Annotated in this window: 37 protein-coding genes, 3 tRNA genes and 1 rRNA gene; 24 read left to right on the top strand and 17 right to left on the bottom strand. The window is 50.9% G+C overall.

Annotation, left to right across the window (positions count from 1 at the left end):
* On the bottom strand, positions 1–9,145 hold a 9,145-nt coding region (locus Q0Y65_RS13525), incomplete at its 3' end, for a SpaA isopeptide-forming pilin-related protein (RefSeq protein WP_297960865.1).
* Positions 9,146–9,644: 499 nt separating this feature from the next.
* Between Q0Y65_RS13525 and Q0Y65_RS13520 the strand changes: the two genes are divergently transcribed.
* From Q0Y65_RS13520 to Q0Y65_RS13455, 14 genes are all read left to right on the top strand, one after another.
* Entirely contained in the window at positions 9,645–10,835 is a 1,191-nt protein-coding gene (locus Q0Y65_RS13520) for an ECF transporter S component (protein ID WP_297960862.1), read from the top strand.
* A gap of 463 nt (positions 10,836–11,298) precedes the next feature.
* Positions 11,299–12,189: an ACP S-malonyltransferase gene (locus Q0Y65_RS13515; RefSeq protein ID WP_297960858.1), complete on the top strand. Its 891-nt coding sequence runs from the start codon at positions 11,299–11,301 to the stop codon at positions 12,187–12,189.
* A 64-nt stretch (positions 12,190–12,253) separates the two neighbouring features.
* Entirely contained in the window at positions 12,254–12,556 is a 303-nt protein-coding gene (locus tag Q0Y65_RS13510; protein WP_297960855.1) for an acyl carrier protein, read from the top strand.
* A gap of 10 nt (positions 12,557–12,566) precedes the next feature.
* Positions 12,567–13,286, top strand: coding sequence for an enoyl-CoA hydratase/isomerase family protein (locus Q0Y65_RS13505; RefSeq protein ID WP_297960852.1), 720 nt, complete (start codon positions 12,567–12,569; stop codon positions 13,284–13,286).
* Complete coding sequence (locus Q0Y65_RS13500; RefSeq protein ID WP_297960849.1) at positions 13,283–13,705, top strand: thioesterase family protein; 423 nt, start codon at positions 13,283–13,285, stop codon at positions 13,703–13,705. Before Q0Y65_RS13505 ends, Q0Y65_RS13500 begins: the two co-directional genes overlap by 4 nt.
* On the top strand, positions 13,677–14,126 hold the full coding sequence (locus Q0Y65_RS13495) for a hypothetical protein (protein WP_297960844.1): 450 nt from the start codon (positions 13,677–13,679) through the stop codon (positions 14,124–14,126). Before Q0Y65_RS13500 ends, Q0Y65_RS13495 begins: the two co-directional genes overlap by 29 nt.
* Positions 14,119–14,823 (top strand): enoyl-CoA hydratase/isomerase family protein, encoded by a 705-nt coding sequence (locus Q0Y65_RS13490; RefSeq protein ID WP_297960841.1) that lies wholly within the window; start codon positions 14,119–14,121, stop codon positions 14,821–14,823. Before Q0Y65_RS13495 ends, Q0Y65_RS13490 begins: the two co-directional genes overlap by 8 nt.
* A gap of 2 nt (positions 14,824–14,825) precedes the next feature.
* Complete coding sequence (locus Q0Y65_RS13485; protein ID WP_297960838.1) at positions 14,826–15,947, top strand: 3-hydroxyacyl-CoA dehydrogenase family protein; 1,122 nt, start codon at positions 14,826–14,828, stop codon at positions 15,945–15,947.
* A 27-nt stretch (positions 15,948–15,974) separates the two neighbouring features.
* Positions 15,975–17,186 (top strand): beta-ketoacyl synthase, encoded by a 1,212-nt coding sequence (locus tag Q0Y65_RS13480; protein ID WP_297960835.1) that lies wholly within the window; start codon positions 15,975–15,977, stop codon positions 17,184–17,186.
* 33 nt (positions 17,187–17,219) lie between these two features.
* The gene (locus tag Q0Y65_RS13475; RefSeq protein WP_297960832.1) at positions 17,220–17,576 is read left to right on the top strand and encodes a phenylpyruvate tautomerase MIF-related protein; all 357 of its coding nucleotides are present in this window, start codon (positions 17,220–17,222) and stop codon (positions 17,574–17,576) included.
* A 24-nt stretch (positions 17,577–17,600) separates the two neighbouring features.
* The gene (locus tag Q0Y65_RS13470; protein ID WP_297960829.1) at positions 17,601–18,722 is read left to right on the top strand and encodes an alpha/beta hydrolase; all 1,122 of its coding nucleotides are present in this window, start codon (positions 17,601–17,603) and stop codon (positions 18,720–18,722) included.
* Positions 18,723–18,724: 2 nt separating this feature from the next.
* Complete coding sequence (locus tag Q0Y65_RS13465) at positions 18,725–20,284, top strand: class I adenylate-forming enzyme family protein (protein ID WP_297960826.1); 1,560 nt, start codon at positions 18,725–18,727, stop codon at positions 20,282–20,284.
* A complete protein-coding gene (locus Q0Y65_RS13460) occupies positions 20,284–20,535 on the top strand; it encodes an acyl carrier protein (protein ID WP_297960823.1) in 252 nt (83 codons plus the stop codon). Before Q0Y65_RS13465 ends, Q0Y65_RS13460 begins: the two co-directional genes overlap by 1 nt.
* Position 20,536: 1 nt before the next feature.
* Positions 20,537–21,232, top strand: coding sequence for a thioesterase II family protein (locus tag Q0Y65_RS13455; protein ID WP_297960820.1), 696 nt, complete (start codon positions 20,537–20,539; stop codon positions 21,230–21,232).
* Positions 21,233–21,286: 54 nt separating this feature from the next.
* Here Q0Y65_RS13455 and Q0Y65_RS13450 read toward each other — a convergent pair whose 3' ends face one another.
* From Q0Y65_RS13450 to Q0Y65_RS13440, 3 genes are read right to left on the bottom strand one after another with little or no spacing between them, the layout of a single operon-like run.
* Positions 21,287–22,474, bottom strand: coding sequence for an ABC transporter permease (locus tag Q0Y65_RS13450; RefSeq protein WP_297960817.1), 1,188 nt, complete (start codon positions 22,472–22,474; stop codon positions 21,287–21,289).
* Positions 22,461–23,594, bottom strand: a complete 1,134-nt coding sequence (locus tag Q0Y65_RS13445) for an ABC transporter permease (RefSeq protein WP_297960814.1) — start codon at positions 23,592–23,594, stop codon at positions 22,461–22,463. The genes Q0Y65_RS13450 and Q0Y65_RS13445 overlap by 14 nt, the downstream gene beginning before the upstream one ends.
* A 2-nt stretch (positions 23,595–23,596) precedes the next feature.
* Positions 23,597–24,547 carry an ABC transporter ATP-binding protein gene (locus tag Q0Y65_RS13440; protein ID WP_297960811.1) on the bottom strand — a complete coding sequence of 317 codons (951 nt, stop codon included), beginning with the start codon at positions 24,545–24,547 and terminating at the stop codon, positions 23,597–23,599.
* A gap of 234 nt (positions 24,548–24,781) precedes the next feature.
* Between Q0Y65_RS13440 and Q0Y65_RS13435 the strand changes: the two genes are divergently transcribed.
* Together Q0Y65_RS13435 and Q0Y65_RS13430 are read left to right on the top strand one after the other, a co-directional pair.
* Positions 24,782–25,846 (top strand): sensor histidine kinase, encoded by a 1,065-nt coding sequence (locus Q0Y65_RS13435; RefSeq protein WP_297960808.1) that lies wholly within the window; start codon positions 24,782–24,784, stop codon positions 25,844–25,846.
* 10 nt (positions 25,847–25,856) lie between these two features.
* Positions 25,857–26,483: a response regulator transcription factor gene (locus tag Q0Y65_RS13430; RefSeq protein ID WP_297960803.1), complete on the top strand. Its 627-nt coding sequence runs from the start codon at positions 25,857–25,859 to the stop codon at positions 26,481–26,483.
* A gap of 48 nt (positions 26,484–26,531) precedes the next feature.
* Here the strand turns inward: Q0Y65_RS13430 and Q0Y65_RS13425 are convergent, their stop codons facing one another.
* Positions 26,532–29,594, bottom strand: a complete 3,063-nt coding sequence (locus Q0Y65_RS13425) for a CotH kinase family protein (RefSeq protein ID WP_297960800.1) — start codon at positions 29,592–29,594, stop codon at positions 26,532–26,534.
* Between the two features lie 508 nt (positions 29,595–30,102).
* On the opposite strand from Q0Y65_RS13425, the gene Q0Y65_RS13420 reads away from it, so the two are divergent.
* From Q0Y65_RS13420 to Q0Y65_RS13395, 6 genes are all read left to right on the top strand, one after another.
* A complete protein-coding gene (locus tag Q0Y65_RS13420; protein ID WP_297960797.1) occupies positions 30,103–30,717 on the top strand; it encodes a signal peptidase I in 615 nt (204 codons plus the stop codon).
* Between the two features lie 33 nt (positions 30,718–30,750).
* Positions 30,751–31,884 (top strand): BsaA family SipW-dependent biofilm matrix protein, encoded by a 1,134-nt coding sequence (locus Q0Y65_RS13415; RefSeq protein ID WP_297960793.1) that lies wholly within the window; start codon positions 30,751–30,753, stop codon positions 31,882–31,884.
* Positions 31,885–31,930: 46 nt separating this feature from the next.
* Positions 31,931–32,689 carry a hypothetical protein gene (locus tag Q0Y65_RS13410; protein WP_297960789.1) on the top strand — a complete coding sequence of 253 codons (759 nt, stop codon included), beginning with the start codon at positions 31,931–31,933 and terminating at the stop codon, positions 32,687–32,689.
* A complete protein-coding gene (locus Q0Y65_RS13405) occupies positions 32,686–33,462 on the top strand; it encodes a class B sortase (protein WP_297960786.1) in 777 nt (258 codons plus the stop codon). The genes Q0Y65_RS13410 and Q0Y65_RS13405 overlap by 4 nt, the downstream gene beginning before the upstream one ends.
* A 65-nt stretch (positions 33,463–33,527) precedes the next feature.
* The gene (locus tag Q0Y65_RS13400) at positions 33,528–34,082 is read left to right on the top strand and encodes an RNA polymerase sigma factor (protein ID WP_297960783.1); all 555 of its coding nucleotides are present in this window, start codon (positions 33,528–33,530) and stop codon (positions 34,080–34,082) included.
* The gene (locus Q0Y65_RS13395; protein ID WP_297960781.1) at positions 34,069–35,541 is read left to right on the top strand and encodes a hypothetical protein; all 1,473 of its coding nucleotides are present in this window, start codon (positions 34,069–34,071) and stop codon (positions 35,539–35,541) included. Before Q0Y65_RS13400 ends, Q0Y65_RS13395 begins: the two co-directional genes overlap by 14 nt.
* Before the next feature lie 806 nt (positions 35,542–36,347).
* On the opposite strand, the gene Q0Y65_RS13390 is transcribed toward Q0Y65_RS13395, so the two are convergent.
* Both Q0Y65_RS13390 and Q0Y65_RS13385 read right to left on the bottom strand, forming a co-directional pair.
* Positions 36,348–36,749, bottom strand: a complete 402-nt coding sequence (locus Q0Y65_RS13390) for a hypothetical protein (RefSeq protein WP_297960779.1) — start codon at positions 36,747–36,749, stop codon at positions 36,348–36,350.
* 18 nt (positions 36,750–36,767) lie between these two features.
* Entirely contained in the window at positions 36,768–38,270 is a 1,503-nt protein-coding gene (locus Q0Y65_RS13385) for a DNA methylase (protein ID WP_297960776.1), read from the bottom strand.
* Positions 38,271–38,654: 384 nt separating this feature from the next.
* Between Q0Y65_RS13385 and Q0Y65_RS13380 the strand changes: the two genes are divergently transcribed.
* Entirely contained in the window at positions 38,655–40,421 is a 1,767-nt protein-coding gene (locus tag Q0Y65_RS13380) for a hypothetical protein (RefSeq protein WP_297960773.1), read from the top strand.
* Positions 40,422–40,524: 103 nt separating this feature from the next.
* Here the strand turns inward: Q0Y65_RS13380 and Q0Y65_RS13375 are convergent, their stop codons facing one another.
* From Q0Y65_RS13375 to Q0Y65_RS13350, 6 genes are all read right to left on the bottom strand, one after another.
* Complete coding sequence (locus Q0Y65_RS13375) at positions 40,525–48,309, bottom strand: SpaA isopeptide-forming pilin-related protein (RefSeq protein ID WP_297960771.1); 7,785 nt, start codon at positions 48,307–48,309, stop codon at positions 40,525–40,527.
* 33 nt (positions 48,310–48,342) lie between these two features.
* Positions 48,343–49,011, bottom strand: coding sequence for a hypothetical protein (locus tag Q0Y65_RS13370; protein ID WP_297960768.1), 669 nt, complete (start codon positions 49,009–49,011; stop codon positions 48,343–48,345).
* Positions 49,012–49,024: 13 nt separating this feature from the next.
* Positions 49,025–49,717 (bottom strand): SipW-dependent-type signal peptide-containing protein, encoded by a 693-nt coding sequence (locus tag Q0Y65_RS13365; RefSeq protein ID WP_297960766.1) that lies wholly within the window; start codon positions 49,715–49,717, stop codon positions 49,025–49,027.
* Positions 49,718–49,737: 20 nt separating this feature from the next.
* Positions 49,738–50,244, bottom strand: a complete 507-nt coding sequence (locus tag Q0Y65_RS13360) for a signal peptidase I (protein ID WP_297960763.1) — start codon at positions 50,242–50,244, stop codon at positions 49,738–49,740.
* Positions 50,244–50,963, bottom strand: a complete 720-nt coding sequence (locus Q0Y65_RS13355) for a hypothetical protein (RefSeq protein WP_297960760.1) — start codon at positions 50,961–50,963, stop codon at positions 50,244–50,246. The genes Q0Y65_RS13360 and Q0Y65_RS13355 overlap by 1 nt, the downstream gene beginning before the upstream one ends.
* Before the next feature lie 551 nt (positions 50,964–51,514).
* A complete protein-coding gene (locus tag Q0Y65_RS13350; protein WP_297960757.1) occupies positions 51,515–52,012 on the bottom strand; it encodes a GNAT family N-acetyltransferase in 498 nt (165 codons plus the stop codon).
* A 179-nt stretch (positions 52,013–52,191) separates the two neighbouring features.
* Between Q0Y65_RS13350 and Q0Y65_RS13345 the strand changes: the two genes are divergently transcribed.
* Positions 52,192–52,617, top strand: a complete 426-nt coding sequence (locus Q0Y65_RS13345; protein WP_297960754.1) for a hypothetical protein — start codon at positions 52,192–52,194, stop codon at positions 52,615–52,617.
* A gap of 66 nt (positions 52,618–52,683) precedes the next feature.
* Here the strand turns inward: Q0Y65_RS13345 and Q0Y65_RS13340 are convergent.
* From Q0Y65_RS13340 to Q0Y65_RS13325, 4 genes are all read right to left on the bottom strand, one after another.
* A tRNA-Asn gene (locus Q0Y65_RS13340) sits at positions 52,684–52,759 on the bottom strand.
* A 7-nt stretch (positions 52,760–52,766) separates the two neighbouring features.
* Positions 52,767–52,883: ribosomal RNA gene (gene rrf / locus Q0Y65_RS13335) — 5S ribosomal RNA — on the bottom strand.
* 8 nt (positions 52,884–52,891) lie between these two features.
* Positions 52,892–52,963: transfer RNA gene (locus tag Q0Y65_RS13330), tRNA-Glu, on the bottom strand.
* Positions 52,964–52,971: 8 nt separating this feature from the next.
* Positions 52,972–53,047, bottom strand: a tRNA-Lys gene (locus tag Q0Y65_RS13325).
* Between the last annotated feature and the right edge of the window lie 179 nt (positions 53,048–53,226).

Raw genomic sequence — 53,226 nt, 5'->3', positions numbered from 1 at the left:
TAGGTGCAGCCAGCTCTTCAAGAGTGTATGTACCGTCTTCAACAGTTACGATAGTGGAAGTCTTGCCTGACATCCATACCAGTGATGAACCGACGCCGTTGATGATAGTTCCCTCGTCGCCGATCTTGATCTGACCGTCCTTGAATACGATCGGATTGCCTTCGCTGTCCTTACCTGTGAGGGTAAGCTTAGCGTCCTTGATCTCCTTGCTGTTCATTCCGTCTATCTTGCTGATATTAACGGTAACAAGTGTGGTCGTGGTAGTAGGCGTTGTGGTCGTTGTAGATGTCGTGCTTGTTGTCGTCGACGTTGTTGTCGTCGTCGTAGACGTTGTAGTTGTCGTCGTGGACGTTGTTGTTGTCGTTGTAGTCGACGTTGTGGTTGTAGTAGTAGTTGTTGTTGTTGTAGTTGTTGTGGTGGTAGTTGTTGTAGTTGTAGTTGTAGTTGTGGTTGTGGTTGTAGTAGTTGTTGTGGTAGTTGTGGTAGTAGTGGTTGTAGTTGTTGTGGTGGTTGTCGACGTTGTTGTCGTTGTGGATGTTGTTGTAGTAGTTGATGTGGTAGTGGTGGTTGTTGTTGTCGTAGATGTAGTGGTCGTTGTGGACGTTGTTGTCGTCGTTGTTGCCTCTGCATCGTTGACCTTGATAGCACCGTTAGCCTTATCAACTACATAGTAGCCTGACTCAGCAGTCTCATCGTCTGCGTCCTTCAGGTCTGCGCCGCTGGCAGCTATGATCTCGTTCTCGCTTATAGTGAAGCTGAGCTCTGAAGCGATGATGGTGTATGTTTTGTCACCGTCGGTGAATGTCTCGTCATCACCTGTCTCCTTCAGTGTGTAGGTACCGTCCTTGAGTGCCTTGACGATCTTTGCAGTATCGCCTGAGATCCACTGGATACCGATAACCTTGCCTTCGCTGTTAACTACGGGAGTGAAGTCCTTGTCTGCCTTGTTTGCGTCTGTGATAGATGTCCAGTCAATGTCGGAGTTAGTGATCTCGATATGAGCATTCTTAACTTCCTTCTGACCTGTGATATCGTACTTGCCTATTGTGAACTGGTTGGGAGCGTCCTCGATAACGAGGTGTCCTGTTGCTTCGTCCACATAAGCGTTGCCTGTGGTTGTTGCGCTTACATCCTTTACCTGACCTTCGTCAAGATAGAATGTGAATGTGGAAACTACTGTGTATCCGTCGGGAGCGGCGTTCTCTATGAGAGTATACTTACCGTTCTTCAGACCTGTGAACTTAGCAGAGTTTCCGGGGAATTCTACTTCTGTAACATCGCCGAGTGCCTTGCCGCCGTTGACGCTGACGCCCTTGAGAGTAACGCCCTTGTCCTCGGCCTTGAGAAGGAATGTAGCCTGGCCTGCGTCTGCGGAAATCTCCTCGCCGCCCAGAGCCTTCTTGTCGATTGTTATTGTAGAAGCCAGCTCGTCCTGTACCTCAAGAGTCTTGCCGTCGTCCTTCTTGACTACATTTCCGCTTGTTACTGTGTCAACGTCTGTAACAACACCGTTGTCAATTGTGAAGTTGAACTTTGTAACTACTTCATAGCCGGTAGGAGCAGCTGTCTCTTCGAGGCTGTACTTGCCGTCCTTGAGACCTGTAAAGTCGATATTGTTGCCTGTGAATTCGTAAGATGTATCATCGGCTGTGAGAGTCTGTGACTTAGCCTCTCCGTCCTCTGTCCAGCTTACTGTTACACCTTCAAGTGTCTTGCCCTCGTCCTCAGCTGTGAGCACGAATGTAGCCTGACCTGCCTCTGCGGGGATCTCCTCGCCGCCGAGAGCCTTCTTGTTGATGTTGAGAGTTGACTTGGCGTCCTCAACTACGAGGTGACCGTTTTCGTCAACGTATGCGTCTCCGTCTGTTACTGTGCTTACATTTGAAACGTTTCCTTCCTTGTCAACGTCGAATGTGAACTCTGTAACTGTTGTGAAGCCGTCGGGTGCAGTTGTCTCCTTGAGAGTGTATGTACCCTCCTTGAGACCTCTGAGAACTGCTGTGTTGCCGTCAAAGTCGATGGACTTATCGCCCTCTGATGCCTTGACTGCGCTCTCGCCCTCGCCGACTTCTACACCTGTGAGGTCGAGGCCTTCGCTCTTGGCTGTAAGTGTGAACTCAGCCTTGCCCGATTCCTCGGGGATAGGTGTTCCGCCAAGTGCCTTCTTGTCGATTACTACTGTTGTCTTGTCGTCCTCGACTACGAGGTGGCCTGTCTTTTCGTCAACGTAAGCCTTGCCGTCTGTAACGGTGCTTATGTTGGAGATATTGCCGTCCTCGTCCACGTCGAAGGTGAACTTTGTAACTGTGATGAAGCCGCTGGGAGCAGCTGTCTCTTCAAGTGAGTATGTGCCCTTGCCCAGGCCTGTGAAGCTTACGCCGCTGCCTGAGAAGCAGAAGTGATTGTCTCCTGCTATGATAGTCTCGGAGGTTGCACCCTCACCTGTACCCTGAGTTACTGTTACGCCCTTGAGATTCATGCCCTCATCCTCAGCTGTGAGAATGAATGAAGCCTCGCCTGCGCTTGCGGGGATCTCCTCGCCGCCCAGAGCCTTCTTGTCAATGGTGATCGTGTGCTGTCCGTCCTCAACTACGAGGTGACCTGTTTTTTCGTCGATATAAGCCTGGCCGTTTGTGTTTGTGCTTACGTTAGCGACCTTGCCGTCAACGATATCGAATGTGAACTTTGTAACTGTTGTGAAGCCGTTGGGTGCAGCTGTCTCTTCGAGACTGTATGTGCCGTTCCTGAGGCCCTCAAATGTTACGTTGTTGCCTGTGAATTCGTAAGATGTAACGCCTTCGCCGAGAGTCTCGGATGTAGCTCCTTCGCCCTCGCCCATGCCGACTGTTACGCCTTCGAGTGTCTTGCCTGCGTCCTCAGCTGTGAGTACGAATGTAGCTGAACCAGCCTCTTCGGGGATCTCCTCGCCGCCGAGAGCCTTCTTGTCAAGGGTCATTGTTGATCTTGCGTCCTCTACTACGAGGTGACCGTCTTCGCCAACATATGCCTTGCCGTCTGTTACTGTGCTTACATTTGAAACATTGCCCTTTTCGTCAACGTCGAATGTGAACTCTGTAACTGTTGTGAAGCCGTCGGGTGCAGTTGTCTCTGTGAGAGTGTATGTACCCTTCTTCAGGCCGTTCAATACTGCTGTGTTTCCGTCGAAGTCAACTGATGTAGCGCCCTCTGTTACATTTACAGCGTCCGCGCCCTCGCCGACAGTAACGTCTGAGAGATCAAGTCCCTCGCTCTTTGCTGTCAGTGTGAACTTAGCCTTGCCTGCGTCCTCGGGGATAGGTGTACCGCCGAGAGCCTTCTTGTCGATGATGACCTTTGTCTTGGTGTCCTCAACTACGAGGATGCCGTTCTCATCGATATAAGCCTTGCCGTCTGTAACTGTGCTTACGTTTGTAACCTTGCCCTTTTCGTCAATGTCGAATGTGAACTTGGTAACTGTTGTGAAGCCGTCGGGAGCAGCTGTCTCCTCAAGTGAGTATGTACCCTTCTTGAGGCCTGTGAACTTAACGTTGTTGCCCTCGAACTCGTATGAGGTATCGGTCTCGCCGAGAGTCTTGCCTGTTGCGGCTGAACCTACTGTTACCTCTACTCCTTCAAGAGTCTTGCCCTCGCCCTCTGCTGAGAGAACGAATGTAGCCTTGCCTGCGCCTGCGGGGATCTCCTCGCCGCCCAGAGCCTTTTTGTTGAGTGTTACTGTGGACTTCCTGTCCTGTACCTCGATGGTTCCGTCGTCCTTCTTTACAGTAAGACCGTCTGTTACAGCCTCAACTTCCTTGACCTTACCGTTTTCGATGGTGAAGGTGAACTTTGTGACTGTTGTGAAACCGTCGGGAGCTGCGGTCTCCTCAAGGCTGTACTTGCCGTTCTTGAGACCTGTGAAGTTTACGTTGTTGCCTGAGAACTCATAAGAAGTATCATCAGCTGTAAGAGTTGTGCCTGATGTACCCGTACCTGTTGATACTGTAACGCCTTCAAGAGTCTTGCCGGCGTCCTCAGCCTTCAGTACGAATGTAGCGGAGCCTGCCTCTGCGGGGATCTCCTCGCCGCCGAGAGCCTTCTTATTGATTGTAATGTCAGACTTCTTATCCTCAACTACGATATGTCCGTTTTCGTCGAGGTAAGAATCGCCGTTTGTAGTCTTGGTAACATTTGTTACCTTGCCGTTTGCGTCCACATCGAATGTGAACTTTGTAACTGTTGTGAATCCGTCGGGAGCAACTTCCTCGGTAAGTGAGTATTTGCCAGCCTTCAGGTATTCAAATACGGCATTGTTTCCGTCGAACTCTGCTTCTGTAACGCCTTCGCCCAGAGCCTCGCCGCCGTTGAGCTTAACGCCCTCCAGTGTTGCGCCCTCGTCCTCTGCCTTCAGAGTGAACTTGGCATTTCCTGCCTCTGCGGGGATAGGTGTACCGCCCAGAGCTACCTTGTCAAGGTTGATAACGGGTCTGTCCTCTACCCTGAGGACCTTGCCGCCGTCTGTAGGTGTTACCACGCCGTCTGTAACAGCGCTTACCTCTGTTACAAGACCGTCTGTGATCTTGAATGTGAACTTGGAAACTGTTGAGAATCCGTCGGGAGCTGTTGTCTCCTCAAGTGAGTATGTACCGTTCTGGAGATACTCGAACTTGGTGCTGTTGCCCTCGAACTCGTAGGATGCAACTTCGCCCAGAGCCTCGCCGTCGTTGACCTTGACGCCCTTGAGTGTAGCGCCTTCGTCCTCAGCAGTGAGTGTGAACTTTGCGTTGCTTCCGGTGATGATCTCGCCGCCCAGTGCAGCCTTGTCGATCACCATGATAGGAGCGTCCTCGACCTTGATGTGGCCGTCTTCGCCTACGTAAGCCTTGCCTGTTGTACCAACTTCGCTTACTTCCGTTACCTTGCCCTTATCCACCTTGAAGGTGAACTCGCTTACTACTGAATAGCCTGCGGGAGCCGCTGTTTCGGTAAGCTTGTATGTACCGTTTCTGAGACCTGTGAATGTGATGTTATTGTCTGTACACTCAATATTCTCGACCTTCTTTACAGGCCCGAGACGTGTGCCGTTGTTTATGCTTACGCCTGCAAGATTACTCATGGCTCCTTCGCCAACAGCTTCGAGTGTGAATTTTGCGCTGCCTGCCTCTGTAGAAATTACCTTTCCGCCCAGTGCAGTCTTGTCGAGAGTGATAGTGCCCTGCTTTGTATTGAGAAGTGACTCTGACTCTCTCTCGCTGATGACAACGCCTGCGTCGTTCATCTCGACAATAACGCCGTCCTTGATAACGATGGTCTTATCGGCCGCCTTTTCGTAGCCCTTGGGAGGTGTTGTCTCCTCGAGCTTGTATGTACCGTCCAAAAGGCCCTTGAATACCTTGGGATTGCCGTCCTTTGTGTTCCACTCGATGAAACCGCCTACTTCCTTGATGGTGTCAGCGGCAGGAATATTTACGTCTGCGGACTTTGATGAACCCTCAAGGAATGTGAGCTTCATAGCTGCACCTTCATTTGTGCCTGTGGGCTGTGTAACGCCTGACGCACCGAATTCCTTGGTTATTGTTATCTCGGATACCTTATCCTTGATGATTATGTGTGTGGGATCAGCGGGATCAACACTGTACTCGCCTGTTGTGGAAGCGCCTGTAAGTGTGATAACTCCGTCTGTGATGTTGAACTCGAATTCAGACTTAACCTTTGCATAGCCGTTAGGTGAAGCTGTCTCTTCGAGAACATAATCGCCGTCCTCAAGGCCTGTCATAGCAGCATTGCCGCCTGTGAACTCATAAGCCTTGCCTTCATCTGTGAGTGTTGCGATCTTTGATACCTGTACAACAGGCTTCAGAAGATCTCTTGCCTCGGCACGGATATTGTAGATCCTGCCGTCGTCAAGTGTGAGAACGTAAGTACCGTCGTAGATACCATCAATTTTGAGCGTATCGCCTGTTGCAGTACCTGAGATCTCATAGAGGTTCTGTGCTGCTTCGATTGCAGCTCCGTCAACTGTTACATTATAGAATGTATTGCCGCGGAGGGTGTAGCCCATGCCTGCGGTCGTATTCTTTATTGTAACGCCCTTGGAATTATCTGTAAGGCCTACGAATGAAGTAAAGGACTCGTCAAGTGTCTCATCACTGAGTGTGAGAGTGCCGAGCTTTGTGCCGTCCTTCTTTGTGAGCCTGAACTCTGCGCCCTCGATAACGTTGGCGTTCATGTCGTACTTGCTCACAGAAATGGTCTGCTTCTTATTTATAATGTCGTTGACCTTCTCATAACCGTCTTCCGCATAAACGTCACCGCTTGCTGTAAGCTTGCCGTCTGCGTCTCTTGCGATAGTGAAGGTTCTTACTGCTGTATCTCTTGTGTAGCCTGCGGGAGCGCTGATCTCTTCGATCTGGTATGTACCCTCGGGAAGGCCTGTAAAGATAACTGCCGAACCGATGGAGTACCACTCGAATGCTGATTCGCTGTCGCTTGCTAAATTCTTGATCTCATTCTTGCTGAGCTCAAGCTTATAGGGTGCGATGCCTGCGTCAGGCTTGTTCCAGCCGTAGCCGTTAGCGGTAAAGTACTGTGTATCGTGAGCCTTTACCTTTGTGATGTCAGCACCGCTGGTGCTTGTGAGTCTGAGAAGAGCACCGGGAACAGGTGTATCGTTCTCGTCTACCTTTCTCAGTGAGATCGAGTACATATCGTCTGTTATGGTCACCACGCTGTTATGAGCATCTGATGTATCATATGCAGCTGTACCCGAAACAGATGAAGGCTTGCCGCCGTCAACTCTGAACTTGATCTCGCTTACAGGCTGGTAGCCCTCGGGAGCTTCTTCTGTCAGAGTATATGTACCGTCAGGGAGTCCCTCGAACTCGATATCCTGTTCGATGGTCGTCCATGTGATAGTGCTTTCTGTGTATGCGGGCTTGCCCTTGGTGTTTGAATCAAGGTTTGACTTGACGCCCGATGCAAGATTATCGTCGGCATTTGCAGCCTCATCGAGAGTAAGAGTGAACTTAGCGCCCGTAAGTCTCTTTTCAGCAGACTTGAAAGTAAGTGTCTCGTCTGTCTGAGTGTCGATAGTCATAATATCGGAGAGCTTTACGAACTTGATCTTATTAGCGATCTCCTCGCTCTTGTTTGTAACGATGATGTGCTTGTTGCCTCCTGCTGCACCGTTGCCGTCATAGGAAACGGTGTAGCCTTCAGGAACGTTGTCCTCTACTATATAATAGTAGTAAACAAGACCTGCCTTGCTTGCCTTCTCGAGATTTTCCCATTCCTCGTTCCAGCTGTTTGATTCCTTGAGTGACTTTGAACCGATGATCTGTGATGCGAGGGGGTCACCGCTGATGGCAGTCACCTTGCCGTCTGCTACTGTTACCGTAACAGCTCTTTCCTCGATCTTGAATTCGTATTCGCCGTCGTCAATAGCAGCGTTTATACTGCCGTCCTCCTGAGGAGTAAAAAGGTCTTCCCTGCCTTCGTAATTCTGATTCTGGTAGTATGTGACCTTGTTTGCATCCTTATCGGCAACTGCCTTGTACTCCTGACCGTCTATCCTGAACTTGCACTTTTCCGTGTCGCCTTCAGCGATGAAGTTTACGAGGTCAGTAAACTTGTTTGCCAGTGTGAACTCAGCAGCGGGATCTGTAACGCCGGACTTGGGCAGACGGTAAAGAGTAACGCTTATTTCGTCACCGCTGTGGTTGTCGTTTCCGTCGCTCCACTTCTTCTCAGCGGAGATCTCAAGTGTTTCCTTTGTATTATCGAGAGGATTCAGGAAGAATGCCATATGGCTCTCTTCATCAGCCTTTATCTTGTTGGCAATGATGTTACCGTTTATCTGGAATACGTTGAAATCGGTATCGGGAGCCAGAACACAGCCCAGCGGTATACCGTCAAAGCCGAACTTTACCTTTGAGCCGCCGGGGGCTGCATTATAGAAGTTGTAAAGGATATTGGTACCGCTCTGAACGGTAGCCTCGCCGTTGTTGAGGTTAGCGTCTGATCCTTCAACGGGGATATAATCCCATTTTGTCTTCCAGAACACATCAGGCTGCTGCTGGAGGTCTACGTTTACGATAAGAGTCTGGCCGCCGCCGTATCTTCCGTCCTTGTAGTTGATGCCGTTTACAGCGATCTCGTAATACTTGTCAAAGTCCTCAGCCTTGATATTGAGAACATTGGCGCCCTCAGGATAGAGGTTGAGAGTAGCCTTGCTTACGTCATCGCCGTTCCAGGGATCCTTTCCTCCGTCCCATATAAGCGACTCATATCTGTTGTCCTTGTAGGTACTTGCATAGTCATCTGACATAGTCTCATAATAGGTCTTCAGAGCTGCAAAGTCGATGAAAGTGCTGCCTGCATGAGCATAATAGCTCTCAGTGCCCGATTTCAGGTTATTGGTAACCCTGAACATTATCGGTCCATTATACTTTGCAGGAGGATCGCTCTCTTCAAAAGCCTGACGTTCCTCTGAGTTCGCGTATGCTTCAACAAGAGCGGGATAATCTCCCTTCTTGCAGGGATAGATATTCACGCCGGAATATCTGCTGTCATTGGTTGGGTTGAATACCGTAGGATATGGCACCTGAACTCTGTCATTTGCAGGTGTTACTTCTTCCCAGCTCTCGCCTGTTTCGTAGTTGTATTTTGTTTCTCTCTTCTCGGGCGTATCGTTGCCCCAAATCTCGTAATCCTCGGGCAGGAGCCAGTCGTAAAGATAGTTAACGCTCAGTGTGGTAAAAATCTTGCCGTCATCAGGCTCACAAATGATATCGCTTCTTGTACGCGGATCCAGAGTCCATACCAGTTCATCGGTAACGACATTGAGAAGTCTTCCGACGTCCTGGCTGGGAGCGGTATAGTTCGCGCCCATGATATAAACAGGCGTTGCCACGTTACCGTTTACATGGTTGTCAGCTTCGACACTCTCAAATCCGAATAAGTGGAAGTCACCTGCCACGCCCAACGGATTATTTCTGTTCCACATCGTCTCTTCATACGGTGTGTTGACTATGGGTAATCCGTCAGTGCCGATACCATCTTCTGCCGCGACCGAACGCAGCGGACTCAGTCCTGACGGCAGCGCATAGGTCACAGCCAGGAGTCCTGAGGTAACGCCACTAATCAAACGTTTCCCCAAAGATTTTTTCATGGTCATTCCATCCTTTCGTTTTTATTTTTTTACAATCCCCCGTAATCTACCCTTCTGCTTGTACGCAGCATGATAAAATTAACAGTTTTTTGTACTATAATTATATCACATTGGTATACAAAATGCAATATTTTAGGCATACTAAAAATGAAAAAAAAACGATTGGTATTTGTGCAAAATGTTATCAAATTCTGTGTTTTTTCCCCATTTGGGAACAAGTTCCACAAAATACCACTTTTCTCGTCAACCGGTACTACCAATTTAAGTGACTCATGGTAAAAAACAGTTCAAAATTGTATTTCACCACATAAACTTTTAGTATTATTTTCTGTTTATATAACCACATATAAAAGTTATATTTAGCAATAACGCACTATTAAAAGGTGTATTTTATTATTATTTCTGTGAAGCAGGCTATTTACAACCGGTGAAAAACGTGGTATTATGGTATTATTGTATTATATCCCTTAACGGGAGTAGTAACAAGGAGGAATTTAATATGAAAGAGAAGTTCAATGTACGTTCACTGGTGCTTCTGGGTCTTCTGACCGCCGTGGTGGCGCTGTTCTCACTGACGCCCATCGGCTCCATCCCCATCGGACCGCTGTCCATCACCCTTAACATCATCCCAATTGCTATAGCCGCTATCGCGCTCGGACCAACAGGCGGACTTATTATGGGAATAGTTTTCGGTATCTTCAGCTTCCTGCAGTGCTTCGGTATCGGAGTCCTCAGCGGAATGGGTGCGATGACCCTGGAGATAAGCCCTACACTCACATTCATACAGAGAGTCGTTTCCCGTGCTCTCGACGGACTCCTTGTGGGACTGATATTCCTCGGTCTCTCAAAGATCAAGTCAAAGAAAGTCCTCTCGGGCATCACAAGCTCTGTGGCAGGCGCCGTATCCATCGGTCTTTTCCTGTCCGTAATGCTTCTGATATGCTACGACGAGAACGGCAAGTACAAAATGTCCGACGGTATGTACAAATTCATGACCTCGGGACTCCCCCTTGCGCTGGTCCTCTTAGCTGTGTTTGCTGCGGGATTCGCGCTTACATTCTGGTTCCTCAATAAGAAAAATCTCTCGAAGGTACAGCAGTCCTGCGCCGTTTCAGGCTTCTCGGCAGCTATACTCAACACCATATTCTTCATGTCCGCTCTGGTACTCCTGTTCAACCACACCGCTACAGGTATGGACAACAAGTACACCATCACGGTGGACAACGGCCTCATCACTGAGGTAAAGGACAACGCAGGCAACGATGTGGATTTCTCCGCAGATGGCAAGCGTATCCTTTTCGGCAGCGATCTTGTGTTCACGGTAGCAGACAGCGACGCAACTCTCCCCACTACGGAAGAGACCGAGGCTGTCAAGTTCGTCCTCAGCTCGCCAAAGCTCAAGGGCGCTACACTGAACGGCAAGGAAATAAAAGGAAAATCTGTAAAATTCAAGGAGCCGTCGGCTGCGCTCAGATGTATGGACGACGGCAAATACACACTCAAGGTATACAAGAAGTTCAACTATATAGACAGACTCAGATCCGGCAAGAGCATAATGCTCTTCCTCATCACATCAGTAGGCATCAACGCACTGTTTGAAATGGTAGTATCCACAATATTCACGACTCTTATCGGCACAGCCCTCTTCAAGGCAAAGCTGATAAAGACCCCCGAAAATCTCAAGGAATGATCGCAGAAAAGCCTTTTCCCACTATCGGAAAAGGCTTTTTTATGCCCGGATGGCAACGCGGCCGGAATCATTGTTCATAAGCCGTGCCGCTCACCGCAATTTTTGAACAGTTCTTCTCACTGTTGTTTTTCTACAAAACGCACTCGCCTCACAGTATAAAAAATGTATAATTTAAGCAGGCAATGATTTAAGGAACTGCCGTTCACTCCAAAATGACGGCGTAAAAAAATCACCATTTAAAGCATATAAATACCATTTTTTGTTCCACAAAGTTCCCGGTATGAATAGAACTCATTTTTCTTTACTGCCAGTATAATTGAATTAATTTATAAAAATCAATTCCAAGTATGTGATTTTTTTATCAGTTTTCTCAAATTTATGCAGAAACCCTGCTTTTCCTATTGACAGCGCCATAAATAGGTGATAATATGTATTTATAAATAATAAGGAGTATTGTAAATAAATGTACAACAGAGCTTTCCTGTTCAACGGTATAGGCTCAAAGCCCGAAAAGCTTCTCGTAAAGCTGCCGCCTCAGCTCATGGACAAATATGAGCACTATCTGGAAGAGGCCTTCGGCAGGCTCGGGCTCAGCATGGACCTGGAAAAGAACAAGGCTTACGACGGCAGAGTCGCCGAGTGGATAATCTCACTCATCTGCGACAGAGTCGTTTTCGAGCATTACATAGAAAAAGGCATTGTCCCCGACATTGGCGCGGGCTACAGCTCGGGCATAGTCAGCATAAGCGGCTGCTTCGGCTCGGTGCCCCATGAGTTCGCACATGATATCATCATGATGAACCGCGCTACCATGCGCTGCCTGGAGGAGCACGACGAAAAGCTGGATATGGGCATCGTCATAGGCTTCTCATACAGCGATATCGAGGAGCTGTTTGAAGGTAAATTCTCCCCCGATGAACTGGTCATCGGAAGCGGCAATTCAAGATTCCACGTCATGGTCAGCGGCAAGGCCGCAGCAGTGGAAAAGGCTCTTCTCCTCTGTCAGAACGAGGGCGCTATCAAGGCCTTCAGCTTCGGTACGGGAGTCGCCTACCACCACCCCGCCATGAAGAAATATTCGCAGGAATATGTGGACTTCTGCGCTTCCATAAAGTACAGCAACCCCGTATATCCCATACTCTCTATCTTCGACAGAGAGGTGATGACAGAGGGCGATCAGGTCATGAGGGAAAATCAGCTCAATGTCTACACGCCGATCCGCTGGGATCTGGCAATAAACAAGCTGGAGGAGCTGGGCGTCACCGAATTCTTCGACGTCAGCGCCAACGGCGCCGTGAGCAAGTTCTCGCGGGTCAGCAGAAAATGCAAAATTTACACTCTTGAGGATGTGTGAATTTTCAGATAAATAAAGAAAACCCGTTGAAGGGGAAAAAGACAAATTCTATGGAGGTTTTATTATGAGAGATATTACAGAAGAGATCAGACAGGAAATCAAGGATATGATCTTCGACTACTATGCAGAGGAATGTGAAGTAGAAAAGGACGAGATCACTATGGATACAAACCCTCAGGAAGATCTGGGAAGCGATTCGCTTATGTTCGTTGAGCTCATCGAGATGACAGCTGACAAATATGATCTCGATATCAAGCTCCAGAGCATCGGCAAGTATATGCTCAAGGCTCCTATGGACACAATGAGCGATGTTGTAGAGATGTTCTGCAAGATATATCAGTACGGCAACGACATCGTGAACCAGTAAAGAGGTCTCAATGTTGAAGTCGAATTTATCAGAGCTTCATGCCGAAGATAATATTGCCGTACTTACCATTGACAACGGTCCGAAGAACCTTCTCTCCGAACCCGAATTCATAGACCGTAAGATGCTCCTCGGCTGGCTGGACGAAAATCCTCAGGTAGGAGCTCTTATAATTACAGGCAAGGGCAGGCATTTTTCCCACGGCGCCGACGTTTCGCTCTTCGGCGAGGCTGAGGGCGCGGGCCTTTCGGAAAAGCTTGAAAATGCAAGGGAGCTGCTGCGTACCATCGAGAAGCTCCCTATAATTACCGCAGCCGCCATAAACGGCGGATGCTTCGGCGGCGGACTGGAGATCGCCCTGAGCTGTCAGTTCAGGATCGCTTCACCCTCCGCTTTTCTCGGACTTCCCGAGATAATGCACGGCGTGGTGCCCGGCATGGGCGGTATGGAGCGCCTTTACAGGCTCCTTGGCAGGGAAAAGGCTCTCGGCATGATACTCCGCGGCGAGATGATAGGCTCCAGGGAAGCGATGGAGCTGGGACTCGTCACAAAGCTCAGCGAGAACAAGAACTGCTTCGATGAGACAGTCGCCTTCGTGAAGGAACTGCTCAGCGGAAAGTCGCTCACACAGATACACGCTATAATAGATACCATCAACCTTGCCGCAGAGGGCGTCACAGACCCCTCAAAGGGCAAATTTGAAGCGGCTCTGGCGGAGGCCTCAAAGAAATGAGAAGAAGCTCATACAGACTGACCGTAAGAGGATACGAACTGGATTCCTTCGGCCATGTCAATAATTCCGTATACCTTCAGTACGCAGAAACGGCCCTGTGGAACTTCTTCAAGGTCCACGGGCTTCTTGATGTATTCGTTACGGAGGGGCTCTTTCCCGTTGTTATGGAGAGCAGCCAGAGGTACATACATGAGCTGAGACTGCTGGACGAGGTCAGGATAGACACTGAGGTGTCCTGCTCGGGCGGCATCGTCAGCTACAAGCACAATATCATCAACAAGGGCACAGGCCTTGTTTCGTGCAGAGTCACGGGGAAGCTGGCATTCGTCAACAAGGAGAGAATGATCTGCGATATCCCCGAAGAAGTAAGAGCCTGTCTCGAGGGGGAAAATGAAGAAGATGACGATAAACGCAAGTGATATCGTAACCGAAATATGTGATATAAGCTCGCTGTACGAGCTCCTCGGCAAGGAGGAGCAGCTCGGCGAGCCTTGCTTGCTGCTCATATATACTGACAGCAGCACCGTGCTCGGCAGGGACGACAGCGAGAAAGAAGCTGTCAGAAGCTTCCTTGCAAAGGCAAATTTCATGACGGCTGCAGCCTACAGGGAAGGCACTCCCGAAGAGGTCACAGCCGCAGCGGATATGTCCGTAAAGGCCGATGAGGCCGAAGAATTCATCGGAAAGCTGTTCAAGGACAAGACAGCAAAGCAGGTAAGGGAGATAAACTCATGCTTCATCGCCGCAAGGACCTCCGACGCAAAGGCAGTTCTCGACGCGGAATCAAGAGCCTTCTACCGCCTTATGGCAGACAAGAACGGAGGTGGTCCAAATGAGTGAATCACAGGGAATGCTGCTTGAAAAAGAGAACGATATCCTCGTCCTCTCAATGGATATGCCGGGGAACAACCTTATGACGGCAGATTTCTTCAAGGTCTATGAGGCCGTTATGGCTGATATAGAAAAGCTGGCTGCCGATAAGAAATACAAAGGACTTATAATAAAGGGCGCAGGCCGCCACTTCAGCGTCGGAGCTGATGTTGACGCCCTTGCGGACCGCTCAGCCAACGAGACCTACGACGACTCCACAGGGATACTTCCCGAGGGTCACATCAGACAAAAGCATTACTTCACATTTCTCAGAGAGCTCCCGTTCCCCGTCATAAGCGTGGTAACGGGCTTCTGTATCGGTTCGGGCAGCGAGATCGCCGTGAACAGCCACTACAGAGTTATCGAGAAGAACGCAAGAGTCGGTCAGCCCGAATCCACCTTCGGCATACTCCCCGCTCTGGGCGGAGTTGCAAGAACTATTGAGATATGCGGCGTTCAGAACGCCTACACCCTTGTTATGTCAGGCGAGCTGATACCTGCCGACGAGGCCTATGCACTGGGCTGGGCCGATATCTTCGCCGAAAAGAAGCAGGGCGTGTCCGAGGCTGAGGCTGTTATCAGATATATCGCGGATAATTACAGCTGCTTCGAGCCTGCACGCTTCAGAGAGTACATGGGCTCATACCTGAAAAGCAGGGAGGCGTGAATATGAAGATAGGAATAGTGGGCTACGGCAAAATGGGAAAGGATATCTTTTCCCTGTTCTTTGACAAGCTCCCCGACGCGCAGTTCGTGGTCATAGACCTCTTCGGCGCCGAGGAGAACACCGCAGCTCTTCTCAAGACCCTCGGCAAGAGCCTGAAGCGCAGGAAGCTCACCGAGGAGCAGTACGAATACAAGAAGGACTCCTTCGTTTTCACAGATGATACCTCCGCTCTCAGCGGCTGCGACGTTGTCATCGAGGCCGTTTTCGAGAACATGGAGGCCAAAAAGGAGCTCTTTGCAAAGGCAGCCGCAGCAGTCTCCGATGACTGTCTGCTGCTCACCAATACATCATCGCTGGATATCCCCTCGGTATTTGCGGATATCCCCCATAAGGAGCGCTGCTTCGGTATGCACTTCTTCTATCCCGTAAAGCTCACCGGCTTCGTGGAGCTGAATATCCTCCCCGAGACCGCGGAGAGCAATGCGGCAAAGGCCGCGGAGCTGGTAAAGGCCGCAGGCAAAAAGCCCATAGTTTTCTCGGGAGAATACCACATCTACCTCAACCAGATACTGGCCTGCATGGTGTCTCACGCCATATACCTGCGTGAGGAGCTGGGCGCTTCTGTGCCCGAGCTCAACAAGGCTCTGGAGGAGATGTTCCCCATCGCTGCTCCCTTCGACGTCCTTGACAGCGTTGGTCTGGGACTCATGGCAGGAAGCCCCGAAAACTTCCGTATAGAGCGCAACAAGGGACTTCTTAGCTACGGCTTTGACAAGATGAACGGCTGGCTGGCAGAGGGCTGCCCCAAAGAGACCATGACCTTCCTGGACTTCATGGCTCAGCGCGAAAACGCAACGGGAGCCGACTGCGGAAAGGCTGCTCTTTACATGGCGGCTATGATACTCAATGAGACAGTAAATGCCGCAAACGACTACAGCGGAAATACCGCTGTCCTTACAGAAGCGGTGCAGGATACTCTCGGACTGGCCGAGGCTCCCGCCTTCTATTATGAGAAATACGGCGCAGAGACGCTTTTCGCAGCTCTTGACGAGCTCGGCGCAAAGACAGGCTTCGGCTCGTATTCATACAGGGATAAGAGCGCATGGGACGCGCTCTATAAGTAAAACATTCAGGAGATATGAGGTAAAGCTATGAAAAAAATCGTTATCACAGGCATAGGTGCCGTGACCTCTGTGGGCAATACTGCCGCAGATTACTGGGACGGGCTCATTTCGGGCAAGTGCGGAATGAGAACTATCACCCGTATCCCCATCGATAACCATGATACTACTGTTGCCGCCGAGGTGGACGACTCCTTCGAGGCAGAGGCATCAAAATACTGGAAGAAGCGTCAGCTCAACGCTGCCACCACCACAACGAGAATGGGTCTTGCCTCAGCAGGCGAGGCTGTCACTGACTGCGGCGTGGACACCGCCACATACGACGGCAGAAGAGTGGGCGTAATATACGGCGTAATTGACAACTCATACGAGGATTATGAGCTTGACAAGCCCCTCAACATAACACTGAAGAAAATGCCCAACGAGCTTCCTGCTCTGGTATCCATAAAATACGGCTTCACAGGTCCCGCTTTCAATGTAAGCACCGCCTGTGCGTCTTCAGCTTACGCTATCGCTCTCGGCAAGCAGCTCATAGAGGCAGGCGTCTGCGATATGGTAGTTGCGGGAGGCATATCAAATACAGTAACACATCAGGTGATAGCAGGCTTCAACCAGCTCCTTGCCATGTCCGTCAATCCCGACCCCGATACCGCTGCACGTCCCTTCACAAAGGACCGCGACGGCTTCATCATGGGCGAGGGCGGCGGTACTGTCGTCCTCGAGTCCGAGGAATCCGCAAAGGCAAGAGGCGCAAAGATATACTGCGAGCTGGCAGGCGCTGTTATGTGCGGCGAGGCCTTCAATCTCACAGCACCCAAGACAGACGGCGTGGGCATGGCAGAGTCCATGAGAATGGCTCTGGCAAACGCTGGTCTCTCTCCCGACGACGTTGACTACATCAACGCACACGGTACCTCCACAGGCCTCAACGATCTCTACGAGACCATGGCTGTCAAGGAGGTATTCGGCAAGAGAGCTTACGATATCCCTATGTCATCGGTAAAGGCTTCCATCGGCCACACTCTGGGCGCAGGCGGCGCTCTGGAGGCTATAGCCTGCATCAAGGCTATAGAGACAGGCATAGTGCCTCCCACCATACACTATGACACCCCCGATCCCGAGCTGGATCTCAACTATGTTCCCAACAAGGCACAGGAGCACAAAGTGGACGTTGCCATCTCCAACTCCTTCGGCTTCGGCGGTCACAACGCCACACTGGTACTGAAAAGATACGAGGGCTGAAATACATCCGCCCCACTGAAAGGATAAATAATAATGCCGATAGCACAGATGAAAACGAACTTCAGGTTCAGCTCCCCCGCTGCAAGGACAGACTTCCTTGACGAGGCGGCAAGCGAGCTGGCTGAGATACTCAGGAAGCCCCTGCCTGCAATAATGGTAATGCTGGACGACTGTGCAATGTATATGAACCGCTCGGAGGATACGGTGTTCTTCGCCGAGTTCAGATACATACTCCCGCAGGAGTGCACAGACGACAAGGCCGCCTTCCTGAAGGAACTGGCTGACAGGATGCTCAGCCTTATACAGAAGCATACAAAAGTCGACCCCTACCGCATATATATGCAGTTCACCGAAATGACCCGCGAGGGCGCCTGGCGGTATACGGGCTGATTTAAACGAAAGGAACAGATAAATATGAAATGGGCAATCAGAGACCTTCTCAATCCCGTGGCAACACGATCCTTACTCTATGGCGCTGATCCCTTCGATCTGGAGTACATACTCAAGAAGATAGACAGTATCAAGGTCAAGAGCGGCAAACAGATACAGGGAGTATGGCTGGACGAATGGCACGCAAAGATAGACCGCTATGCTGAGCTCCGCGACAAGGCAGAGGCTGCAGGCAATCTTGTCTCAGCAAGAGAATATGCGAAAATGGTGGCACAGTGCCACTACGCCTGCTTTATGATAAATATAGAGGACGTCGAGCACAAGAGAGAGATCTACAGCGGTCTTGAGGAGAGCTACAGACGCTACATAAAGCTCTGCGGGAACAGGATACAGTATATCGAGATAGATACGAAATACGGCAAGCTCCCCGCTTATATACACTTCCCCGATTCGGGCAGAAAGAAGAACTATCCCGTTGTCATCACCTACTCGGGCATAGGCAGCTGCAAGGAGGAGCTTGAAATGCTGGCCGCTCCCCTCAACGAGAGAGGCATCGCAGTGATAACTCCCGATATGCCCGGCGCAGGCGGAGCTATCATCCACAACGGCATCAAGTGCGGCGGCAAGGAGATAGAGGCCGCATTTGAGGGCATATACAACTACATCGACGGCACAGACAAGCTCAGCAGCACAGAGCTGGGCAACTTCGGACTCTGCATGGGCGGCGGCTACGCCTTCCGCTCAACGGTAAAGCGCAAGAACGCAAAGGTATGCGTAAGCCTCTTCCCTCTTCTCATGAACTTTGCGGATCAGGACAGCATACCCGTATGGATGAAGCGCGGCAAGTGGAGCTCCTACCAGTACGGCGACGATTACCTCGAGGGTATGAAGAAGCTGGAGCAGGGCACACACAAGTCGGACTTCCTCATGGTGTACAGCAGCGACGACAACTGGATGACTCCCGAGGCCTCACAGAAGCTTCTCAGCAAGGCAAAGGGCTACAAGGAGTGCATACACATAGAGGATAAGCCTGCATACGTCTCCGAGGAGACCATCATGCACGCAATGCCCGTGGGCGAGCAGTACCACTGGGTAAAGCATATCGCAGCGGACTTCATCGCTGCAAGACTTAACGGGGGAAAATAAGGATGTCAAAGAAGTTTTTCGATTACTACAGCAGATACGCTCAGGAAACTCCTGACAAGGTTCTGCTGAGGATAGATGAGAACGAGCTCACCTACGGTCAGTTCATGGAAAAGACCGCCGTTCTCGGCTCTGCCATGAAGAAAGCAGGCATAGGCGCCAACGATAAGGTGGGCATATGTATGCCCAACAGCATCGAGTGGTATCTGGTGTTCTGGTCTGCGGTAAGGATAGGCGCACAGCCCGTGCCCATGGATCCCCAGAGCGGCTCTCTCGAGCTCTCAAGGCTCATACCCGCCACCACCTCAAAGGTGATGTTCATTACCGAGAAGTACAGAAACAACAATATCATCGGAGCTGTAAGCGAGCTCATACCTGCCAGTCTCACCCTTGACAGGGTCATCTGCTTCGCCGACGACAGCGTTATCCCGCAGGACAGCTGCTATATCTCCGCCGAAAAGTTCATGGCAGAGTACGGCAGCAGTGACTGCGATATATTCGAGCCCGAGTACCTCCACACCATGTCACTTGCCTGCACATCGGGCAGCACAGGTACTCCCAAGATACTCTCCGTACCTTCGGGCGGCTTCCTGTCCACACAGGAGGATATGGGCGACTATCTGGAATTCAGATCCGACGACGTTATGATGCTGGGCATGACCCTCTATCATCAGGGCGGCTTCGGCATGGGTCAGCAGATGGTGCTCAAGGGCGGTACGGTAATGTACCAGCCTCAGTTCAACCCCATAACCTTCCTTGAAACTGTTCAGAAGTACAGGATAAACGTTATCCAGCTCACCTCCACTCTTGCAAAGGTTCTGCTGTCCACACCCGATTTTGACAAGTACGACCTTTCAAGCGTCCGTATCTGCTACTTCGCGGGAGAAGTTCTCCCCAGGGAGATAGCCGATATCTTCGTTGAGAAGCTCAATATCCGCGTTATCAACGTTATCGGTTCTTCCGAGACCTGCACCATGGTCGTATGGGACTCCGCTATAGATCAGGGCACAGACCCCAGCGATTTCAAGAAGCTCAGCTTCACCGATGTCCGCGTTATCGACGCTCAGCACAACGACGTTCCCGAGGGCGAGGTGGGCGAGCTCTGCGTATACACCGACGGCGTTATCACCGATTACTTCGGCAATCCCGAGCTCTCAAAGGAGAAGATACTCACCGATGAGCAGGGAAGACGCTGGTTCTGCACAGGCGATCTGGTAAACAAGCTCCCCGGCGGCATAGTCCGTTTCGCAGGCAGAAGCAAGCGTATAATCAAGCGCGGCGGAAACCTGGTACACGCTGAGGAGGTTGAGGCTTGTCTCCTCACTCACCCCAAGATAGCGGCCGCAGCCGTTACCGACGAGCCCCATCCCGTTATCGGACAGCAGATAGTTGCCTATATCCAGCCCAAGGGCGATGAAAAGATAACAAGAGGAGAGCTGGCAAGATACTTTGACGGAAAGCTCTCTGCATACAAGGTGCCCGACAAGGTTGTCCTCGTTGAGGAGATACCCAAGGACATCGGCAAGATACAGTTCAAATATCTGAGAAAAAAGGAGTATAAATAATGAATAACCTTAATTTTGATGAGTTCAGACAGGCTATCTCCGACTATGTGGGCGTTGACCCCGAGGAGATAACAAGAGATACAGACGTTTACGACGACCTTTACCTCGATTCGCTGGGACTTTTCGGTCTCGGCTCCGAGATAACCGATATCTTCGGTCTCAACGTTCCCCTTTCACTGGTGGCTTCTATCAGCAAGGTAGGCGAGATATTCGACCTCCTCAACGAAAAGGGCACGCCCGTAGAGGACTGATATGGTACTGTTCTTTCTTCCCCATGCAGGCGGCTCTGCAAAAAGCTACAGCTCCTTCAAGAGATTTCTTCCGAAGGAGCTGAATGTAGTGCCTATGGAGCTCTCGGGACGCTTTACGCGGTCCTCGGAACCTCTCCTGGATACTGTTCCCGACTGCGTTTCAGACCTCATAGAGAAGCATTCTGAGCTTCTCAGCGGCGAATACGCCCTGTTCGGACACAGCATGGGCACGGTGCTTGCCACCGAGCTGGTAAGGCAGGCAAGGGAAAAGGGGCTGGCTATGCCTGAGCACGTTTTCCTCTCGGGAAAGAACCCTCCCGACGAGGACGTACACTGCTTCGAGAACGTGGAGAACGCCTCCGATGAGGAGATAGTTTCCTACTTCTCCGCAAATTCCCTTTCCTCCAATGCTCCCGTACCCGACGAGGAGCTCATGCGTATGCTCAACCGCATTCTCTGCACCGATGTACGCATGGCGGAGCGCTACAGCGCTTCTCCCGAGGACGTGAAATTCGGCTGCGATATCACCGTGTTCTACGGCACAGAGGACGTACTGATGCAGGATGTGGACATGAGCAGCTGGAGCAGGTTCACCGGCGGCAGCTGCGGGGTATATCCCTTTACGGGAGGACACTTCTACTATCAGCAGCACAAGGAAGAGATCTGCGGCATAATAAAGGAAAAGCTTGGCATATAAAAAGGCGCACAGTGTGCGCCTTTTTTATATCTATATCATGGTAAATTGTGTTTATCAGCTGTTTGCAGCTGCCTTCTTTACGGCTGAGCCTATGGATGCGCTGCTGTATCTCAGTCTGCGTACCAGCAGTGTCACGAAGATAAGCGCTGCGGCAAACAACAGCTGGATCAGATAGCACTGGAGCACGTCGTTCAGGCTGTAGGGCTCTATCTCGGCTATCATGTCATTGGCTCTTACATACCAGTATGCAGGGAGGAACCTCGCAAAGGACTTCACTCCGCTGCTGAGCATCTCCATGGGTATGAACACTCCGCAGAAGAAGCTCATACCGAGTCCCGTTATCTGTGTTATGAGGCTCATAATGTTGTCCTTGGGCTCAAAGCTGGAAATAAGCACAGCCAGAGCTGCAATGACCATGGAGAATATAAAGCTGTTGAGCACTGCAAGCCATGCCCTGCCTGTGTACATCTCCTCGTTGAGGAACGCGCCTATGATAATGAGTATCAGCCATATGCAGAACACGAACAGGAAGCTCCCGAAGAACATCTGGAATGTGTATGAGGAGTTCTTCAGCGCAGAGCAGTTGGTGCGGTAGCGTATATCCTTCTTGTTCATGGTGATGAGAGCCAGACATACCACGCTGAGTATCACCGATATGAGTATATACGGCATATATCTGAAGTAGCCCGAGAAATCAACGCTGAAGTGCGAATTGCCTGCCTTGTCAACTCTCAGCATATCCACCTGTGTCTCCTGAGAGAGAGCCTCCTCTGTGGCGGCAATAGCCTCGTCCGCAGACCTGCCCATGGTGAGGTAGGCGTTTACGGAGCTGACATACTCGTCAAGGAACTGGCTTATATATACCGTCGAAAAGCTCTCATCGAGGTGATAGCTGCCGAAGAGGTCTGCGGTCTCCCCTGCCTTCAGCTTTTCGGCATAGCCGCCGTTGATGACAAGGGCATAGTTTATCCGCTTGTAGTAGAGAGCGTCGGTAATGGCCTTCCTGTCATTTTTTATTTCAGCTATATCATTGCTTTTGCCAAGGAACTCCACAAGGGCGCGGCTCTCGGGAGTATCGTCCTCGTCAAACACGCATATGTCAAGGGTTGAAGCCTCGAATTTATTGTCCTTGGTGGAGGCCTTTGTCACCATTACCGACACCGTGATGAATACGATGATATATACCAGAGCGGAGGGGAACCGCTTTCTCATTACCTTGAGCATTGCCTTAAATACTTGCATATTTCTTCCTCCTTGAAGATATAAAGCCGAGGAACACGAATACTGCCGTTATTGCTGCCATTGTAAGCAGCTTTGATATGAAGCGTTCATAGCCCTCGTCTATGTTGAGGCAGTAGAAGCTGTCCGAAATGACTGCGGCAGGGTTTATTCTGTTGAACCAGGGAAGCTTGTCTTCGATTATTGCCTTCATGTTTGCCAGCATAAGACCGCTGCAGAAGCACATCAGCATGGACACAGCGGTCATCAATGCCACCTTTGCCTTTTCTCCCACGCGGGTAAGAGAGCCTACAAAGAAGCCGAAGGACACGCCCAGCATACCGCCCATTATTGCTGCGGGATATACCAGCCACAGTCTCTCTCCGAAGTCAACCTTCAGCACGAATGCCAGGAAGGATACGCATAATATCATGCAGAAGGTCTCCATTATGAAGCTGCCTGCAAGACCTGCCAGTATGCTTACGGATTTATGTGCGGGAGAGCAGTTGTTCCTTGCCCCCAGAGCGGAGAGGTTTGCCTGATTCTGTATCGTTATGTGCATTCCCGTATTGCAGCCGAACATGGCCACCATGGCGATAAGATTGTAGAAATACTGTATATACACATCGGGATTGCCCTGAGTAAGGGGGATCTCTTTGCATGAGGAGGCTGTATTCTCAGTAAGTGCGGTTATAACCTCCTGCGCCTTTTCGGGAGAGGTGCTTATGGCGTCCGTCACTATCTTTTCCTTTACGGTGTACTGCTCCACAAAGGATTTCAGCATGGTCTCGGGAAGTCCCTTTTCCTTTACGGTAAGACTCAGCTTATCGCCTGAGAAGATTATTCCCTCCACTTCCCCTTCGTCAAGGAGCTTTTCGGCAGCCGCCCTGTCGGCGTAGGTGACCTTCAGGAAAGGGTCGTCGGCAGATGTTATATTGTCCAGCACCTGCCTGAAAGCGGCGTTATCGCTTTCCTCCACCACAGCTACGGGGATAGTGCTGAACTTCTCCGTCTTGTCGTATATCCCGCCGAAGGCCACCTTGAAACATATGCCCAGACCTATGGGGAAAAGTATGAGCCATATTATCAGGTCCTTTGTGCGGAGACCGTTTTTCAGCTCGTATTTAAGTATGTGCAGGAACATTGTCATTCCTCCTTGTCTCTGAGAGCCTTGCCCGTTATCTCAAGGAACACGTCGTTGAGAGTGGGGAGCTCCGTATATACACGTCCGAAGCTGAGCTCGTTCTTCTGTAAAACGTCAAGCACTCTGATAAGGTTGTGCTTTCCGCCAGAGCAGCTCACCGTTAGCCTGCCCTCGGCGTACTGAGCGTCATATATATGGGGCAGCGACGATATCTCCGCCTTTATCCTGTCGGGGAGCTCCAGTATCTCGATAGTGATGGTCTCGGTATTCTTTATCATGCGCTTCAGTTCGTCCTTGGTGCCCTCAGCAACCTTCTTGCCCTTGTCCATGATAGCGATACGGGTGCAGATCTGCTCCACCTCCTCCATATAGTGGGAGGTATAGATGACGGTGGCGCCGTTCCTGTTGAGCTCCTGTATGCCCTCAAGTATGCGGTTGCGGCTCTGGGGATCAACTGCCACGGTGGGCTCGTCGAGGATTATGAGCTTCGGCTTGTGAGCTATGCCGCAGGCGATGTTGAGTCTGCGGAGAAGACCGCCCGAGAGCTTCTTGGGATAGAATTTGCGGAAGTCCTCCAGTCCCACGAACTTTATGGCCTCCTCGACGTACTGGCTGCGCTTGTTCTTGTCGGTGATGTACAGACCGCAGAAGTAGTCGATATTCTCGTATACGGTGAGCTCGTCGAAAACCGCCACGTTCTGCATGATGACGCCTATCTCCTTTTTGATATCGTAGCTGACGGGAGTCATCTTCTTGCCGAAGATCTCGATATCGCCCTTGTCAAAAGCAAGGAGAGAGAGCAGGCAGTTTATGGTAGTGGTCTTGCCCGAGCCGTTGGGGCCGAGAAGTCCGAAGACCTCTCCCTCGTATATATCCAGTGAGAAGTGATCCAGCGCGATAAGATCGCCGTAGCGCTTGACCAGTTCCTTGATGCTGACAACTGTTTTTTCCATGTCGTTATCCTCCTTTGTGTGTTTCACTGTCATTATTATACCGTATCGCAAGCAGCTTTTGTAGTGTCTGTGGTCAGTTTCGCATATGACATTTGTCACATTTCCGGCTTGCAAATGTCACTTGCAAATCCCCTCATGCCATGATATAATAAAGTAAATCATCATTTGTATTTTCAGGGACGGCCAATGGCCGTCCCTGAAAATGAAAAACATTCGCTCACGGGAGGTGCTCTGTTGAACAGACTTATAGACAAGATAGCCATTCTTCTTATATGTATCATGAGCCTCATCATGTCCGACAGCTTTACCGAGCCCGTGGTCATAGCGGTTGCGGCCGTGGCAGCCTCAACGGCTGTACAGCTCCTCACAGGCACCGCTGCCGCCGCTGTGCTCATAGTCTGCGCCTCTGCCGCCTGCGGCATGATACCCACCGCATTCTGCATTATGCCCCTTATCTTCTACGACGCACTGTGGGAGAAAAAGTGGTGGCTGGCCGCTCCCTGCGCACTGTTCCTCACTAGGGCGGACAGTCTCCGTGCAGGTCAGATAATGATAACCCTCGCCGCCTTTGCTGTGGCGGTAATAATATATATCAGGATATCAGGCCTTGAAAAGACCGTAATCAAGCTCACCGACCTCCGCGACGAGGTGGCAGGCAAGAATCAGCAGCTTGCCGAGCAGAATATCCGCCTCGCACAGGCTCAGGACAACGAGATACACCTGGCCACCATGAAGGAGCGCAACCGTATCGCCCGCGAGATACACGACAATGTGGGACATATGCTGACCCGCTCGCTTTTGCAGTCGGGAGCGCTCATCATCATAAACAAGGACGAACAGCTCCGCGAGCCGCTGGAAAGTCTCCGCGATACGCTGGACAGCGCCATGACCAGCATCCGCGAGAGCGTTCACGACCTCCACGACGACTCCATAGACTTCCGGAAAGTGGTTGAGGAGTGCATAAGCACTGTGGACAGCAGATTCACCGTCTCCCTTGACTGCGACGTCAGCGAAAATATGCCGGGCAATGTAAAACTCTGCCTCATAGGCGTCATAAAGGAGGGACTCTCCAACGCGGTGAAGCACTCCAAAGGCGACAGTATCAGCATTATAGTCCGCGAGCACCCTGCCTTCTATCAGCTCATGCTGGAGGACAACGGCAGCTGCTCAGAGATAAGGGAGAGCGGCATAGGCCTGAAGAATATGCGGGACCGCGCTGCCGCACTGGGCGGCAGGATAAGCTTTACCCCCTCCCCCGAGGGCTTCAGGATATTCATGTCCGTACCAAAAGAAAGATGAAGGTGAACTTATGAACATTATAGTAATAGACGACGACAGGCTTGTGGCTCTGTCACTGAAAACCATTCTTGAAAGCACAGGCAAGGTCACCGTTGCCGCCATGGGCTCCAGCGGAAAGGAAGCCATAGAGCTCTCACGCACCCATAAGCCCGACGTTATCCTCATGGATATCCGCATGGAGGGCATGACGGGCATAGAGGCAGGCGAGGTCATACTGAAGGAGCAGCCCGAGGCAAGGATACTCTACCTCACCACATTCTCCGACGACGAGTACATAATAAAAGCCCTGGGCATGGGAGCCAAGGGCTATATACTGAAGCAGGATTTCGACGGTATCGTCCCCGCCCTCGAAGCCGTCATGGGCGGACAGAGCGTTTTCGGCGACCAGATAATCACAAGGATACCCGAGATAATGAAGCCGAAGGAGTCCTTCGATTTCGCCTCTCACGGCATAAGCGACAAGGAGAGGGAGATCATGGAGCTGGTGGCAAAGGGACTGAGCAACAAGGAGATAGCCGCTCAGCTCTTCCTTGGCGAGGGCACCGTCCGCAACTACATAAGCAACCTCCTTGACAAGCTGATGCTCCGCGACAGGACTCAGCTGGCAGTGTATTACTACACCGAGGTCAGGGGCTGAACAGGTATTGAAAAGGGCTGCACCCACAGGTGCAGCCCTTTTCTGTAATTAATTAAGTGAGGTGATCTTTCCAAGGAGATATTCCTGGATCTTCAGTGCGTCGTTGGAGGTAAGACCTACTGTGTTCTTGTCAACGTCGCCGTTCTTTGAGCCCTGATCTGTCATATGCTTGTCTGCCGTACCCTTTGTACCGTACTTGTTGGGGTTAGCGAGAGCCTGCATTATGAGCAGAGCGTCTGCCAGCTCTACCTTGCCGTCACAGTTGGTATCGCCGAGGGTAAGCTCACCAATGGGAGCGGTGACAGTAGTTGTTGTGGTAGTCACAACAGGCGGTGTTGTAGTCGTTGTGGTAGTTGTAGTTACAGGGGGCTGAACGCTGCCTGCTGCGTATACTGCCTTTATGCTGACGCCGTTGCTTACGGGAACTGTGATCTCGGGAGATGATGTATCGGCTACTGTTGCGCCTGATACCTCCCAGTGATCGAAGCTGTAGCCTTCCTTGGCCTCAGCCTTTACGGTAACGGGATAGTCGGTGTAGTACTTTCCGCTCCATGTGCTGAGTGCGTCGTCAAGCTTCAGTGTATTGAACTTTATGGAGCCCTTGCTGCCGTCGTTGCTTACGCTTACTGTTGCAAGGTCGCCCGTAAGTGACATATAGCTCTTCATCATGCCTGTGATATTGCTGAATCTGCTCTTGTAGAAGGTATCGAGGAGCTGATAGTCCTCCTCAAAGGTCTGGGCATTGTGAGTGTGCTTTGATGAGGGGAAGCGCTCGTATGTATCAAGTATCTGCTGCTTGAAGCCCTTATAGTAGTTTATTGCGGCAGATGTCTTCTGAGGATCGAAGTTATAGTTTGCCAGATCCATGAATGTGAGCTCGAACTGCTTCTTGAACTCTGCGTTCTTCATGAGGTTGGAGAATGCGCCGCTGAGGCCGCCTCCGCCCATGCCGAAGCCCATGCCCATTCCTCCGCCGCCTCCGCCGAACTGGCTGAAGCTGTTGTATGTGGGGCCTACTTCATTGATCTTGTCTGCAAGGCTTGCGCTGTACTCTGTATCAAACAGTACCATACGCCACTTGCCGTCTGCGTAGGGATTCTCGGGATCTACTGTATTTGCACGCCATGCGGCATTGTTGTTGCTCGGCCAGTCGTGGTTGCCCCAGTAGATCTGAGCTGCGAAGTAGTCGATGAAGCTCTGTATGTCAAGCTTCTCGCAGATCTGCTGATATGCGGCGTCGCTGGTCATATCTGCTCTTGAGATCTCGTTGAGGAGGTTGTTCCAGTCGCTTGCGTCCTGATCGTTGCCGTCCTCGAGAGAGCCGTTCTTTATGTATGCTACGTCATTCTTCTTGATGCCGTAATGTGACTTGAAGTAATCGGAGTTGTACTTCTCCATGAGCTGATAGATGCCCCAGAACTCGCCGTCGATGAAGAGTATGCACTCGCTTGTGGCCTGAGTAGCCATATCTCTGTCGGCAACGAGGGACTGGTTCACTGAATCACGGAAGAAGCCTGCCATATTGTCGTTTCCGCCGTTTCTGATGGTGAAGCCGTCAAACTTGTCGATGACCTTGCCGTTCTTTTCCTTTGTGGACTTGCCCTCAAAGAGGTCGTACTCCACATCGCCCTTGCCGTAATCCATGCGGGCGAATATATTGAAGCTCTTCTGTGCCCATGCACGGGAAGCAGCGCCCTTTGTCCTTATGCCTACGTTCTGTGATACAACGCTCTGGCCGTTCTCGAATATCTCGATATTTGCGGGACGCTCCCACTCGGGGCCCTTCTGGTTATAGTTGGCCTGGGACATGAATGCGAAATCGCCCATATCGAAGCCGCCCATTCCGCCGCCTCCGCCGATTCCGCCGCCGCCGAAGCCGCCGCCCACATCGAAGCCGCCCCAGCCGCCTTGCTGCTGGCCGCCTTCATCTGCCGCAACTACAGGACCGCCTGCGCCGCCAAGATTGATATCGCCCATATTCCAGTCGCCCATGTTCCAGCCCTGCTGGCCCTGCTGACCTATATCGCCTATATTCCAGCCCTGCTGAGCGCCTGCATTGGGATCCTGCTGCTGTCCCTGTCCCGGGTTGCCCCAGTTGCCCATGCCTGGGAAGGTCATGCCTCCGCCACCCTGGTCGTAGACCTTGCCGAGGACATATATGCCTTTCTCGTAATCGAAAAGGTTGTCGGGATCGGTAACGAGCGAAACGACCTTCATATTCTTGTACTTATCGACGTTTGTGGAGCCGATGAAGTATGTCTTTGTGATAACGTCGCTCATTCTTCCCTGAGAATCCACAGCTGCCGCACGGACTACAGCTGCCTTCAGCACGCCCTCTGCGGGAGCAAGGATATCGCTGTATGCGGTGATATCAGTTCTTGCGCTGAGCTTGTTGGGCTCGCTGGTCATGTCCTTTACGCTTATGGGGCCTGTGTATTTCTCTGAAGAAGTCGTAGGATCGCTTCCGTCTGTGGTATAGTATACGGTAGTGCCCTGAGGTACGTCTAAGGTAAGGGAGAAGCCGCTGTTATAGAAGCCGCTCTCTGCGGAGAAGGAAGGAGTCCTTACTGCGTTGGAGCCCTCGGGAGCCGAATTGGCCGCACCGGGAGTACAGCCCAGAACATAATATTCGCCGCTTCCGTCGGGATACTGGCCGTATGATGTATCCTTGGCCATATCAGTGAAGGTCACCTGTGAAGCTATATTGCCCGAGGTATCGGTAAGTGTGAGAGTCTCTCCGCTGGTGGAAAGGCCGAAGGGAGCGATGGAGCTGTTGGTCTCTCCTGCTGTGCCGTCGCAGAAGAATACCATTCTCTCGCCTGCCTGCAATACCGTGCCTGACGGGAAGGTGAAGCGATAGGGGGTGTCCTCCTTGTCGGAGAAGCCCCAGCCGCTGATATCAACAGCGCTGCCCGAGCCGTTGTAGAGCTCTACCCAGTCGTAGCCGTCGCCGTTCTGAAGTGCATAGGTGGTATTCTTGGGGCATACCTCATTTATGGTGACAGCCCCTGCAGCTGCTGCATTCTTTGCGGGGAACATTCCTGCCGCGCCCAGTATCATAGCAAGGCTCATTATGCCCGCAGCCGTTCTTTTTGCTGATTTTCTGAACATTACATATCCCTCCATATGTGATCTTTCATATTTTTTTGTGGCGTTTTGTGTTTAATGCCGTTCATATTGTGCTTTTATGATAGTTTTTCATTCTTAAAATAATCTTAAAGTAAACTTAAACCAAAACCCGTATCACATATATGCTGAAAATGTTCTTTTTGCAGATATTCCGTAATTTAAGTATATCATTTTCCACAAACCCTGTCAACGAAAAGAGCAAAAACTGAACAAAATATCAAAACATAGCAAAAAATGGCACCCAAAGTCGGCAAAAGCATTATTTGTTCCACAAACAATCCTGGAAATCAATGTCTTCACGGCGTTCCGTATCGCCCTCAATTGTTGTTTTTCTACAAAAACAGGGCTTTTTTTTCTATACTGTACAACCCGTTGAAATTTATTCAAATCTCTTGACTATATAAGGATTATATGGTATCATATTATTACACTAAAGATAATATTTTTCTCAATAAGAATCACAGTATATCATTCTCGGAAGGAGAGTGCTATGAGCGACAATGCAAATAATGTACCCGTCAAAAGTACGGGTTACAGGGTGTTCAGCCTGATCCGCAGGCTGTTTATATATCTGTTTGCTATCGGTATCATCTGCGCTGCGATAATGTTCGCAACGAACCACAGCCCGCAGAAATCCTTCTTCGGCTACAGGTATTACACCGTACTGACTCCTTCAATGAGTCCTACCTATAAGACAGGCGACATGGTATTCGTAAAACTTCAGAACGCCTCTGATATAAAGGTAGGCGACGTTATCACCTTCAATCCGTCAAGCAGCTCCGACGCATACCTTACCCACCGCGTCACACAGAAGCTGGAGGACTATGAGGGTACGGGCGTTACCTGCTTCAGAACCAAGGGCGACGCCAACGATACCGAGGACGCCATGCTCATAGACCAGGAAAGAGTGATAGGCAGTGTTAAGTTCAGTATCCCGAAGCTGGGATATATAGTTCGTTTCATACAGCTGAGATGGTATTTCGTGGTAGCGTTGATAGTGCTGCTGTGGATATTCTTCACACTGTTGAATAAATATCTCGCTCCGAAAGGTGAAGATAAGGGGGGCGCTCAGGCAGCTCTTTCACCTACGGACAAAACGGAGTGAACAAACCAAATTATATAAAAAGAGGTGCATATTATGAAAAACACAAAGAATGACAAGAAGGATAAAAAAGTCCTGATAGGCGCGCTGGGGATAGCTGCTGTTATCGCAGCAGGAAGCACCTTTGCATGGTTCACTTCAAGTGATGAGGTAACTAACCGCCTGACGGCTTCTGCCGACTACGGCGTATCCATAACCGAAACATTTACTCCTCCCGAGGAATGGCTCCCCGGTCAGGAGATCAACAAGGATGTTGCTGCTGTCAACACAGGAAACCTTTCCGCTCTGGTAAAGCTGGAGTTCGAGGGCGCTCTCACTCTGAAGGCAGAGGGTGACGGAGTTGCGGTTTCAGGCTTTGCTTCAGCCGATAAGGACACTCTGGACAAGCTTACTGCTGCCGACGTTGCTTCATTGCAGGCAGGCGGCTACCTTGCAGTTGCTCCCGAAGGAGTTACTACAGGTATTGTAGGTACAGACTTCGACGCAACAGACGATGATGTTCCTGGTCTTTATCTGTTCAGACGCGAGATCAAGGTAGATGACGAAACTACTACTTACGATTATTCAGGCTATTACTATGATGGAGACGATTATTACGGATTACAGACCATCGACGACGTTGACTCCGACGGCAATGCTGTAAGAACCGTTGACGTTCTCCGTGATAAGGGCGATACGCTGACAGAAGCAGATATCACAGGCATCAAGCTCAAGAACTTCGAGGAGAAGGTGATACCTGCTGACGACAGCCAGATTTCATGGAATTACGACAAGGTGTACACCGATAACGTTGCCATTCTTACATACCACCCCACTGGTGCGACAAATACGGCTAAGGATATCGTAATCAATGTAAACCTCACAAATCTCGGTAACGGTAACACCGCTAACGAGTGGCAGTATCTGAACGAAAAGGGCTTCTATTATACCAACGATGTTGAGCCCGGTGAGGCTACAAATAAGCTTATCGACAGCGTTTCTCTGGACGAGTCCGTTCAGGCAGGCGCTTATACCAATATGGACTTTGACCTGACAGTTAAACTCAACAGCGTTCAGGTAACCTACGCTGATGATTCACAGACTGAGGGTGTTGATTCCGCATCTTCACTGGGAGCTTCTGCTGCCGCAACAAATACAGGCAAGGAAATATCTTCAATAAAGTGGTCATAATAAAGCTATTATAACAGCATAAGACATGAATAAAGGGGGAAAGGGCATGAGAGTTAAAGCAATCGTTGCTGCTCTGTGCAGTTCTTTCCTCCTTTTTGCGTCCTCTGTCCAGGCCTCCGCAGCCGTACAGCTCCCCGACGGCGCCGTAAAGGGCCTTCCGTCGGATCTGACCGCCATGGACTCAGAGGGAAATGTGGTCAGCAGCAGTACGGGAGAATACTTCTTCCACGTCGAGAATATGACCTACGGAGAGACCTACACCAAGGACGTCCAGATAATGAACCTCCGCGAGGACAAGGCCTATCATATCTACTTCTATGTGGAGCCTGTCTCCAAAAACGGCGAGATCGACCTGGAGGAGGAAGTGGACTGCACCATGAGCCTTGACGGAACGCAGTTCTTTACGGGAAACGTCAACGGCAAGGGCAATATCGACCTCACTCAGGAGATACAGGATCTGGGCTATTATAAGCCCGGGGACAGCCATATCCTCTCATGCAGTGTGGTATGGTCGGGACTTGACGAGGATATGCAGCATATCGACGAGGGTCAGCGCCTTGTGACGGACAAGGGCATCACCATAGTCCGCGACAAGAACGGCGACCGCCATGTTGAAGGCGAGATAATCTTCAAATGGATATTTTACGCCGCCGTGGACGAGGACTTCACACCTCCCGATACGGGCTTCCTGTCCTCAGAGAACAATTTCTGGATCATAAGCATCGCAGGCGCGGGAGGACTTGTGGCCGCAATGGCTCTGCTCCTGCTGATAAAGCGCAGAAAGCGCTCTGATGAACAAGCATGAAAAAAAAGATCTTTATAACGATACTTCTGCTTCTCCTGTGCGCAGGAGCTTACGCAGGCTACCGCTACAGGAAGGACGTTTACCTTCCCGAAAAACGCGTCGCCGAGGCTCTTGACAAGCAGGAGAAACTTTTTGACCGTGTGCGCCCTGATATAGGTGCCGTTCCCGAAGCTGCTCCGCAGGAGGGGCAGGAGGCTGTGCCCACTCCCGATATATCCCCCATAGCAGCTGTGAAGGAGGTCTGCTCCGACAGCGTGGGCTGGCTGTATATCCCCGATACGGGTCTGGATCACCCCATAGTACAGGGCAGCGACAACAGCTTCTATCTGGATCACGGTCTCGACAGAGAGTGGAGCCCTTTCGGCCTCCCCTTCCTCGACTGCCGCTGCGCAGGCGATCTCTCGGGGTTCAATTCTGTCATATACGCCCATAATTACGAGAATATGGCTATGTTCGCCCCTGTGGGACTTTACAGCGACAGCTCCTATATGGACAGTCACCGGCAGGGCTTCGTCATTACCGACAGAGGCAGCGAGGAGATAGAGTTCTTCGCTTATCTTACGGTGCCTGCGGACTCGCCTGTATATGATACGGTATTCATCACGGACAAGGAGCGCAGAGAATATGCGGAGCTTCTGCTGCATACCGCCGCCTATCACAGCGATATCTCCCCGGAGGAGCTGTCCGAAAAGCGGCTGATACTGCTCTCTACCTGCACCTTTGAATACGACGGCGCACGAGGCGTCCTTGCAGGTTTTTTCAAAAATAACTGAGAGAAATCACTTCCTCATACGTCTAATGTTATGAGAAAGGATGCTCCTCTGGAAAGGAGACGCTCATGGATAACGGTGCAGTCAGTTACATCCGTTACCTTAACGGTGACGATAACGGGCTGACGGAAGTCATACGCGACTACGGCGACGGCCTCACCCTTTATCTCAACGGTATAACAGGCAATTTCTGTCTTGCCGAGGAGCTTGCGGAAGATACCTTCTTCAAGCTGGCTGTAAAAAAGCCGAGATTCTCGGGAAAAAGCTCATTCAAGACATGGCTCTATTCAATAGCCCGTAATGCCGCCATCGACGGTATGCGCAAGAGAAAACGTATCTCCGACAAGCCCGTCGATGATTTCTACGACCTTTCTGATGAGCGCAATATCGAGCAGGATTACCTGCGTGAGGAACAAAAGATCTCGCTCCACAGAGCTATGGAGACTCTCAACTCCGACTACAGACAGGTGCTTTACCTCACCTTCTTCGAGGGTATGAGCAACGCTGAGGCCGCTTCCATTATGCGGAAAAGCAGCCGTCAGATAGAGAATCTCCTGTACAGAGCAAAGCTCGCGCTGAGATCAAAGCTTGAAAAGGAGGGCTTTGAGTATGAGAGACTATAATCGTATAGCGGATCGTGTTTTTCAGCGCAGAGATGAATACTTAGCAGAAAAGAAAAGAAAAAGAGCGATCTACATAAAGCGTGCTTCACTTGCCCTCAGCTGCTGTGTGATGCTTCTCGTAGGCTTCGGCATATGGAAGATGGATCTTCTGAAGAAGATCACTCCCGGCGACGACGACTTCATCGAGACCACCACCGCGGCAATAACCACGACTATCACCGCCACTACCTCGGAACCGGCCACAGGAACCACCGTCCGTATCACCACATCTGCTGATACCACGGCGACCTCTGCTGTCACCTCTGCCGATGATATATCCACAACACGCCTGTCCGCTTCAGAAACCACGGCTTCCTCAACGGGAGGCTCCCGCCAGACCACAAGATCTCACGTTCCCACTGTGACCGCAGTGCGCACAACGGCTTCGGGTACGGAGGTCACAGCGCCTTCGCGCACCACATCCCACACACCGCGCACCACATCCCGCATACCGCGCACCACTACCACCACAAAGGGCGGAACATCGAATTCACCGCGTACTACCACATCTGCCCGTGCCACCACCACCCGTGCCACCACCACCCGTACCACCACAAGACCGCACATAATAACATCTATACTCACCACCACCACAAGGATATACACCACAGTGACAAGGCCTATAACGACCACAAAACACGTTGGCCCTGAGACTACTTCACCGCCTGTCACAAGTACAGGATCGCCGGTAGTTACTACAGCCAGCAATACCTATCTGCCTGTGGTTACCACATGGCATACCTCCACATCGGCTTCGCATACATGGTATACCACGATCACAGCTACCATGACTTCTGTTGTCTACACTTCTTCCACCTATCAGGGCTCTGACTTCAAGACCTTCTACTACAACGATACCTTATACACACTTGCAAGCGTCAAATATACGGCAACAGGCTATACAGGCAGCGAGCTGGCCAGAGGAGTCACCAAAGGTCTGAACGAGTCGGGCACGGTGGCATATACGGTCTACAGGTACAAGGACTACGATCCGCGCTTCCTGTGCGCCGCAAAGGCCGACCTTGCCGATGAAGCCTATGTGGCTATAAACCGCGATTTCGTCCCGAACGATCTCGCTGATCTGGTAACTGTCATGAAGCTCGGCAGCAGAACTGAAATAACGTATGCAAAGGATCTTTCCACAGATGAAATGCTTGACGACGTCAGTCCTTCACTGCTGGCAGACGCCCTTATGTCCCAGGGAAGCGCTAAACCCGAGGAGACGGCCAAAGGTGATACCCAGTTGATGACCTTCATGCTGAAGCTGGACGACATACCTAAAATTAATTTTGAGCGTGCCGACGGATATGTGGATATATATAAGAACGGCCTGATACACTTCTATATTGACGGAGAACATATTTATTTCGACGTCAGTCCCGACGGAGCAAAGAGTATCTACAACCGACTCAAAAAATGATAACAGCCCGTGCTTACCGCAATAAACGGTCAGCGCGGGCAATTTTTGCAAGTTCTTCATTTTTTCCACCTAATATTTGTTTTATCGGTTGTTATCAATTCATATTTTATTTATAATAAAAATATAGCAATAAGAGACAGCTATAAGAGATATCTGATCTGAGGTGGTATGTACGACACGTCAGATACGGCAGGAGCAGTGTATAAGCCTGCCGATAGTATATCAGCTCTCAGGACTAAAGTGGAAATACTGAAAAAATGGACCTGTTACCCCTCCCATTTTATAGTTCCCTGAAAGTATTTCCACAGCTCCTAAGAGAAAAAACGCTTACCCTGCAAGGCTTTAACCGATAACTCCCGAAACGGGATAACGGAAGCTTTTTCATGACGAGACAAAGGCATACGGACGGACCCTCTCCCGTCCGCCTTTGGTCCCGCTCTATGTAAATGTTACAGAACACGTAAAATATATACGGCCGCAGATACGGCCTTCGCGGAGGCATTCCGCACACGCACCGAAGCGGATCGGTGCTCCTCTCATGTCAACAGACCCGCAGGCGGGGAGACTCTGCACTATACTCCCCCACCTGCTTTCGGGTTTGCTGTAGTCCCGGGTCCCGACAGGATAGCTCAGGCAGCCCGGACTGTTACAGTATCACGCAGAGATCGTTCCTGCAACACTCTCAAAGACTATAGGCGGTCTTTGTGATATATTGTAAATAATTCCTTTTGGCTATCCATCCTTTTGTAAGAGGGCAGATCAGAACAGTCTTATCTCCGAATGTGCGGGGGTAGGGCTGTTGCTCTTTACAGGGATATCTTCACTATATCGTCAAGGGGTATGCGCCTGCCGCCGCAGAACACCAGCTGCCGCGAGGCCTCCTCTATAAATCGGACATTCCCCGATACAGTGATATATGCTCCTCCGGCCTTATGCCTGTCGGGGACGAAATATGTGACCTCGCAGTACGGCTCAGAGGCGATACGCGCCCCTATGAGCTGTATTTTTTTGTTCAGCTCCGCCACATCGTCCTCGCAGAGCTCCGCCCTGGTGTCGGTACGGCGTGCGGACTCGTCAACAGCGTCCTCATAGCCCGTAAGCGCCGCAAAGGGGGCGAACTGGGCGGCACGGCTGCGCCGCGGCATCTGCGCCCGCGTCCTCGATACATGGTGGGGCATATTTATTATATCGTTATAGTTGTCTGCCATGACGAAACCTCCTGTTCCCTATGCTCTGTGTCCGCCTATCTGGCGGTTCCTTGACCGTCCTGTTGCGCCCTCGCAGAAATTGGTGCCGCGGAGCACCGCGTTCTTCCCGTAGCGCTCCTTCATTCTCAGCATGGCAAGCTGCAGGTTCTTCTCGCGCCGCAATGCGGCTTCCTCGGCTCTGATACGGCGCTCCTGCTCCTCGGGATCGGTAAACAGATCAAGCTGACGGCACTCCTCCCGCGCCGACTTCTCGGGCACCACCCTGTTTGCGCATATGGTTATCCTGCGCACCAGCAGCAGCCCGTCTGTGATACGGTCAAACAGCGCCACAGCCGCCCCGGTGATAAGCTTTGCGGAGGACACGGGAGCTGTCAGATTTATGGTGCCGTGAGCGTGTACGGGCACAGCCCTGCCGTAGTGGTCGAGAGTCACCCTGCCCTCGTAGCTCCGCCGTATGTCCTCCCTGCGGAGATTCTCCACGTCATAGCCTATGGTAAGGGTGAGCTGATCCGTAACCAGTCCCTTCCCCACAAGGTCAAGGGACATCATATCCGCCATTTCCCATGTTATTAGCCGCGCCGTATCGTTGGGCGTCGCCTCCTGAAGCACCTGCCCCGAGCTGAGACTGTTTGTCTCGGGACGGTAGCTCTTTACGTCGGCGATGGTACAGGGCTCCCAGCCCCATGCGTGATCTATGAGGAGCTCCGCGTTAACGCCGAACATCTTGTACAGCGCTGTTTCCCCGAACTCCGATGTGGACATACGGGCGATATCCCCCATGGTGAATATGCCGCTGTGCTCAAGATGACGGGCGATCCCCTTCCCCACGCGCCAGAAGTCCGTCAGGGGGCGGTGCTCCCACATGAGACGGCGGTAGGACATCTCGTCCAGCTCCGCAATACGCACCCCGTCCTTGTCCGCAGGCATCTTCTTTGCAACAATGTCCATTGCTATCTTGCACAGGTACATATTCGTGCCTATGCCTGCGGTGGCGGTTATGCCCGTGGCTTTCAGAACGTCCCTTATCATGGTCATGGCAAGCTCATGAGCCGTCATGCCGTAGGTGGCGAGATAGGCGGTAGCGTCGATGAATACCTCGTCTATGGAGTAAACATGGATATCCTCGGGAGCGATGTACTTCAGGTATATCTGATATATCCTTGTGCTGTATTCTATATAGAGCGCCATGCGCGGAGGCGCAACAACGTAGTCCAGCTCCAGGGAAGGATCTGCCGCAAGCTCTGAAGCAAGGTGGGAGCTGCCGCTGAAACGTCTGCCCGGAGCCTTGTATCTGCGCACGGCATTGATGTCGGCCGTCTGTGCTATGACCTCGAAAAGCCGCGGCCTGCCCGATACTCCGCAGGCCTTCAGTGCAGGGGACACGGCAAGGCATATGGTCTTGTCGGTGCGGCTCCTGTCCGCCACCACAAGATGGGCGTCAAGAGGATCGAGCTCCTGCTCAACACACTCCACCGAGGCGTAAAATGATTTCAGATCTATTGCTATATATGTCCTTTCCATGGTCTGCGCCTCCTATCGAACATTCGTTCTTATCATATTATATCACCCGTTCTCCCTCTTGTCAATAGCTCCTCAAAAAAGAAAATATGTTTTCTTTTTATCTGCCGTTTTTTACATAAACCGCTGCTTCCCATTGGGCGTTTTTTACAAAACGCCCCCTCTAACTCTTACAATAAGCTATATAAGATTATATTGACACCTCAGCCAAAAAATGGTATAATTTCTTTATGGGACTTCAGCGGTCAGACACTATGTAAACCGCGGTCTTACGCACGGAAAAAAATATACATACAATAACCGCTTTTTAAGCGTATACCCGACAAAAGACGATACAAGTGTATAATTGTCCCTGTTTATATTATTTTAAGGGAGATGTGTAAACACATGAATCTGGATTCCATTTCATTTGATCTGGGTTGCAATTTTGATTACAAGCTCTTCGATTTCGTAGATCAGTATGATAAAAAGCACGCGATCACCAGTTTCTTCGGAAAGCTGAAACACGACGGACTCCCCGGAGGCCGTACTGCTTCTATCATTCCTGACTTTACCGAAGATCAGTTAGCTGATTATGTAAACGAATGTAAGAAGCGCGATATCACTTTCAATTACCTCATAAATCCTCTTTCAATGGATCAGAACGAGATCGACCCCGTTGTGGGCAAGCAGATCCGTGACTTCTTACATAAGATGTACGATCTGGGTATAAGAGCTTTCACTCTTAATTCCCCTATCCTCATCAAGTATGTAAAGAGAGAGTTCAAGGACGTTTTCGTTACTCTCGGCCTTTACGCTTACCCCACAACTATCCAGCACATTGAATACTGGCGCAACTGGGGCGTTGACGAGATCACTCTCGATCACGGCTTCAACAGAAGATTCGATCTGCTCAGAAAGCTCCTTACTCAGTATAAGGATACAGATCTTCACCTCCGCGTTATCGCTAACAATCTCTGTCTGAGAGAATGTCCCTTCAGACTGGCTCACGGCTGCTTCGTAGGCCACTCCGATCCCGACAAGTTCTCTATGGACTACTCACTTGTTAACTGCGCATACAAGAAGGTAACTCACCCCGCAGCTATACTCACAGCAGAGTTCATCCGTCCCGAGGACGTTCACTTCTACAGAGAGCTTGCCGAGGAGACAGGCAACAAGAACTTCTCCATCAAGCTCATCGACAGAACAAGAACTACAGACTTCCTCCACAGAGTCGTAAAGGGCTACATGGAAGAGTCCTATGACGGAAACCTTCTCGACATCGTAAACTGGCCTCAGGCTAAGACAATAGCTACACGTCCCGACGAAAAGGATCCTCTGGCAAACGGTGCAGGTGCTCCTAATATGGGCGGTGCTCCCGCTGCTGAGAACGCAGGCGGACCTCCCGCAGGTATGCCTGCCGGCGGACCTCCTCCTTGGGTAATGGAAGGCAGACCTCCCAGACCGGGCGAGCCTGAGGAATGGGCAAAGGCACATGGTATCACAGCTCCTCCTATGGGCGGTGCTCCTGCTGCTGAGAATGCAGGCGGACCTCCTCCGTGGGCTACAGGCGCAGGCGGACCTCCTCCCTGGGCAACAGGTGCAGGCGGACCTCCCCCCTGGGCAACAGGTGCAGGCGGACCTCCTCCCTGGGCAACAGGTGCAGGCGGACCTCCCCCTTGGGCAACAGGTGCAGGCGGACCTCCCCCCTGGGCTACAGGTGCCGGCGGACCTCCCCCCTGGGCAACAGGTGCAGGCGGACCTCCTCCATGGGCTACAGGCGCTGGCGGACCTCCTCCATGGGCACAGCCTGGTCCTAACGGCGAGCCTCCTATAGGACCTCCTCCCGGAGCTCCCATTATGAGATGGATGGAAAGACTCAAGCCCGAGGCTATGATGAGATACGGCAGAACTATGCACCTGCCCAAGCTCTATGTTGACAACAAGAAGCTTGACGGCTTCCTTGAGCACTTCATCAATAACAACAACTGCGCAAACTCACTCTGTGTAAACGATATCCTCGAAGAGGGACAGACTGCTCCCAATGCCTGCTCACACTGCAGCAACTGGGCTAAGAAGGTCATCTCCTACGACGAGGCCGAGGTAGCACAGTGGAAGGAGCTCTGCGGAAGTGTTCTCCAGAGCCTTGAGGACGGCTCCATCTACTATTATTGATAATAATTGCACATACGAATACAGGCTGCACTGCGGTATCCCCGCGGTGCAGCCTTTTTACGCAAAAAATATCCCCCCGGTATCCGAGGGGATAAAATCATATTTAGTAATTACTGAAGCTCATGATTCCATTGTTGTCTATTGTAACAGTAACGCCGTCTGCGGTAGTATAAGTACCTGCGATTCCTGTCCTTCCGGTATTACGGTTGCCGCTGCTCTGTGTCAGCAGTCTTGAACCCTTCAGCTTCCATGCACTTATGATCGCTGCTACATCAAACTGTCCCTGAACTCCATTGAATATGTTGTTCATAGTCTGAACTTTCGTAAGCTCTCCGCCGAACATAACATCTGACATATATGTATTTCCTCGTATCATACCGGTTAGATTGGTTACATTTGAAAGATCCCAGTTGCTGAGATCAAGACCTGTCAGATAAACTCTTGAATCGTTATAGAAGATCTGTTCCATATTTGTTACATTTGAGGTATCCCAATTCTGGATCGGCGACAGATCTATAGGAGCAGACGCTGACGTATTGGAATAAAGTCCCAGATTTCTGAACATAAAGTACATATTAGTTACCTGTGAAGTGTCCCAGTATTCAAGTCCCGAAAGATCTTTGATCTTTCTTACCTTCAGGAACAATCTGTTACAGTTTGAAGGCAGCAGTATCTTTGAATCTGTTCCCTCTGTAAATATGTACAGTGTGTACATATCCGTTGCCGGATCGAGTACCGTATATCCCTTTACAGGTGTAGGATACTCGGGATCGTAGTCTGCCGCGCCTACAGCAGGCGACAGATATACTTCTCTGTAAATTACTCCGTTTGCAAGATCTCTCTGATAGTCGCTCTCGGTGCAGTGCTGGATCGAAGCCAGACGCCAGTCCATAGGATAGCCGTTTCTTACACCATTCTGCTCAAGCCCAAGACTTGACGTATATGTTGCGTCATCGTCTCTTGCGCAGAGCCAGTTGATCCTGCTCTTTATATCTGCGCCGTTCTGGTTCTTTGACTTGTTGTCAAATCCGTTATTGCTGCCTACAAGGAATTTTGCAGTAGTTCTCGGAACATACTCCAGCTGTGCCACAAAGGTGAAAGTGGTGGTGCCGTCGTTCTCGGAGCTGAATATGAACTCCTGTATCTCTTCCTCGCTGTTGAACGTCAGATCAGTGAGCTGACCGTCCTCGTCCTCGTACTGCCAGCACTTGAACCTGTAGCCCTGAGCTATGATATTAAGCTGATTTTCAGGATCAGACATATTGCTGGTTATGCTGCCGTCATCTGCCGACTTAGTGAAAACCACATCAGCCGATGTCTCGCCCTCGCCGAAAACAGAACGGTTATCGCTGTCCTGTCTGAGAGTAACGTACTTCTTTATATCCGACTTTGCACCCTCATAGCGTATCTGAAGCGCCGCCGTCCTGTCCGACTCGCTGTCGGTGACAGTCACGGTCCTTCCCATAAGACTGTAGTCCTTTGTATTGGGAACTTCAAGGTAATATGTGCCGTCTATCTCGACCACCGAGACATTGTATCCGTCCTCGCCCGTATAGGTGAGAGCAGCCTTCTCCGCGGTAGTCAGGGTCTCTGTCATGTCCTTGTTGTCTGTGCGGCTTATAACTATATCCTCAAGAGGTATCCTGTACTTTGACGACTCTGCTCCCGAAACGGGCACGAAGCCGTCGTATACAGCCCTCAGACCTGTGATATATCTCTCAGCCGCAGGGAATCTGTTATTTGCAGCCGCAACGTGGCTGAGTCTGTCATAGCGTTCTATACGGTTGCTGTACTCGGCTCTGTAGCAGGGTACAAAATCAGGATCGGAAGGACGTCCCTCAAGGTTGCAGTAAGCCACCCTTGAAGCTGTCTGTGTGACGCCTGCCGCAGGTGAATAGCTGCTGATATTGGTATCTCCGCCCACGGTCCTGAGCTGCATGAACTCATACCGTGAAACGTTTATCTCCTCTATCATGTAGCATCCCTGAGCTACCGATACCGTGGTATGACCCTCGGTATCGCCCGCGCTGAAGCTCATGAACTCCGTATAGCTCATACCGCCGGCAACAGGATTGCGGTCGGTCATATTGTCTATCTGGGTTATCCTGTATATGAATGTAGGAGCACCGTATGCGTCGGAGTAGTCCACTCCCTCGGGAAGCAGCTTGTCAATGAGGATATTCGCCTTTGCTCTGGGCTCCTCACACTTGCAGTATATCTGCGAATTACAGCTCTCCCTGTCAACGGTGAAGCTCTCCACCACTGCCGCAGCATAGCCTCTCGGAGGCTCGGTCTCGACGAATTCGTAGGTACCCCACGGGATACCCTCAACCTTTATCTGTCCCTCTGCGTCGGTGACGAGCTCGGTAACTGCGCCCGCAGCACCGCTTTCGGCCATGGTATACACGCCGTCGCTTACTCTTGTGACGCTGCATACTCCCGTGCTTCCGTCCGCAAGCTTCTCCACCAGCCTGAACTTAGCTCCGCCAAGCTTCACTTCGGGAGAGCCCTTCTCGAACTTCTCCAGCATAGCGCTGCCGCTTCTGGGGTCGTCGTCCATGAACACGCGGTTCACAGAGCCCGATGTCTTGGAGTTTATCCTGAATTCCCTTGTCTCATTGCTGAGCTCAAAGCCTATGGGAGCGCCTATCTCCTTGAAGTAGTATGTGCCCCAGTCGAGGTTGTCTATCACCTGCGTCCAGCCCTCGCTGTCCGTAGCGAAGTCGTAAGAGCCGCTGTGATAGATGACCGTATCGTAGCTGTCCTTGTTCTCCAGCTGATCGTAATTGGCCAGCGGAGGAGGATTCTGCGTATCTCCCAGCTTTTTCAGCAGTGCGAACCTTGCTCCCGAAAGAGGAGAGCCGTCGGCCGCGCTGAGCTTTCTTATCTGCGCCTTGCCCTTCTTGCGGACGTCGTTATGAGTCACCGAGAAGGTCTTATCGGCTGCATTTGCGTGGGCAGCCGCGCTTTCCGCGGTCACAGTGAATATACCCTCGCTTACATAAGCGTCGCTGCTGATATAGCCGTTTCTGTTGTTGTTTCTCTTATAGCCTGTGGGAGCAAGCTCCTCATACAGGAAGTATGTGCCGAACAGCACGCCGTCTATAGTGCCTGAGCCCGATGCATCGGTAATGAGCTCCTTGTCGGTCTTAGTCCAGTAGGTCAGCTCTCTCTTGCCGTCCCAGCCGTACATTTCCGACTTTGCCGCTGCGAGAAGCGCGTCATAGCTGTCCATATCGCTGAACTCTGAAATGTCCTTCAGCTGATACAGCGAATATCTTGCACCTGCAAGGTTCTTTTCCTGATCGGTCTCGTTCTCGTCATGCTTTACAAGTCTGAGCTCCGAGCGTATCTGACTGTTCTTTATGACTGATACGTCCTTGATCTGGCCGTCTCCGGTCAGGTCTACCATACCGTTATCGCCGATATTTCCCAGTCTTACCTGGAATGTGATGAGGTCGGAGGCCATCGAATAGCCTACAGGCACATTTGTCTCCTCAAGGTAGTATGTACCCACCTCAAGACCTGCGATAACGAATTTTCCTTCCTCGTCCGATACTATGGCGTCGTTTCCGTTCTCGTCGCAGTTGTACTGCTTCAGCGAATTATCATAGGCAACGCCCACTTCCTGGAGCTCTCCGCTGTCGTCGCAGCGCAGCAGCCTGAATTCAGCGCCCTCAAGCACCTCTCCCGTATCGCCGTCCACCTTGGTGAACTCAGCTGTTCCGTGAGTATTTGCCCTGTTTTTTACGTTTATGAGTCCCTGTACTCCGTCCTCGTCGTCCACCAGCACAGAACCGCTGGCAAACTGGCTGAGCACCTGTCCGTCCTCGGTATCTCTGAGATCGTAGGTATTCATGAGCTCCGCTCTGCCATTATCGTCAAAGTAGATAAGGTAGTAGAGGTCGCAGTCGCCGTCGTAGCCCCTGGGAGTCTCCACCTCGCGTATGAAGTAGAAGCCCGGAGGCAGATTAAGCTCTAATATACCCTTCGGATCCACCTCTGTATGCTCCAGAACAACGCTTCTGTAGGTGTACGAAGCCTCATCGAATACGGTATACTCAACATTTCCGATCTCGTCAATTGAAAAGCTTTCGGGATCAGCATAATAATCCGCCTTTGTGATGGGTTCGTTAAAGGTGAGGACCTCAAACTTCGCGCCTATAAGGCCCTTGTTATAGTTGAAGTAATCCACCTTTCTGATCTTCAGCGTGTTGAGAAGCTTGACGTAGGTCTCGCCGCTTTCGGTGTAATCGTAATCGTCGGAAGCCCCCTGGAACGGGTCAACGGTTATCATTGCCGAATAGCGGTTTACCGCCATACGGTTTATATTGTCTGCACTTACCTCGGGAGCGTTCATATTAACATATATGGCCGATTTGAATAAATATCCGCCGCCTGTGCTCTCCATGGGAGCCTGCTGGTCATCTCTGGTAAGCAGCACCGCCGCTATGGCGTATGCGTCTGTCACTCCCTCGGGAAGCGTCCATATCCTTCCGTCAGAGGACACCATGGGCTCCCACTTATTGGCTGTATTAAGATGAGCAAGCATATCGCCTGCGGTATCCTCCGCTGCGCTCTTGCTTGTGAAGTAGGCACTGTCATCGGTGGTATAGTACACGATGGCGCCTGAGGGCATACCCATTTTATCCAGCGCTTCGCCGATATCCACATAATTGAGGCTGCCCTTCCACTGGGTATTGTATCCCGAGTCCGAATCGCCCTCGTTCTTTATATAATCCTCCAGCCTGTCTACCAGCACCATTTCCTTTACGGCGCCGTTTTCGCTTCCGAAGATATTGAAACTCAGTCTGTAGGTATAGTCCGATGGTATATCATCGGTGCTTCCTCTTACCTGAGAGCTGTGAACATAGAGTCCATTGCTGAATTCGGTCATTACCCGCTTGTCCAGCTCTGTCTTCATTACTATATCGGTAATGCCGATATAGCTCTCGGCTGATGATGATACTGTTCTGCTGTCGGTGAGTCTGCCGTTGTTTGAGCCTGAACCCACAGTGACCTTTCTGCCCTGATCCAGCAGAGATGTGCCTGAAGTTACCTTGAAGGGCTTTTCTCTGTCAATAGCGGGATTGTCGTCCTCAACGTACACGTCATAGCTGAACTCAACAGATGTGAGTGCGCTGGCAAGGAGAGGATTTCCCGAAAAATCGAAGTCTATCTCGATGGTCTTTGTACCGTCGGGATTCTCGGCAAGTCTGAACGAAGTGTTCTCGCCGCTGAGCACTCCCGCATCGAACAGAGCCCTGGTTCCGAAGTCTGTGCCGCTGAATTTCAGCGAATCCTTTATAGACTGCAAAGAGGGATCCCTCAGCTCAAGGTACTCGGGAAGCACGGCCTTTAAGGTGAACTTCTTCAGTGTACCGGGATTTTCCGATAAAAGAGTACCCTTTGTGGTAACCGTACCGAACCATCTGTCCATATATTTGCTCGGATCGTCCTGCGAAATGCCGTCCCAGTGTCTTCCTCTGGTAAGAAGAGAGGTGAACTCTGTCCTTGACGTCAGAGCGGTGACATCTGTTCTCAGAAAGACGTTTGAATAGCTCCTGCGGAGGTATGCCTCTCTTTCAAGGTCGGCAGTACGTCCGTTTACAGCTTCCTCTATAGCGGAATTGCCGTTGACGGGATTGCTGTAGGGAGTATGTCCCGCAGCAAGGTCGTAGAGCTGGTCGTCAATGCTGTAGATCATCTGCATATAGCCGTAGTTGACTATCCTTGCAGCCGAATCCTCAAAGGTACTGTCGCTCCTGAGAAGTATCTCGTTCTCGGGCTTTTCGGAGTCGAGGCTGAATTTCACATTTGTCTTGAAATGCTTGTCGTTTACGATCTTGTCCAGATCCTTTATGACGATATAAAAGGCGTCGCCGTTGACGTTCAGGGTCTGGCTGCTGCTCATGGAGGTATAGCCCTCCTCGGTCTTGGCAAAGCTCTCGCCGCCGTCAGTGCTGACGTACAGCTCATATCTGTAGCCGTCGCCTGTGCTGTAGCTGCCGTCCTCCGCGTCGCTGGCATGGTATATGCCCGCAGGTATCGTCACATTGAGTATAGTATACTCGCCCTTGTCAAGCACCCTTGATGTCTCTCCCGATTGGTATGCGATACCGAGAGTGTCATCGCCTATGACAAGGTCGTATTTAACGCTGTCGGGTATGGCCTCGGAGGAGGGTATAACATTGCCCTCGATGACCTCCCTTATCCTGTCCGCAACAGTGACCAGGCTCGACGGAGCGCTCATTCTCTGATTTTTCTTTATGTCGGCGCAGAGATCGAAGGTGATGACCTGACCGCTGAAGAGGTTGCCCGAAAGCAGCTTCTTTGAGGTGTTGTTTCCCGGATCTGTATGATTCTTGTTCTCATACTTTGAATTGCTCTTGGAGAAGGCTATCCTGCCGGGATCATAAAACTGATCGCCGTAATCGGGAACAGTTATAACGGTAACGTCCTCGGTCTCGCCTGTGTCCTCATAGGTGGTCTTGGCGGTATCACTGTATATCTCGGAGACCTTCTCATCGTTAAAGAGCACCCTTGATATGCCGGTGAACCTTATCTTGTTCTTCTCCTCGTCGTCGGGATCTATCTTTGTTTTCAGGACGCCTACGCGGTAATCGGTCTTATAGCTGTTTATGTCGCCGTTTCTGTTCTTGTACTCATAGAAGCCGAGACGCTCAACGCCGTCAACTACCTGTCTTGTCAGAGTAACGGGATTTCCCCTGCTGTCCACAACGGAGATATCCGCAGGGTCAAGTCCCTCGGGAAGGTCGATGGCTATGAACAGATCGGAGTCGTGTATGCCTCTGGCCTTCTTCTCCTGATCCACCTGTACCCTGAAGTTGTACCATGAATACCTGTTGTTGAGATCCTCTGCCTGAACCGCGTCAACCTCGCTGCCCGTAACGGTAACGGTTACATTATCGTGCTCGGTGAAGAAATCTATATCGAGAGTATTGGTATCCACAGGCTCGCCGTCATACTCCATAACGGGCTCGCCTTGCTGTGCCGAGCCTGTAACGGGCTGACCTGTAACGGGCTGGCCGCCGATGGTGATGATATGGCCGTTTCCATCCACCTTGTAATACTTGTCCTCATCGCTGTCGTAGTAAAGTCTGTCGCCGTCTTCGGTGCGGTAATAGCCGTCGCTGTCCACAAGAAGTCCTTCGGTGGGATCGCTGCCGTTGGGGACGATACCGTAAAGGCTGCCGTCGTCGCCTATGCAGGCGTATCTGCCGCTGCCGTCCCTGAGGAAGCCGTCATCTCCGATGACGTTGCCGTTCTCATCGAGACATCTGCCCTCATCGTCTCTCTTGTATCTGTTCACCTCATATGAAGCCTCTATGGTCCTCATGAAGTGAACCAGCTCTTCATTCTCGTTCTCCTCCAGAGCTACGGCGTCACGCGCATTTATCTCCCAGTGGAGAGTAGAGAGGACCTGCTTGTTTATGGGCTTCTTGTTCACAAGAATATAGCTGCTGCCGTCAGTGCCCGTGTTGACGATGCTCCAGTTTTCGGAAAAAACAGGATCGTCCTCCACAAGCTTCAGCTTTCCGCCGCGCTTCAGATCCGCAAGACCTGTCAGCTTCAGCGTGAATTCTCCCGGCATAAGGTTTACCGAGCTTGTATTCCTGATATTGATACCCATGTATATGTACTCGCGCTTGCTCTCGGACTCGCTGATGACATACGGATTCCCCGCGTTTCCCGAGTTGTCGTCCTTACGCCATGTTATGGAGGCGGAATACTTCTCCGACTCGTCGTCCGCGCCCTCGGCAAAGGCTCTGACAGCTTCCATTACGGAGCTGCTTCCCAGCGCCACGGCAAAGCATAGCATCAAAGCTATCAGCCTGAAAAATACATTCTTTCTGTTTGCAGTCAATCTTCTCCCCCCTTTCCGAGAGATCACAGATTATCAGTTAAGGAAGGCTTCCCATGCGTCGGCATAGCTGCCGTAGGTCCTTGCCTGTCCGTTATCCTCATATACGCTGTCCACCGATTCCGCATAGACCACAAGGTCGAGGGTCTCGGGGGCGTCCCCTGTTTTTATGAGCACGTCGGTAAAAAGATCGTCCGTCTTTTTACCCGGCTCAACAGGATCCTTATAGTAAAAATAGCCCTTCAGCCTGTCATTGTCGTCATTGTCGGGAACAAATATCCACTTGCCGTCCCGGCTGTTGAGCATATTCACAAAGCTCTGTGTGTGGAGTATATTATCGCCGTCCGTCTCAGTGGTATCCCCTGCCATATCCGCGTCCCTGACGGCGCTGTAGTAGTTGGTGCCGTCGGCGGAATAGTAAGAGCCTGCCGCTGTGCGTGAATCGGGAAAGTCCACATATACTCTGATATAGCAGTCCACATTGCCCGTATTGGCAACGCCGACCTCCTTGGTATAGTAGTTATTGGCATTGACCGCAAGATCGGATGGTCTGGGGAAATTCTCCGTCACCGATATCTTGTCGTGAGCCACCTCCACGGTATTCCCGGCGTCATCGGAAGCTCCGAGATATGCCATTATGCCGCCTGCTGCCGCAAGCACGGCAAGCAGGACTGCCGAGCCCGTAAAGACTTTTCTTTTTTTCATATCCTGCCTCCGCTCAGTTCTGTTTGTTTCTGCATATCTCAAATATATCCGTGAGCTGTGCTGCAGTAAGGCTGCCGCTTTCGGGAAGTCCGCTCACGCCGTCTATATTGTCCGCCTGTATGCCGTAGGCATTGACGGGTATCTCCAGCATGGTCCCGCCTGCCACTTCCTCCTCGATGAACTTTCTCAGTGCGAACTTATCGAAAAGGCTGACGGTCTCGTCCCCTGCCGTGAGCCTTGTGCTGTAGCCGAAAACATAGGTATCAGCGTCGGCGGCCTCGGTCTTTTCAAGGAATACCCAGCCGTCTGCCGAAGCGGAGCTGCTGTTGTAGCCGAAGTTATCGCTGCCGCTGACAGTGGTGCTGCCGCTTCCGAAGAAGCTGAACAGCTCATGCAGAGCCTTTGGCGGCAACTTCTGTCCGTTGCTGTCCAGAAGCGTTACCTCAGCCTTGGGTACCTTGACCTCAAGGAAGACATATTCGTCGTTTTTGCCTGTATTCTTCACGGTAGGATCCTTGTCCAGCCTTACGTCAGCCCTTGCAAGCTGCTTGTCGGTGAAGTGCTCCTCATTGAGCTCCAGAGCCACATTTCCCACAGTGAATACGTTGTTCTTCGTGTCCTGATCTGTAAAATAGGCAACGGCAAGACTGCATAAGAGCAGCAGCATGCCTGCCGCCGAAACAGCTATGAGCTTTTTCTTATCCATCTGCCAGTCCTGCCTTTCGTTTATTTTTTCTTTTCCCTCTTTTTGTCGGGGATAGCGGCTCCTATGAGTATGAATGCCGCAAGTACTGCGGCGGAAGCTATAAGGCCGTGCCGCGTATGTACGAATGTGATGATATATCCTATCAGCGGTATTGAGAACATGGTCTTTCCCACGAAGTCCTTCTTTTTTACGGGAGCGGCGTCCTCGGTGTTATTGGCATCGCCCTTTGTGATTATACCGTCCTCCGTCACACTGACGGCTCTGTGGGTGACAAGCACGTCCTCCCCCGCCCTGAAGGCTATGATATCGCCTTTTTTTATCTTGCTGTACGAAGCGTTATGGTTGACGACGCAGACGCTGCCCACACTGATCTCAGGCTCCATAGAGCCCGACACCACTGCATAGGGTCTTATGCCCGCTATCCAGAGCAGCGCCACCCCCGCTCCGAGAGCTATCAGCGCTGTTGCCAGGATATTGTATACCGCCCTTATGACCCTGACAGGTGCGGAGAGCTTCTTTTCTTCCATCATGTGCCTTTCCCGAGGCCTGCAAGAACTTCCCATACCTTTTCGGGATCGGTCTCGGTCTCGGAAGTCGATTTCAGGTATTCCGTCTGTATTCCTCTTGCCCTGACCTTTACGCTCATGGTCTTGTTCTCGATAAAGGGCTCGGTATCAGCCTCAGACTCACGGGCGTTACAGAGCTTTATACCGTCAAAGAGCTTTCCTGTAACGCTGTCGGGAGCAACTACCTCCATGGAATCAGCTTCTCCGCCTACATAGGCGTAGATATATGTAAAGGTCTTGTTTTCCTCGTCCTTGACGGGACTGTCCGAAAGCTCCAGCCAGCCGTCATTTACGGTCTGTGCAGCAGTCTCTGTTCCGTCATACGAAGGCTCCTTGCCGCTGCATACGAACTTCACAACGGGCAGCGATCTCTTTGCCGCTGCGGTACCGTCCTCCCTTTCGGTGACAAGCTCATCGTAATAGGGAACTTCCACTTCAAGAAAGACGAAGGAATCGACTTCTCCCTTGTTCCTTACCTGCGGATCCTTCGGGAGCACCTCGTTGGGCACTGCCTGTGTATGGTCATGAGTCCATGAGGGCTCCTCAAGCACGATGTCGAACCTGCCCGACCTGAATCGGTTGGTCACACCGTCGGACGAGGACAGCATAGCGGACATGGCCGCGATAAGCAGCAGAACGCCTGCGGATATTATCAGAAGTATTCGTTTTTTAGGCGTCATATTCCTCCTCCTTTCCTTGAGTGACAGGTATAAAAGGGTATAATAATCCAATGATATTATATCATATTTATATATATTAATCAAGGGAAAAGCCACCTTTTAAATAAAGAATTACCTTTTGTACAAGCCGCCGCGCCGCAGTTTATGAAAGTCGCACAATTATTTATTTTCGCTTTTTTCAATGGGGGATTTTTTTGTGGAACAATTCACGGGAATGAAAAAAGCAGAGCTCGTGCTCTGCTGATAAAACGGTATAAAAAGCAAAAAACAGACCCGCGGCAGAGTCTGTTTTTCAGGTGAGGAAACACAAAGGAGAGGGGATCTCCTTTTGTGGAATCAGGAATCGCATTAGTCATACATGGGGATAGTTAGGGTTAGGATGTTACTGTTTTTATTCTGAGATTTTTTTATTAAGGGGTGTACAACTAAAGCTTTTTCCTCTGCTGCTCATCACAAGCAACATATCTATAATAATACAATGAGCAGAAAAAATCAAGCCGCCTGCATGAAATGCATTTTTTTAGCGTGAAATGCGCTGTTTTGTTCATATTTTATTCACACATTCTGCGGATATACATTACCTCACGGAGAGGCTTCCCGCCTAAATTATCGTCCATATAATGCTCCGTCTTAACGAAGCCGTGGCTCTCATAGAACAGTCTTGCCCTTATATTGTCCTCCAGCACCCACAGCAGTATCTCCCTGTAGCCGAGGAACTCCAGTTCCTCTATGCAGACCCTCATAAGCTGAGAGCCTATTCCCCTGCCCATATAATCGGGCAGCAGGTAGATAGTGACTATCTCGCCGCAGCTGCCGAACTCCTCCCACCGCGACGGCCCGAAGCTGGCGGTACCAACGATCTTATCGCCGTCAAAAGCGCCTATCTCCGTTCTGCCGTTGTGGAGCACATTGCCTCCCCATTTTTCCTTTGGTATGCTCTCCATCCATTCCATGGGAACTATATCCCTGTATGCGAACTTCCAGCTCTTCTCATATATCTCCCTGACAGCGGTTAAATCATCATTTTCCGTAATGTGCCGTATCTCCATCGTATCACCTCATCGTGAAAATATAGTACATATTATACCACCCGTCTGAAGCCAAATCAAGCCTTTTTCAGAAAAAACAGAACAAATAACATATTTCGTCACGAATGTCAACATATTATACTTGATTTTTTCCACATTCTGTGGTAATATAGAATAAATAACCGAAAGGAGTGGTGACTATGGGAACATCATACAAGTACAAATGCGACGAATGCGGCTACGAAGAAGAATTTTTCACAGGCGGAAGACCTATGACCAAGGACTATCATAAACGCACGGAAGAAGCCGAGGAAGAGCTCAGAAGCGCCGCTCTCTACGGAAAATACGGCGAAAGCATACGCCAGCTCATGAAGAACGAGCGGGAAAAGATATACATAAACTGCGATACTGAGCTGTATCAGTGTATGGAATGCAGGCAGTTCTCCGTTCAGATAGCCAAGGAGATGTATATGAACAGGCAGGATTTCACCATGTCAGTGGAGTTCCGTCATGAATGTCCCTCATGTCACTCAGCTCTGCTGCGCAAGACAAGAGGCTCCATAACCTTCTGTCCAAAGTGCAAGATGTTCACGGCGCAGCTTGTAAGTCTCGGAAAATTCGATTAAAAAAGGCAGCTCAGGCTGCCTTCCGTTTTTATATAACAAAAGCGCCTGCTGTTGCAGACGCTCTTTTGGCTCCCCCTGCCCGGCTCGAACGGGCGACAACTCGGTTAACAGCCGAGTGCTCTACCGACTGAGCTAAGGAGGAATATATGTGTCGGCACTGATCTAATTTCCCGGGCCGTCGCCAGCCAAGTATCATCGACGTAAATGAGCTTAACTTCCGTGTTCGGAATGGGAACGGGTGTGACCTCATTGCCATAAGCACCGACTATATAAGTGACCCGTACCAGAATCGAACTGGTGTTACCGGCGTGAGAGGCCGGTGTCTTAACCGCTTGACCAACGGGCCAAAAAAATTGGTGCACCATCGGGGACTCGAACCCAGGACCCACTGATTAAGAGTCAGTTGCTCTACCAACTGAGCTAATGGTGCATTTCAAACTGCTTAACTATTATATCACATTCAGAGTGACTTGTCAAGCCTTTTCTTCAATTTTTTTGAAAACTTTTGAAGGAATAAAGCGTAATGCGAGGCGGAACTCAAATGGATGAAGTAAAAAGGAAAAGCCCTCGACCGATTAGTACTCGCAAGCTGAACGTGTCACCACGCTT

This window comes from uncultured Ruminococcus sp. (assembly GCF_947301925.1).
Lineage (GTDB): Bacteria > Bacillota > Clostridia > Oscillospirales > Ruminococcaceae > Ruminococcus.
This window is presented reverse-complemented; position numbering and strand designations above follow the sequence as displayed.

What these genes read in the sequence shown, in the direction of transcription:
- Q0Y65_RS13520 (WP_297960862.1), top strand. Translation starts at nt 9,645, where the DNA reads ATGAAAGAGAAGTTCAATGTACGTTCACTGGTGCTTCTGGGTCTTCTG.
- Q0Y65_RS13515 (WP_297960858.1), top strand. Translation starts at nt 11,299, where the DNA reads ATGTACAACAGAGCTTTCCTGTTCAACGGTATAGGCTCAAAGCCCGAA.
- Q0Y65_RS13510 (WP_297960855.1), top strand. Translation starts at nt 12,254, where the DNA reads ATGAGAGATATTACAGAAGAGATCAGACAGGAAATCAAGGATATGATC.
- Q0Y65_RS13505 (WP_297960852.1), top strand. Translation starts at nt 12,567, where the DNA reads ATGTTGAAGTCGAATTTATCAGAGCTTCATGCCGAAGATAATATTGCC.
- Q0Y65_RS13500 (WP_297960849.1), top strand. Translation starts at nt 13,283, where the DNA reads ATGAGAAGAAGCTCATACAGACTGACCGTAAGAGGATACGAACTGGAT.
- Q0Y65_RS13495 (WP_297960844.1), top strand. Translation starts at nt 13,677, where the DNA reads ATGAAGAAGATGACGATAAACGCAAGTGATATCGTAACCGAAATATGT.
- Q0Y65_RS13490 (WP_297960841.1), top strand. Translation starts at nt 14,119, where the DNA reads ATGAGTGAATCACAGGGAATGCTGCTTGAAAAAGAGAACGATATCCTC.
- Q0Y65_RS13485 (WP_297960838.1), top strand. Translation starts at nt 14,826, where the DNA reads ATGAAGATAGGAATAGTGGGCTACGGCAAAATGGGAAAGGATATCTTT.
- Q0Y65_RS13480 (WP_297960835.1), top strand. Translation starts at nt 15,975, where the DNA reads ATGAAAAAAATCGTTATCACAGGCATAGGTGCCGTGACCTCTGTGGGC.
- Q0Y65_RS13475 (WP_297960832.1), top strand. Translation starts at nt 17,220, where the DNA reads ATGCCGATAGCACAGATGAAAACGAACTTCAGGTTCAGCTCCCCCGCT.
- Q0Y65_RS13470 (WP_297960829.1), top strand. Translation starts at nt 17,601, where the DNA reads ATGAAATGGGCAATCAGAGACCTTCTCAATCCCGTGGCAACACGATCC.
- Q0Y65_RS13465 (WP_297960826.1), top strand. Translation starts at nt 18,725, where the DNA reads ATGTCAAAGAAGTTTTTCGATTACTACAGCAGATACGCTCAGGAAACT.
- Q0Y65_RS13460 (WP_297960823.1), top strand. Translation starts at nt 20,284, where the DNA reads ATGAATAACCTTAATTTTGATGAGTTCAGACAGGCTATCTCCGACTAT.
- Q0Y65_RS13455 (WP_297960820.1), top strand. Translation starts at nt 20,537, where the DNA reads ATGGTACTGTTCTTTCTTCCCCATGCAGGCGGCTCTGCAAAAAGCTAC.
- Q0Y65_RS13450 (WP_297960817.1), bottom strand. Translation starts at nt 22,474, where the DNA reads ATGCAAGTATTTAAGGCAATGCTCAAGGTAATGAGAAAGCGGTTCCCC.
- Q0Y65_RS13445 (WP_297960814.1), bottom strand. Translation starts at nt 23,594, where the DNA reads ATGTTCCTGCACATACTTAAATACGAGCTGAAAAACGGTCTCCGCACA.
- Q0Y65_RS13440 (WP_297960811.1), bottom strand. Translation starts at nt 24,547, where the DNA reads ATGGAAAAAACAGTTGTCAGCATCAAGGAACTGGTCAAGCGCTACGGC.
- Q0Y65_RS13430 (WP_297960803.1), top strand. Translation starts at nt 25,857, where the DNA reads ATGAACATTATAGTAATAGACGACGACAGGCTTGTGGCTCTGTCACTG.
- Q0Y65_RS13425 (WP_297960800.1), bottom strand. Translation starts at nt 29,594, where the DNA reads ATGTTCAGAAAATCAGCAAAAAGAACGGCTGCGGGCATAATGAGCCTT.
- Q0Y65_RS13420 (WP_297960797.1), top strand. Translation starts at nt 30,103, where the DNA reads ATGAGCGACAATGCAAATAATGTACCCGTCAAAAGTACGGGTTACAGG.
- Q0Y65_RS13415 (WP_297960793.1), top strand. Translation starts at nt 30,751, where the DNA reads ATGAAAAACACAAAGAATGACAAGAAGGATAAAAAAGTCCTGATAGGC.
- Q0Y65_RS13410 (WP_297960789.1), top strand. Translation starts at nt 31,931, where the DNA reads ATGAGAGTTAAAGCAATCGTTGCTGCTCTGTGCAGTTCTTTCCTCCTT.
- Q0Y65_RS13405 (WP_297960786.1), top strand. Translation starts at nt 32,686, where the DNA reads ATGAAAAAAAAGATCTTTATAACGATACTTCTGCTTCTCCTGTGCGCA.
- Q0Y65_RS13400 (WP_297960783.1), top strand. Translation starts at nt 33,528, where the DNA reads ATGGATAACGGTGCAGTCAGTTACATCCGTTACCTTAACGGTGACGAT.
- Q0Y65_RS13395 (WP_297960781.1), top strand. Translation starts at nt 34,069, where the DNA reads ATGAGAGACTATAATCGTATAGCGGATCGTGTTTTTCAGCGCAGAGAT.
- Q0Y65_RS13390 (WP_297960779.1), bottom strand. Translation starts at nt 36,749, where the DNA reads ATGGCAGACAACTATAACGATATAATAAATATGCCCCACCATGTATCG.
- Q0Y65_RS13385 (WP_297960776.1), bottom strand. Translation starts at nt 38,270, where the DNA reads ATGGAAAGGACATATATAGCAATAGATCTGAAATCATTTTACGCCTCG.
- Q0Y65_RS13380 (WP_297960773.1), top strand. Translation starts at nt 38,655, where the DNA reads ATGAATCTGGATTCCATTTCATTTGATCTGGGTTGCAATTTTGATTAC.
- Q0Y65_RS13370 (WP_297960768.1), bottom strand. Translation starts at nt 49,011, where the DNA reads ATGAAAAAAAGAAAAGTCTTTACGGGCTCGGCAGTCCTGCTTGCCGTG.
- Q0Y65_RS13365 (WP_297960766.1), bottom strand. Translation starts at nt 49,717, where the DNA reads ATGGATAAGAAAAAGCTCATAGCTGTTTCGGCGGCAGGCATGCTGCTG.
- Q0Y65_RS13360 (WP_297960763.1), bottom strand. Translation starts at nt 50,244, where the DNA reads ATGGAAGAAAAGAAGCTCTCCGCACCTGTCAGGGTCATAAGGGCGGTA.
- Q0Y65_RS13355 (WP_297960760.1), bottom strand. Translation starts at nt 50,963, where the DNA reads ATGACGCCTAAAAAACGAATACTTCTGATAATATCCGCAGGCGTTCTG.
- Q0Y65_RS13350 (WP_297960757.1), bottom strand. Translation starts at nt 52,012, where the DNA reads ATGGAGATACGGCACATTACGGAAAATGATGATTTAACCGCTGTCAGG.
- Q0Y65_RS13345 (WP_297960754.1), top strand. Translation starts at nt 52,192, where the DNA reads ATGGGAACATCATACAAGTACAAATGCGACGAATGCGGCTACGAAGAA.